The following is a 57,671-nucleotide window of genomic DNA, read 5'->3' on the forward strand; positions in this document are numbered from 1 at the left end:
GTAAAAGCGCGATTAAAGATAATTTTCAAGCATTACTTCGCAAAGAAAACTACGCAAAAGGTGTTGTCGTAAAATCAACTGAAGCAGGTATTTCTGTTGATGTTTATACTGTAATGAGTTATGGTGTAAAAATTAGCGAAGTATCAAAAAACATTCAAGAACGTGTGAAATTTAACCTTGAAAGTCAACTTGGCTTACAAGCTGATATTGTGAATGTTTATGTGCAAAATATTAAGGTTGTAGGAGAAGATTAGTGTCAAAAATTACAACAAGTGAATTCCAAGAGATGATCCAAGCAGGAGCTACAAGACTTGGAAACCAAGCTGAATATGTTAATTCTTTAAATGTCTTTCCAGTACCTGATGGTGATACTGGTACTAATATGGGAATGACTATGGATAATGGAGCAAAAGAAGTTTCTGATATACCAGCTTCTACAGTTGGTGAAGTTGGACAAATCTTATCTAAAGGTTTATTGATGGGGGCTAGAGGAAACTCTGGTGTTATCACTTCACAATTGTTCCGTGGTTTCAGTCAAAGTATTAAAGAAAAAGAAGAACTTGATGGTAAAGATTTAGCACAAGCATTTCAAAATGGTGTTGAGGTTGCCTATAAGGCTGTCATGAAGCCAGTTGAAGGGACTATCTTAACTGTTTCTAGAGGGGCTGCTACTGCAGCTATAAAAAAAGCTGAAGAAACTGATGATGCCATTTCAGTTATGGAAGCTGCTTTAAAGGGAGCAAAAAGAGCACTTGCTAAAACACCTGATCTACTTCCAGTGCTTAAAGAAGTTGGAGTAGTTGACTCTGGTGGACAAGGTTTAGTATTCATATATGAAGGTTTTTTAGCTGCTTTAACTGGTGAATATATATCATCACAAGAGTTTAAAGCTACCCCTGCAAACATGTCTCAAATGATTAATGCAGAACACCACAAAGCTGTAGTAGGACATGTTGCAACTGAAGACATTACATATGGTTATTGTACAGAGATTATGGTTGCTCTTAAACAAGGTCCTACCTATGTTAAAGAATTTAACTATGAAGAGTTTCAAGGATATTTGAGTAATCTGGGAGATTCACTTCTTGTTATAAATGATGATGAAATTGTTAAAGTTCATGTGCATACGGAAGATCCAGGATTGGTCATGCAAGAAGGATTAAAATATGGATCTCTGATTAAAATCAAAGTTGAAAATATGAGAAGTCAGCATGACGAACAAATTCATAGAACTGAAGGGACACCTGTTCCAAAGGAAACTAAAGATTATGGTATTATAGCTGTAGCTGCTGGAGAAGGATTGTCAGAGATTTTTAAATCTCAAGGTGTCGACTATGTTATTTCTGGTGGACAAACTATGAACCCTTCAACTGAAGATATTGTAAAAGCAATTAAATCAGTTAATGCTAAAAATGTTATCATCTTGCCAAATAATAAAAATATTTTCATGGCTGCTCAATCTGCAGCTGAGGTTGTTGATATTCCTGCAGCTGTTGTTGAAACAAGAACTGTACCTCAAGGATTTACAAGTTTATTAGCTTTTGATGCTAGTAAGTCATTGGAAGAAAATGTTGCTGACATGACAGCTTCACTTGATGATGTAGTGAGTGGTAGTGTTACTTTGGCAGTTCGTGATACGACTATTGAAGGTTTAGATATTCATGAAAATGATATTTTGGGTATGGTTGATGGTAAAATTCTTGTTTCAACTCCAGATATCGAGGAAGCTTTAAAAGAAACATTTGATAAAATGATCAATGAAGATAGTGAAATAGTAACTATTTATATTGGTGAAGAAGGTACTCAAGATATAGCTGACAAAGTTAGTGAGTATTTGGAAGAAAAATTTGAAGATATAGAGGTTGAGACTCATTCAGGACAGCAACCTGTTTATCCATATTTAATGAGTGTTGAATAATGTTATGTCTGAGTATTTACTCAGGCTTTTTTGTAAACAATAGATATGTTTTTAGTTGACAATTATTTTATAGACTCTATATAATATTTATTAGGGTATAGATTACATTTTTTAAAGGGAGATTTTATGTTTTCATTTCTTATTTTATTATTTTGGTTATTTGTTGCATTTTTGATTGTGATGAGTACTCTTTATGTTGTTAAACAACAAACCGTTGCGATTATTGAACGATTTGGAAAATATCAAAAAACGGCAACCAGTGGTATCCATATTCGTATGCCTTTTGGAATTGACAAAATTGCAGCACGTGTCCAGTTACGACTTCTTCAAAGTGAAATTGTTGTTGAGACAAAAACCAAAGATAATGTTTTTGTTACTTTAAATATTGCTACACAATATCGTGTGAATGAACAAAACGTGATAGATGCTTATTACAAGTTAATCAAACCTGAAGCACAAATCAAGTCATATATTGAAGATGCATTACGTTCATCAGTTCCAAAGTTGACTTTAGATGAGTTATTTGAGAAAAAAGATGAAATTGCTTTAGAAGTTCAGCACCAAGTAGCTGAAGAAATGTCAACATACGGTTATGTTATTGTTAAAACGTTAATAACCAAGGTTGAACCAGATGCAGAAGTCAAGCAGTCTATGAATGAGATTAATGCCGCGCAACGTAAACGTGTAGCTGCTCAAGAGCTCGCAAATGCAGATAAGATTAAAATCGTGACTGCAGCAGAAGCAGAAGCTGAAAAAGACAGATTACATGGTGTTGGTATTGCTCAACAACGTAAGGCAATTGTAGACGGATTAGCTGAGTCTATTAAAGAATTAAAAGAATCGAACGTTGGTATGAGTGAAGAACAAATTATGTCTATTTTACTTACAAACCAATATTTAGATACTTTAAATAATTTTGCAAGTAAAGATAGTAATAACACTTTATTCTTGCCTAATACACCAAATGCTGTTGATGATATTAGAACCCAAATTCTTTCAGCTCTAAAAGCGAAATAAAAAAATGATTAAGACGGAGGGATTTGTCTTAATCATTTTTTGTCTGACTTAAAATTTGGAAAAAATTAACTTTTTTTACCATAACGCTTATACTCATGAATAATTTTAAGAGCACGTTTACGCGTTTTTATATTAGGACTTTTCAACCGGCGATATGCAGATGATAAGTCGGTTTTTTCTGCCATCATGACCTCCTATTGGATAGAATTATTAACGTTAATGAATATAGTATAACACAATATAGTTAACCAGTAAAGTAATAAGATTAAAAAAAGACAAGTTTAACTTGTCTTTTTTTATTTAATGAAACGTTGAAGAAATTCTTTTGTTCTTTCTTGTTTTGGATTTTCAAATAATTGTTGAGGTGTTCCTTCTTCTGCAATAATGCCTTTGTCCATAAAGATGACTCGATCAGAAACATCTTTAGCAAAATCCATTTCATGAGTGACTATAATCATAGTCAAACCAGATTTAGCTAGATCTTGCATAGTCTTTAAAACTTCACCAACCATCTCAGGATCCAAGGCAGATGTAGGCTCATCAAATAGGATAGCTTCTGGATTGACTGAGAGGGCTCTTGCAATAGCAACACGTTGTTTTTGGCCTCCAGAAAGTTGTTTTGGTTTAGCTTTCCAATATTGTTCAGTCATTCCAACGCGATTTAAATTTTCTTTAGCCAATTTTTCAGCATCGTTACGACTGCGTTTTAAAACAGTTGTTTGTGCAACAATTGCATTTTCAAGGACATTTAAATTTTCAAATAAATTGAATGATTGAAACACCATCCCTAGTTTTTCACGATAATGTGTTAGGTTATAATCTTTTGCTAAAACGTTTTCTCCATGATAGATAATTTCACCTGCGGTTGGTTCTTCCAAAATGTTAATTGATCTTAATAAAGTTGATTTACCTGAACCAGAAGATCCTATTATAGAGATAACTTCACCTTTATTTATAGATAACGAAATATCTTTTAAAACTTCATTTTGACCGTAGGATTTTTTTAAGTGTTTAATTTCCAATATGGGATTAGTCATTAGAGACCTCCTTGATTTGCATTTGACCTGAACCACCAGTTGTATAACTATCAGCATCAAAACGTTTTTCAACGTAGCGAAGGATTCTTGTTACTGTAAATGTTAGCACAAAGTATATAGCAGCAATGATAGTGAATGTTTGGAAGTATTGATAAGTTTGTGTAGCAACTGTATTTCCTGAGAAATACAATTCAACTACTGAGATAACATTTAAGACTGACGTATCTTTAATATTAATGACAAATTCATTACCTGTTGCAGGAAGAATATTTCTAATAACTTGTGGCAATACAATTTTACGCATTGTTTGACCATGTGTAAATCCTAAGGCAGTAGCTGCCTCAAATTGCCCTTTGTCTACGGCAAAAATACCACCTCGGACAATTTCACTCATATAGGAGCCAGTATTAATAGAGACGATAAAAATAGCTGCAAGTGTGCGGTCAATAGATACTCCAAATGCTTGTGCGGTACCGTAATAAATTACCATTGCTTGAACTATCATTGGAGTACCACGGAATATTTCGATATAAATTGAAAGTAACCATCCAAAAATACGTTGTAGCCATGCTGTTAGTTTATGACTTGATTTTGGTGCCGTACGGAAAATTCCAATCAAAAGACCAATGATAAGTCCTGTTACAGTACCAATTATTGAAATGAGAAGAGTTAGTCCAGTTCCCCTTAAAAATTGTTTCCAATTTTTTGTTAAAATAGTCAAGACCTGTTTGAAAAAGTTTGGTTTTGCATCGGATGAGGATTTGTCAGATGGTTGTTTTTTTATCATTTCATCCATCAATGATATGCGATCTTTTTCAGAAAATGATGCTAAGACACTATTAACTTGCTCAAGTCTACTAGTATCGTTTTGTCTTAATCCTACAGAAATAGCTGCGTCAGCTTGTGAAACTTTAAAGCCTTTTTTTAAAGTAATCATTTTAAAGCTATCATTAGCTGCTTCAGCGGTCATTGCTTCAGGTCTTTCGGAAATATAAGCATCAATTACCCCAGAAGAAAGCGCCTGTCTCATTTGTGAGAAGTCTCCCATTGGCGTTTGTGCTTTTGCACCTGTTAATTGTTTCAGTAACTTAACATGCCAAACACCCTGTTGGGCAGTTACTTTAGCATTTTTAAAGTCATCGATACTAGTGGCTTTAGCATATTTGCTGTCCTTTTTCACAACTAAAACTGGCTCACTGGTGTAATAGCTATTTGAAAAAGCAACTTCTTTTTTTCGTTCTGCAGTAGGACTCATACCTGCTGCTATCATATCAATTTTTCCAGAAGTTAAAGCTGGAATAAGACCTGTCCAAGTAGTTTTGACAACTAATACTTTTTTTCCCATAGAAGTTGCAATTTTTTTTGCCACTTGAACATCATAGCCGTTTGCGTATTGATTAGTCCCTTGAATAGGAACAGCGCCATTTGAGTCGTCATCTTGTGTCCAATTGAAAGGAGCATAAGCGGCTTCCATTCCTACTTTTAAATAACCGTCATCAGCACCGACGGTAGAAAATCCCGCAAATAGCATAAACAATGCTAGTAAGCAAGATGTTATCATTTTTTTCATCTTAATTGAGTGCTCCTCTATATTAATGTTTCCCATTTATTTTACAAAAAAATGAAATGTAATTCAATCATAATTATAAAAAAGGAATAATTATACAAAATTTTAAATTTTTGAGTATAAGTTAAAGAAAATGAAATTAATGAAACTGTTTTAAGACGTAAGTTACTAAATTTTGATATAATAAAGTATCAAAAACTATAAACAAAGAGGTCCAAATGGTCATTATTGAATTAATAAAAGCAATTATTTTTGGTATCATTGAGGGAATAACAGAATGGTTACCAATTTCAAGTACTGGGCATTTAATTTTAATTCAAGAATTTATCCCTTTAAATCAAAGTAAAGCTTTCCTAGATATGTTTGATGTGGTCATTCAACTTGGAGCCATTATGGCTGTTGTTGTGATTTACTTTAAACGTTTAAATCCTTTTCAGCCGGGAAAAACTGCAAATGAAGTTCGTTTAACATGGCAGCTATGGGCAAAGGTAGTGATCGCTATTTTACCTGTAGTCGTGATAGGTTTAAAATTAGATGATTGGTTTAATGCCCATTTTTATAATTTTATTACAGTAGCTATTATGTTAATTGTATACGGTATTGCATTTATTTGGATTGAAAAAAGGCAAAAATCAGTTGATCCTAATGTAACAAGTCTAGCAAGAATGTCATATAAAACTGCTTTCTTCATTGGTTTATTTCAAATACTAAGTATTATCCCAGGAACTAGTCGTTCTGGGGCAACTATTTTAGGGGGTATTTTAATGGGGACAGGCCGTACAGTTGCTACTGAGTTTACTTTCTTCTTAGGGATACCAGTTATGTTTGGCGCTAGTTTATTGAAAGTGTTCAAATTTTTCTATGCAGGAAATGCTATTACATTAAGCCAGTCAATGATTTTATTAGTTGCAAGTCTAACAGCATTTTTAGTCAGTCTATATGCTATCAAATTCTTAACAGATTATGTTAAAAAGCATGATTTTACAGTCTTTGGTAAATATCGAATTATTTTAGGTTCTATATTAATTTGTTTTGCCATCTTAAAATTATTTATCTAAAGTAGCTTCATTGAGCTACTTTTTTTTGGCGTCTGTTAGAAAATTGCTAAAAAGCCTATTTTTTTATATAATATAATGACTACTCGTGCGAGGTAAATTAGTATGGAAATGAAACAGATAAGTGAAACAACCTTAAAAATTACAATTAGTATGGATGATTTAGAAGAAAGAGGAATGGAATTAAAAGATTTTTTGATTCCTCAAGAAAAAACTGAAGAATTTTTCTACACTGTAATGGATGAGCTAGATCTTCCTGAAAATTTCAAAGACAGTGGGATGCTAAGCTTTAGAGTGACTCCTAGAAAAGATAGATTAGATGTTTTTGTGACAAAATCAGATTTAAATAAAGACCTTAATTTAGATGATTTGGCCGATATGGGTGATGTTTCTTCAATGTCACCAGAGGAATTTTTCAAAACATTAGAGCAATCTATGCGTGAAAAAGGTGATACACAAGCCAATGAAAAGCTTGAAAAAGTTGAAGAAATGATGGAGGATGCAGTAGAAGCCACTGATAGTGAAGAATCTTCAACTATGAATCCATTAGAATATGTTCATTATGTTCTTGATTTTGAAACAATTGAAGATGTTATTCGTTTTTCAAAAACTGTTGACTATATGACGGAAGCTTCAGAACTTTATAAAGAAAATCAACGTTATTACATGACCATTTTACTTGATTTAAAAGATAAACCTGAGTATTTCGCAAATGTCATGTATGCAAGAATGTTAGAACATGCTAAGCCAGGAACAAAAACAAGAGCTTATTTACAAGAACATGGCATACTTTTGGTAGATGATCAAGCAATTGATCACTTAAAGACAGTAAAGTTGGTGTGATATGAGAGCACCATTTTCAGTGGCCTTTGTCTTTGTACTGATTGGAGCTTTTTTACTCTCATTAATATTAACGCCATTTGTCCGATTTTTAGCTTTTAGAGTAGGTGCAGTTGATCAACCAAATGCAAGACGTATCAATAAAGTTCCAATGCCGAGTTCAGGCGGTCTAGCCATCGTTATTTCATTTCTTTTCTCAGCATTATTTTTAATGCCTAAAGTAACAACTTATAATGTCTGGCATCAATCTTATTTTGAGTTTATCTTACCTGTAGCTGTATCAGGGTTGATTATTACCCTGACCGGATTTGTAGATGATATTAAAGAATTGTCACCTAAAGCTAAGTTACTAGGTATTGTCATAGCAGCAACAATTATTTGGTATTTTACAGATTTTAGGTTTGATAGCTTTAAAATTCCTTTTGGTGGCCCATTACTAGAATTTGGCCCATTCTTAACTTTCTTTCTGACGATTCTGTGGATAGTTGGCATTACTAATGCTGTAAATTTAATGGATGGACTGGATGGTTTAGTAAGTGGTGTTTCAATTATTAGTTTGATGACAATGGGATTGGTATCTTTCTTTTTTCTACCACAAATTAATTTATTTTTGACGTTAACCATCTTTTTATTAATTGCATCTATTGCTGGCTTCTTTCCTTATAATTATAATCCTGCCATAATTTATCTAGGAGATACAGGTGCCTTATTTATTGGTTTTATGATTGCAGTTTTATCTTTGCAAGGCTTAAAAAACGCAACGGCAATAGCAATCTTAACACCGGTAGTAATCCTGGGTGTTCCTATTGTTGATACTTTTGTTGCTATTATTAGAAGAACCTTATCTGGAAAAAAATTCTATGAACCTGATAAGATGCATTTACATCATCGTTTACTTGCAATGGGATTTACTCATCGTGGGGCAGTTTTAGTAGTTTATGGTATCGCAATGCTCTTTTCTCTTATTTCATTACTTTTAAATGTATCAAGTAGATTAGGTGGCATTTTACTCTTGATAGGTTTGTTATTTGGTTTAGAAGTTTTTATTGAAGGTATTGAGATATGGGGAGAAGGTCGCACGCCACTATTTAATCTTTTAAATTTTATTGGTAATAGTGATTACCGTCAAAAAAGTATTGATGAGATGAAACATCATCATACCAATAAGAAATAAATGAACAATAAAAAGGCTTATAAAAGCCTTTTTTGTTATAATTAAGTTGGTGTATAAAAAGAAATTATTTCTTTATTAATGATGAAAAGAGAAAAAGGAGTCGACAATGTCTGTACTTGAAATTAAAGATCTTCATGTCTCAATTGAAGAAAAAGAAATCTTAAAAGGTGTTAACTTAACACTTAGAACTGGGGAAATAGCGGCAATTATGGGACCAAATGGAACTGGGAAATCAACCTTGTCTGCCGCAATTATGGGACATCCGAACTATGAAGTAACCTCAGGGGAAATTTTATTTGATGGTATTGATATCTTGTCTTTGGAAGTGGATGAACGTGCAAGATTAGGTCTATTTTTAGCCATGCAATACCCATCAGAAATTCCAGGCATTACCAATGCAGAATTTATGAGAGCTGCTATGAATGCTGGAAAGGAAGATGAAGAAAAAATTTCAGTAAGAGATTTTATTAAAAAGCTTGATGAAAAGATGGAACTGCTAGGAATGAAAGAAGAAATGGCAGAACGCTACTTGAATGAAGGGTTCTCAGGTGGTGAAAAAAAACGTAATGAAATCCTACAATTGTTGATGTTAGAGCCCAAATTTGCCATATTAGATGAAATTGACTCTGGTCTTGATATTGATGCCTTAAAAGTGGTATCAAAAGGTGTAAATGAAATGCGTGGTGAAGCATTCGGAGCTATGATTATTACACATTATCAACGTTTGTTAAACTATATTACTCCTGATGTGGTTCATGTCATGATGGAAGGAAAAGTTGTTCTGTCTGGTGGTCCAGAATTAGCTCAACGACTTGAAAAAGAAGGCTATGTCAAAATTGCTGAAGAACTTGGTTTTGACTATCAAGAAGAAGTCACATTTTAATGATGATATTGAAGACAAAGTATTTAGTAGAGAAGGATACACAAATGACAATTGAAAGTATAAAAGATTTCTCTCGTGGGAAAAATGAACCAGATTGGTTATATCACTTAAGATTAAAAGCTTTTGAACAAATAGAGACATTAGAATTACCTCATATTGAACGCGTTAAATTTCACCGTTGGAACCTTGGTGATGGTAGTATTTTTGAAAATGAGAGTACTTCAAATGTTCCAAATTTCACTGAATTAGGTAATAATCCTAAACTAGTGCAAATTGGGACACAGACTGTTATCGAACAATTACCAATGTCACTTATTGAACAAGGTGTCATTTTTACGGACTTTTATTCAGCTCTTGAAGAAATACCAGAAGTTATTGAAAAATCACTCTCTTCAGCTTTAAACATTTCAGAAGATAAATTAGCAGCCTATCATTACGCTTATTTTAACAGTGCAGCTGTATTGTATGTTCCTGATAATATTACAATTGAGCAGCCTATTGAAGCAATTTATATGCAAGATAGTGATAGCGACGTTCCGTTTAATAAACATGTGCTAGTTATTGCAGGAAAAAATAGTCATTTTTCTTATTTAGAGCGTTTTGAAAGTATTGGTAAGAATAGACAAAAAGCAACAGCCAATATTGCAGTTGAGGTCATTGCACAAGAAGGAAGTTACATCAAGTTTTCAGCAATTGACCGCCTAGGTGAAGCAGTGACAACTTACATCAGTCGTAGAAGTTCATTAGCTCAAGATGCCACTATTGATTGGGCGATTGGCGTTATGAATGAAGGAAATGTTATTGCAGATTTTGATTCTGATTTATTTGGTAATGGTAGCACTGCAGATTTGAAAGTTGTTGCGGCCTCTTCAGGAAGACAAGTTCAAGGAATAGATACACGAGTAACTAATTATGGTCAAAATTCTGTTGGACATATTCTACAACATGGTGTCATATTAGACCGTGGGACATTAACCTTTAATGGAATTGGTCATATCATCAAAGGGGCAAAAGGAGCAGATGCTCAACAAGAAAGTCGTGTCTTAATGCTTTCAGATAAGGCTCGTTCTGATGCTAATCCTATATTATTAATTGATGAAAATGAAGTAACCGCTGGTCATGCAGCCTCTATTGGACAAGTTGACCCAGAAGATATGTATTATTTAATGAGTCGTGGTTTAGACGAAGAAACAGCTGAAAGATTAGTCATTAGAGGTTTTCTTGGAGCTGTTATTACTGAAATTCCTGTCAAAGAAGTTAGAGATAATATTATCTCAGTACTTGATCAGAAAATTGATCGTCAAGTCAATTAAAATAGAAAAGAGGTAACCTTGTGTTTGAGGCTAAATCCCTAAAAAACGATTTTCCTATTTTGAATCAATTGGTTAATGAAGAACCTCTTATTTATTTGGATAGTGCTGCAACAAGTCAAAAACCTAAATCAGTCATTGAAGCTATCAGTCAATTCTACCTAACGGATAATGCAAATGTTCACCGCGGTGTTCATACATTAGCTGAAAGATCAACAAATGCTTATGAAAGCAGTAGAGATAAGGTACAATCGTTTATTAATGCCGAAAGTAGACGAGAAATTATCTTTACTAGAGGAACGACAACGAGTTTAAACTGGCTAGCTCAGTTTGCTAAATCTGAACTCAAAAAAGGAGATGAGGTTATCATCTCAATTATGGAACATCATTCTAATATGATCCCATGGCAGGAAGTTTGTCATGAAACAGGAGCAGTATTAAAGTATGTCTATTTAAAAGATAAACAATTTGATATGGATACATTTAAAAACTTATTATCTGTAAAGACAAAATGGATCAGTATAGCACATATTTCAAATGTCCTTGGTATTATAAATCCTATTTCAGAGATAACAGCTCTAGCTCATGAGATAGGAGCTAAAGTAGTGGTTGATGCGGCTCAGTCAGCTCCACATATTTCAATAGATGTGCAAGAACTTGATTGTGATTTTATGGCCTTCTCAGGTCACAAAATGCTTGGGCCAACTGGAATAGGTATCCTTTATGGAAAAGAAAAATGGTTAAATCAAATGTCTCCTATCGAGTATGGTGGAGAAATGATTGACTTTGTTTACGAACAAGAAGCTAACTGGAAAGAATTACCTTGGAAATTAGAAGCAGGAACACCCAATATTGAAGGAGCCATTGCATTAGGTTATGCCATTGATTACTTGGATTCACTTTCTATGACTGCTATTCAACAACATGAGCAAGATTTAGTCGACTATCTTCTTCCCAAATTAGTAGCAATTGAAGGTTTAACAGTTTATGGTCCCCACGATCCTAAAAGCCACACTGGTGTTATATCCTTTAATCTTGAAGGTGTACATCCTCATGATTTTGCAACAGCTTTGGATTATCAAGGTATTGCAGTTAGGGCGGGACATCACTGTGCTCAACCTTTACTACGATATCTTGGTCTATCATCAACTGTAAGAGCTAGTTTTTATCTTTATAATACTAAAGAGGATTGTGATTCGTTAATTGAAGCTATTTTAGCTACTAAGGAGTATTTTAATGGCAGCACTATCTAAATTGAATAGTTTATATATGGCAGTAATTGCAGATCATTCTAAAAGTCCACATCATCATGGTCATTTGGATGGTGCAACAGCAGTCCAATTAAATAATCCTACATGTGGTGATGTGATTGAACTGACTGTTAAGTTTAAGCAGGATATTATTGAAGATATTGCATTTTCAGGAGATGGTTGTACCATTTCAACAGCATCTTCAAGTATGATGACAGATTTAGTTATTGGAAAAACAAAAACTGAGGCACTTGAATTAGCAACTTTATTTTCAGAAATGGTTCAAGGAAAAGAAGTTGGAAATAAGAAAGAACTTGGTGATGCAGCATTCTTAGCAGGAGTAACAAAATTTCCCCAACGAATTAAATGTTCAACCCTTGCATGGAATGCTTTAAAAAAAGCAATTGAAAATGATGAGCCAGATAGAAAATAAATAATGAGATAATATAATCAGAAATAAAAAGAGGAAAACTATGTCAGAAAATGAAAAAATAGAACCAAAACCCATTGATCTTGGGGAATATAAATTTGGTTTTCACGATGATGTTGACCCTATTTATACTACAGGTAAAGGATTGAATGAGACTGTAGTAAGGGAACTTTCTGCAGCAAAGAATGAACCAGAATGGATGCTTGATTTTCGCTTGAAATCATTGGAAACTTTTAATAAAATGCCAATGCAGACTTGGGGAGCTGACTTATCAGGTATTGATTTTAATGATATTATTTACTATCAAAAGCCTTCAGATAAACCTGCAAGAGATTGGGATGATGTACCAGAGAAAATCAAAGAAACCTTTGAAAAAATTGGAATACCAGAGGCAGAAAGAGCTTATCTAGCAGGGGCCTCTGCCCAATATGAGTCAGAAGTGGTCTACCATAATATGAAAGATGAGTTTGAAAAACTTGGTATTATTTTTACAGATACAGATTCTGCATTAAAAGAATATCCGGATTTGTTTAAGCAATATTTTGCAAAGTTAGTCCCACCAACTGATAATAAACTAGCAGCCTTAAATTCAGCAGTTTGGTCAGGTGGAACGTTTATCTATGTTCCTAAAGGTGTAAAGGTAGATATTCCACTTCAAACTTATTTTAGAATAAATAATGAAAATACAGGTCAATTTGAGAGAACCTTAATTATTGTTGATGAAGGTGCAAGTGTTCACTATGTTGAAGGATGTACAGCACCTACCTATTCTAGCAATAGCTTACACGCTGCCATCGTAGAAATTTTTGCTTTAGATGGTGCTTATATGCGCTATACGACTATCCAAAACTGGTCAGATAATGTTTATAACCTGGTTACCAAAAGAGCAAGAGCTTTGAAAAATGCTACAGTTGAATGGATTGATGGAAATCTTGGTGCAAAAACAACTATGAAGTATCCTTCTGTCATGCTAGATGGTGAAGGAGCGCGTGGGACAATGTTATCAATTGCCTTTGCTAATAAAGGACAGCATCAAGATACCGGTGCAAAAATGATTCACAATGCACCCCATACATCATCTTCAATTGTTTCAAAGTCAATTGCAAAAGGTGGAGGCAAAGTTGACTACCGTGGTCAAGTGACTTTTAATAAACATTCTAAAAAATCAGTCAGTCATATCGAATGCGATACTATTTTGATGGATGATCTTTCAAAATCGGATACCATTCCATTCAATGAAATTCATAATTCACAAGTCGCTTTAGAGCATGAAGCCAAAGTTTCTAAAATTTCAGAAGAACAGCTTTATTATTTAATGAGTCGTGGATTGTCAGAAAGTGAAGCTACAGAAATGATTGTTATGGGCTTTGTTGAGCCATTTACAAAAGAATTACCAATGGAGTATGCTGTTGAATTGAATCGTTTGATTTCATATGAGATGGAAGGTTCAGTTGGTTAGTCTTTTTCAACTAGATAAAAAACCTAGATTAAATCTAGGTTTTTTTATGATGTCAATAATGATTTTATTAAGGAAATAAAATCATTATTGACTTGTTGCGTTGGATAAAGGTAAACTGTAGGTTTTTTTGAAAGATATTCTTTCTTCTGAGAAAGGCTTTCCTTTAATGATATGGAACCAACTTTTTTGTTCTTTTTAATTGGTGCTTTTAATTGTTCTTGTTTTCCAAAAATCTGAGTAAGGTAGTGTATTTTTTGATTCTTTTTGATTACCAAATACAACTCATCTTTTGTTTTTAATTTAATAGTTTTTCTCATTCCATTTTTAACAGTTGCCTTTGTCACAATAGAATTAGCTGGTAAAATTTTGACTTGATATTGATTATAGCAGTAGTCTAATAGTTTGTTGGTTTCTGTAAATCTAGCATTTTCATCATTTTCAGTATTACCAGCTTTTAAGATCACGGTGATGACTCTAAAATTACCTATTTTACTAGTAGAAACAAAGGTTTGACCAGCTATATCTGTTGTTCCAGTTTTTAGTCCATCTACCCCTTGTCGTGCTAATGTCATGCCTGGAAGCATTTTATTTGAACTTTCTAGATTTTGATTATCAAAATTGAGATGAGATTGAGATGAGATTGTCAAAATTTGAGGATAATCATTAATAAGATGTCTTGCAATGATCGCGACACTCTTTGCACTAAGATAATTTTCATCCTCTTTTCCAGAACCTGGATAGATATGGTCGCCTAAAAATGAATTATTTAGGCCACTAGCATTCACGATTTTATAATCTTTAATTCCCCAATCTTCTAGTTTTTTCTTCATGAGGTTAACAAATTTAGGCTCAGAGCCTCCAATTTTTTCAGCTAGAGCAATAGCAGCACTATTAGCACTTGAAACCATGCTGATATTGACTAAGTCTCGCACACTATAAAGGCGTTTATCTAAATTAGGGTTACTGATAATACTATTTTGTGTTAATTCGTAAGGATAATCTGAAATAGTAACCATGTCATCCCAACTTAGCTTACCCTGATCAATTGCCTGATAGGTAAGATATATAGTCAATATTTTAGTTACTGATGCGATACCAGCTAATTGGTTACTGCTTTTTTCATATAAAATTTTACCTGTTGATGCTTCAACTGCAATAGCGTGCTCAGCATTTATATTGGGCTGCTCAGCAAATATTGGTATTGGTATCAACAATCCCAAGGTAATAATGAGTAGGGAAATAAATTTTTTCATACCATTATTTTACCAGTACTATATTAAATGGTCAAAAAAATTTAAGACTAGTTTAAAAAAGCAAACTAGTCTTAAAATATATTAGAGATTATTGTTGACGTAGCGGACAAATTTATTCCACCAGACTGAAAAAATAAAGTTTGATTTAACAGATTTAGTTGTTATCAAATTAACATTTGGTTTGGAGAATAGATAACTTTTCTCAATTTTAGAATTTGTTTCAAGTGTGGCTTTTCCAACGACTTTTCCTTTACGAAAAGGTGCAACTATTGTCTTGGTATTTAATTGTGTTTTAAAGGTTGGATTGGAGTTGCTATTAACTTGCTCAATAGCAATTAAATCAGATTGACTGGCTAAAGCTTGATTTTTAGATTTTCCATCTTGAATATTAATTTTGGTATTGGGAATAGCTTTCCCTTTTTTTAAAACGATGGTTCTTTTATAGTTTTCTAAAATATACTGTAATAAGCGATTTGTTTCTGTAAAGTGTGGAAACTGATCTTGATCAGATGATTTTACCCCTATAACAACAGTAATAACAAGTATTTTATTTTCTTGACTAGTTGCAATAAAGGAAGTTGTACCATCACTATTATAACTTGAAATAAGTCCACTGACATCTTCACGATAGTAAGACTGATTTTTCAGCATGAGATTATGTGTGTTAAGAACCATACCATTGAAATTAAGACTTGTTTTTTGTGTTGTTTCTAATACTTCTGGAAAGTCTTTGATAAGGTGATAACAGATGATGGCCAAGTCACGAGCGCTCATTTTATTTTCATCATTATTACTAGATCCAGGATAAATGTGGTCTCCTAGCTCACTGTTATTTAGACCAGTCGCGTTATAAAGATTGGCATCTCTAATCCCCCAATTTAATAGTTTCTCTTTTGCCAAATCAACAAAACGTCGTTCAGTTCCCCCAATTTTTTCTGCTAAGGCAATAGCTGGACTATTTGCATTCATTACTAAAATAGTATCCAGTAGTTCTTTAACAGTATACTTTCGAGCATCAAGTGGGACATTACTAATATTATAGTTGACAGTCAATTCATAAGGATAATCAGAGATTGTAACAGGAGTATTCCAATTTAGTTTTCCAGATTTGACAGCGTCATAGACCATATAAATAGTTAATACTTTGGATAAAGTAGAAACAGGTACAGAGTCTTGTGCATTTTTCTCATATAAAATTTTCCCATTTATGGTTTCAATAGCAATAGCTTGATTTGCCTCAACTTTGAAGTCTTCTGCATGGACTTTTGATGATATCAAAAAGAGTAAAATCATGCAAATTCCTAAAATTCTTTTCATAGCAACCCTTTTCATAATTGATTTAATAAGATTATATCACACCTTAGACCTATAAAGAATAGGATGACAGAAAAATGATTCTCAAGCTAGTTAAATTAATAAATCTAATAAAATTAATCAAAAGTAGTAAATAAAATGAAATTATACATGTTATTTTCACTAAAAATATCATTTAATATAAATTCTACAAATATTCTGATAACAATTCATTAATTATTTTAATTCATATTTTTTTATGCTATAATCTTGTTAATAAACAACTTTTGTATTCTAGAAGAAAGTTTTATGAGGTACATTTATGAAAAATAAAGGTAAATGGTTAGTAGTAGCTGGGATCAGCCTAGTTTCAGTCTTTGCACTAACAAGTTGTAGCGGTCACTCATCAAAAAATAATACGACAAAGACATTTAGTTATGTCTATACATCAGATCCCTCAACATTAGATTATATTTTAACAAGTAAGGCAACAACAAGTGATGTCACAACTCAAGGAATTGATGGATTATTAGAAAATGATAAATATGGGAACCTTATTCCATCATTAGCGAAGACTTGGACTGTTTCTAAAGATGGTCTAACTTATACCTATAAACTACGTGATGGCATAAAATGGTATACATCAGATGGTGAAGAATACGCAAATGTTACCGCACAAGATTTTGTTACAGGCTTAAAACATGCTGCTGATAAAAAGTCAGATTCCTTATATATTGTGCAAGATTCTGTTAAAGGATTGCAAGAATATATTGATGGAAAAACAAATGATTTCTCTACAGTTGGCGTTAAAGCTTTAGATAAAAAGACAGTTCAATATACCTTAAAACAACCAGAATCTTTTTGGAATTCTAAGTTGACATATGGAATATTGGCACCCCTCAATGCTGAATTTTTGAAATCAAAAGGAAATGATTTTGGTAAATCAACCGATCCTTCCTCAATTCTATATAACGGCGCATTTTTGATTTCAGCACTTACAGGAAAATCTTCAATAGAGTTTACAAAGAACAAAGCTTATTGGGATTCCAAAAATGTCCATATTGATAATGTTCAATTAACTTATTATGATGGTCAAGACCAAGAATCTTTATTTAGAAATTTTGATGATGGTGCCTATAGTGTTGCTAGACTATTTCCAACAACACCATCTTATAAAACGGCTAAAAAGAAATACGGCAAGAATATTACCTACGGTCAATTAACTGGAACTACATACTATGCGTCATTTAATTTGAATCGTAGCAGTTATAATCATACAAAAAAAACAAATGATCAACAAAAGAGAGACACTCGAGAAGCAGTCTTAAATAAGAATTTTAGACAATCTATCATGTTTGGTTTTGATCGTCAAAAATACCAAGCCCAAAATGTTGGTCAAGATGCTTCTAAGATTGCAATCCGAAATACCTTAGTTCCGTCTTCATTTGTTCAAATAGGAGATAAGACATTTGATCAAGAAGTTGAAAAGCAATTATCGTCTTATGGTGACCAATGGAAAAATGTAAAACTAGAAGATGGTCAAGATGGTCTTTATAATCCCCAAAAAGCTAAACAGCAATTGACAAAAGCTAAAGAAGAATTAACAGCTAAAGGTATCAGTTTCCCAATTCATTTGGATTTACCAGTTAATCAAACGGATACTTTAGGGATTCAACAAGCCCAATCAATGAAACAATCTATTGAAGCTTCATTAGGAGCTGAGAATGTTCAAATTGATATCTCTCAACTACAGGACGATACTTACCAAAGTATCACTTATTTAGCCGAAACAACCAATGTTCAAGATTGGGACATTTCAACAGCTTCTGGATGGGGTGCTGACTATGAAGATCCTTCATCTTATCTGGATATCTTTAATCCAGATATTCCAAATTCTCAAACTAAAAATATTGGAATCACTCCTGGACAAGATAAAGATATCGTAAAAGCGGCAGGATTTAGTGATTTTGCAAATCTAGTTTCAGATGCTAGTTTGATAAGAGATAATGTCACAAAACGTTATGAGGCATATGCAAAAGCGCAAGCCTATCTAACAGATTCAGCTGTTTATATTCCAACTATAGCATTAGGTGGTTCACCAAGGGTTTCTAAAGTTGTACCGTTCACAGTACCATTTTCATGGTCAGGTGATAAAGGTGAACGTGTTTATAAATATGTAAAACTTCAAGAAAAACCTGTTACAGCAAAACAATATGAAACAGCATTCAAAGAGTGGAAGAAAAATAAAATAAAATCTAACGCCAAATACATGAAATCACTTTCTGATCACGTGGAAAAATAATCAATCGCTGTTCATAAAGAACTTTCTCATTTGTCGAGGAAGTTCTTTTGAACTATTGAGGAATAGAATGAAAAAATATATATTTGAACGCAGCTTAAGATCACTAATATCAATCTTTTTAGTAACTACTTTGACCTATATAATTGTCTTTACTTTGGTTCCAACCAGTCTCATTTTTAGACAAGATCCAAACTACAATAAAATGGTAACGACTATTGATAAAAAAACCAGTTATCAAAACACCGTCTTTCAACGAATGGGTTATATTGAATTTTATGATTCAAAAGAATTACAACAAGAGGCATCTAAGCAATTTAAAAATGTCACAACTAACCCATCTGCAAGTAATAAAAAGTATTATCAAGCTTTTGTAGCTAAGTTAGGTAGTGGTTGGAGATTAAAACAGTACAAAGAAAGTAAAGCTTATTATGCATTTCGTAAAATTCCAATTCATGAAAGAGTTTGGCATTTCTTTAGAGGTTTGATTGTCCTTGATCACCCTTGGAAAATAAAAGATCCTGAGAATCCTAACTTAAAGAGATACATAACATTAGAAAATGATAAAGCTGTAGGGCCTGCATTAGTTGGTTCTGGGACAAAACATCGTTATCTCATTTATTTTACAAAGCATTTTCCATTTGTTCATCAGAATTTTATAACGATGAATCTTGGTATTTCTTATCCAACTTATGCCAATATTCCTGTCACACAAGTCATTTCCCAAGGACAAGGCCGTACGCAAACACGAGAAGTTACGTTCCCAACAGGAATTACAAAATTATCATCTATAGATATTTATTCAAGAACATACAAAAATCCGAAAAATATGGATAGTAGGGATAAACTTAATTTTGGAGCAAATGATGCCTATACAGCAACTTTAAATCATTATGCTGAACCTTCGATGATTTCAAACTCATTCAAGATTGGAATTATTGGTGTTATCTTATCCTATCTTCTGGGACTTCCTATTGGAATGCTAATGGCACATTTTAAAGATGGCATTTTTGATAGGGGAATGACAGCATTAACAACGTTTATGTTAGCATTACCAAGTATAGCATTGATTTATATTATTCGATTTATGGGCTCTCTTGTTGGTTTACCAGATACATTTCCACTGTTAGGTTCTGGAGATCCAAAATCTTATGTTTTACCTACAATCATATTAGGAATACTTGGGACACCTGGTACGGTTATTTGGTTCCGTAGGTTTCTTGTAGATTTACAAGGAAGTGACTTTGTTCGGTTTGCGCGTGCAAAAGGGTTATCAGAAGCAGAAATATCTAAAAAACATCTCTTTAAGCAAGCTATGGTACCAATTGTTAATGGTATTCCACAGGCAATTGTTGCCACAATTGCAGGTGCAACCTTAACAGAAACTGTTTTTGCCTTTCCAGGTATGGGGAAAATGTTGATTGATTCTATTAAAGCTGCAAATAATACGATGGTCGTTGGCTTAGTATTTATCTTTTCTGTTTTGTCAATTTTAGGCCTTTTATGTGGGGACATTCTGATGACTATTCTTGATCCAAGAATCAAATTATCAAATAAAGGAGGAAAATAATGGCTTCTATTGATAAATCAAAATTTTCATTTGTAGAACTAGATAGTTTTGCTTCTGAAACGATTGATGCACCTGCTTATTCTTATTGGAAATCTGTTTTTAAACAGTTCTTTTCAAAAAAATCAACACTTGTCATGCTGCTTATTTTGATAGCTATTATTTTGATGAGTTTTATTTACCCTATATTTGCTAACTATGATTTTGGTGATGTCAGCAATATCAATGATTTTTCCAAACGCTATATTTCTCCCAATGCTCAATATTGGTTTGGTACTGATAAAAATGGTCAATCTTTGTTTGATGGTGTTTGGTATGGTGCTAGAAATTCAATATTAATTTCAGTGATTGCAACTATTATTAATATGATTATTGGTGTTGTTATAGGTGGTTTATGGGGTGTCTCTAAAACAGTTGATAAAGTCATGCTGGAAGTGTACAATGTGATTTCGAATTTACCTCAAATGCTGATTATTATTGTTTTAACTTATTCAATTGGGGCTGGTTTTTGGAATCTTATTTTTGCATTTTGTGTGACAGGATGGATTGGTATCGCCTATACTATACGTGTTCAAATACTACGTTATCGTGACTTAGAATATAATTTAGCTAGTCAAACCTTAGGAACCTCAACTTTAAAAATGGTTACTAAAAATCTGTTACCACAATTGGTATCTGTTATTGTCTCTTTAGTATCCCTTATGTTACCAGCATACATTTCTTCAGAAGCCTTTTTATCTTATTTTGGTCTAGGTTTACCAACGACTGAACCTAGTTTAGGACGTCTGATTTCAAATTATTCTTCGAACTTAACAACAAATGCCTATTTATTTTGGATTCCACTAACCACACTTGTTTTAGTGTCATTACCATTATATATAGTAGGTCAAAATCTCGCGGATGCTAGTGATCCCAGAACTCATAGATAGGAGACAATATGTCCATAGATAATACTGTTATTTTAAGTGCTAAAAAGGTTGTTGTTGAATTTCAAGTAAGAGATCGTATTTTAACTGCTATTAGGGGTATTTCACTTGATCTTTATCAAGGTGAAGTATTGGCCATTGTTGGAGAGTCTGGTTCTGGAAAATCTGTCTTGACCAAAACTTTTACAGGTATGCTAGAATCAAACGGAAAAATTGCAAGTGGTCAAATAATCTATCGTGGTCAAGACTTAACGCAATTACAGTCAAATAAGGAATGGGAAACAATACGTGGTGCTAAAATAGCTACTATTTTTCAGGATCCAATGACAAGTTTAGATCCAATTCAAACTATTGGAAAGCAAATTACAGAAGTGATCATCAAACATCAAAAAGTGAATCATAGCAAAGCTAAAGAATTAGCTTTGGATTACATGCATAAAGTAGGTATCCCTGAAGCTAAAAAACGCTTTTATGATTATCCTTTTCAGTATTCTGGTGGTATGAGGCAACGTATAGTAATTGCAATTGCTTTAGCTTGTAGACCAGATATATTGATTTGTGATGAACCAACCACTGCCTTAGATGTTACCATTCAGGCACAAATTATTAATCTTTTAAAATCGTTACAGCAAGAGTACCATTTCACTATTATTTTTATTACTCATGATTTAGGTGTTGTAGCTAGTATCGCAAATAAAGTTGCAGTCATGTATGCAGGAGATATTGTGGAGTATGGGACAGTTGAAGAAATTTTTTATGATCCAAAACACCCTTATACTTGGAGTCTTTTATCTAGTCTTCCTCAATTAGCCGATAGCAATGGAATCCTCTTTTCCATTCCTGGGACACCTCCATCTCTTTACAAGCCAATAAAAGGAGATGCCTTTGCACCAAGATCACAATATGCAATGGCAATTGACTTTGAAGAAGATGCTCCAAGATTTGATATTTCTAAAACACATTGGGCTAAAACCTGGCTTTTACATCCAGATGCGCCAAAAGTTGACAAACCTGTGGAGATACAGAATTTACATGAAAAAATATCACATAAACATCATATCTAGGAGTGAGTAATGACTGAAAAATTGATAGAAGTCAAAGACCTTGAAATTTCCTTTGGAGAAGGAAAAAAGAAATTTGTTGCTGTAAAAAATGCTAATTTTTTCATCAATAAAGGAGAAACGTTTTCTCTAGTTGGTGAATCTGGAAGTGGGAAAACAACTATTGGGCGTGCCATCATTGGTTTAAATGAGACCAGTTCTGGTGAAATTAGATATGACGGAGAAGTCATTAATAAGCATAAATCAAAAGTAAAAGAAAAAGAACTAATACGGAAAATTCAAATGATTTTTCAGGACCCAGCAGCTAGTTTGAATGAAAGAGCAACAATTGATTATATTATTTCTGAAGGATTATATAATTTCAACCTTTATAAAGATGAAAATGATAGAAAATCTAAAATTATTCATATGTTAAATGAAGTGGGTTTGTTGTCAGAACATCTTAGCCGTTATCCTCATGAGTTTTCTGGTGGCCAACGGCAGCGCATCGGCATTGCGAGAGCACTTGTGATGGAGCCTGAATTTGTCATTGCTGATGAACCAATCTCAGCATTAGATGTATCTGTAAGGGCTCAAGTATTGAATCTGTTAAAAAAAATTCAAAAAGAAAGAGATTTAACCTATCTTTTTATTGCTCATGATTTATCTGTCGTTAGATTTATTTCAGATCGCATAGCTGTCATCCATAAAGGAGTTATTGTTGAAGTTGCTGAAACAGAAGACCTTTTTAATAATCCAATACATCCCTATACAAAATCTCTTTTATCAGCAGTACCAATACCAGACCCTATTTTAGAAAAAGAAAAACAACTAATTGTTTACCATCCAGAAAAACATGATTATTCCGTTGATAAGCCAAGTATGGTTGAAATTAGTCCAGGTCATTTTGTTTGGGCTAATCAAGCAGAAGTTGAAAAATACAAACAATAAAAAAAGCCAAGGTTTGGCTTTTTTTTATTGTGGTAAATGGATTGTTGAGTGTTCTAAATCAATTGTTAATTGGTAGTCCTCATTACTTCTAATAGTATGTTCAAAATCAGTTGTATAAATTAAGATTCTAAGTGTTTGTCCTGCACTTAATTGATAAAGACTTGGTTGTAACTCAAATTCATGTTTAAACCATTCATTTTTTGGAACTTCAGTGATAGTTAAAAGGTCTTCCCTATTTTGAAGGTTTAAAAAACCTTTTGAAATAAGACGATAAGGAGAATTGACGTATTTCAATTCTTTTAGAGATTCTCGACTAAAGTTTCGTCCATTATCTATAGACATAAGTTCTTTTATTTGTGGTTGATCATTGTAGCGTTTTTGCAAACCAAAATCTAATACTTGAGCAGATATAATACCGTGATTAGTTGTTGATTTCGTTTTTAGATTTAGCTTGATTTTACCATTGATCAAGTAATCTTTTTCAAGTTTTATGTCAATACAAATGGCATTAGTTTTACCATTAAAGAGATCTTCTTTAAACTGTTTAAAGTCTTTAGCATAATCCTTGAACTGAAACTCATCATAATGATTTTTAATGATTTCTTTTGAAGATCCAAGGCTAAGTTCTTCATAAGATTTTTCTTTAAATTGTTCTTTTGATGTCCAATGTTGTTCTTTGTCATTTTCTTGCCAAATAACTGGTGCTAAGTTGAGGGAAACTTTTTGACCAAGCATACGTTCGGCTAAGTAGGCATTCATCGTTTCTTTAAAATCAATTGATTGCCAGTTATGCATATAAACATGTTCACCATGGTGAAGAAAGAGATGTTTATCAAGGTGTTGAGGAAGAGCATTGAAGATATTATAGACCTGTGAAGGTTTAACATTCCAGTCTTGTAGGCCATGTGTATATATAAGGTCACACTTTATTTTTTCTACATGTGGAAGGTAGTTTCGATCATGCCAAAATTGATTGTAATCACCTGTTTGACGATCAAGTGAATTGCTTTGTTGATTTAGACGTTCTTGATAAGATTGATGATGTCTTAAATAATCACCAGGAATAAGATTTCTAGAATAAGTCAATTCTGTTAAAACATCAAGATCTTCACCAGGATATCCTCCAGGACTGCAAACTAGACCATTTTCTCTGTAGTAATCGTACCAAGAAGATATGGCTGATTCAGCTATAATCACTTTTAGGCCATCAACACCAGTAGTAGCAAGTGCTGTCGACATTGTACCTAGGTATGATTTTCCAGTTGTACAAACCAGACCATTTGACCAACTTGCTTTAACTTGAAAGTCTTTTTGGTGGCTAGTGTATGCATTAGCACGACCGTTTAACCAATCAATGACAGCCTTAAAGCTTTCTACTTGTAGATAATCACCAGAAGTCATAAATCCTGTTGAAGCAGCAGTACCAATACCTGAGACATAAATATTAGCATAGCCTCTAGCGAGAAAATAATCATTTAAACTATAAGAACTGATATAAGAAAAATGTTCTGTCGCATCTTTACTTGGTAAATCAGATGGTTTAGTAGTAAGTACTTTATGGTTATACGGATCGACCTTTATATGCTCAGGTTTTTTGACTGAAATGTCAGAAGTCATTTCATGTAATTTTTTATCATTTGCGACTTCATTTACCCCTTGATGATAAGGACTAGCTGTCATCATAGTTGGGATTTTATGCTTGGTTTTGGGTCTGCTGATATTGACTTTTATCAGATCAAGTTGACCAGTTGATTCTGTGTCGATTGGTGCTTCTACATAAACCACTTCACGAATTAAATCAGTTGTATCAAAAGTAGCTAATGATTTGCCATTGAAGAAATGATAATCGTTATCATTAGGTAGTAATCCCTCAGAAACGAGCTTATCAATAAGTGTATTACCATCTTTTGTTCGTGTGGCTAAAAGTTGATGAAGGTTTAATATCAGATTACTGAATGTAATTGGGAAACCAACCTTTTGGAGAAATGAGTTATAGTCAGTAAAGTCAACTTGTGGTATAAATCCTAAAAGCTGTAAAGCAATAACATAAAATGTTTCTGGTGTAAAAGCATCTTCAGATTGAAAAAATTCTAAGGCTGTTTGTTTTGAATTGGCGACCAATTGGTCAAGTGGGTAATCAGTATCTTCAAAACCTAAAAAAGTCTTACGAAGAAAATTTTCCAGATTACGTTTATCAGATTTAGTAGTGGATAGGTTAAAGCCTAATGCCTGTAATTCTGAAAGAGCAGTTTCTAGGGACGTTTTACGGTAACTAAATTGATTATAATACATAAGGTAAACTCCTTTAGAATACGATATTATCTTGTAATTTCTCAAGATTTGTCACAATAATATGTTGTTTTTCAATACGGATAATGTGCTCATCTTTAAGTTGCTTTAAAATTCGACTGACGCTACTAGCAGTTGAAATACCACAAAATTTCCCTAATTCTTCATTTGTAATGATAAAATCAATATAGATATCACCGTTATGCCTCTTGTTCCCAAACAAAGTAACAAGCTCATAGATTTGTGTTGAAACAGCACCAATACGGCCATTGGTAAGCATACACTGCATTTTTTTCATGGACTTTTGAAGTCGGTTATGATAAAAATCTTTAACATAACCTTGTAATTCAAGGTCCTCTTGAATATCTTTCAAAAATTGACTACGGCTAACTTTGTAAAAGTAAGCTTTCTCTGACTCAATCCTAACATTATAGGGTTCCCCCATGTTTTTGGAAAAGCCATCGTTTAGAACAGAGGTAATAGCTAATCCAGTGACATATCTCAAATTAAACTCCATGCCATATTTAGATAAGACACTTTGTTTGACTATGCCATCTTTTAATATATAAGTGTAATCCTCATCTAAACTTTCAAAAGTTAAATATTTGTGATAACTCTTTTCAATGATGGGAAGATTACGACTTTCAATATAATCTTCTAAAATGTGATTTTTCACAACTTCCTCCACTTGATGCTGTCCAAAGGGGCAAAATAATCAATAATACTTTTTATCATAACATCTTGTGTGATAAAAATGTATTAACATTTGCTAATGTTATCTGTCATTATTATTTATATTATACCATTGATATATCTTAGATTCTAACAATAATGTAAAATAACTATGAAAACAAAGGAGGTTTTAGTTTCAATGGAAAATAAACTTTTGAATAGACATTTTGTTAGTATCACCATCTTAAATTTCATCGTTTATATGGTTTATTATCTATTCACAGTTATTATTGCATTTATAGCTACAAAGCAACTTGGTGCTTCAACAAGTCAAGCTGGCTTAGCTACTGGTATTTACATTCTTGGAACATTAATTGCTAGATTGATTTTTGGGAAACAACTTGAGGTTTTTGGTCGTAAATTGGTATTACGTGGTGGGGCCATTTTTTACTTGTTGACAACATTGGCCTATTTTATCATGCCAAATATTGGGATGATGTATTTAGTTCGTTTCTTAAATGGATTTGGTTATGGTGTTGTATCGACAGCTACAAATACAATTGTAACTGCCTACATTCCAGCATCAAAACGTGGTGAAGGAATTAATTTTTATGGCCTTTCAACAAGTTTAGCAGCTGCCATAGGGCCATTTATCGGAACATTTATGTTAGATAATCTTCGTATTGATTTTCATATGATTATTGTTCTTTGTAGTCTTCTAATTGCTATTGTTGTGATAGGTGCTTTTGTTTTTCCAGTGAAAAATATGGAATTAAATGAAGAACAACTGGCAAAAACAAAATCATGGACGATAGATAGTTTTATTGAAAAGAAAGCTCTTTTCATTACTTTTATTGCCTTTTTAATGGGAATTTCTTATGCTTCAGTACTTGGTTTTCAAAAACTTTATACCAATGTTATTCATTTAACAGAAGTTGGTGCCTATTTCTTTGTTGTTTATGCCCTTATCATTACAGTCACAAGACCTGCTATGGGAAGATTGATGGATGCTAAAGGTGATAAATGGGTACTTTACCCTAGCTATCTCTTTTTGACATTAGGACTTGCCTTATTAGGTGGTGCAATGGGTGGCGTAAGTTATCTATTTTCAGGTGCCCTTATTGGTTTTGGCTATGGGACATTTATGTCTTGTGGTCAAGCAGCATCTATAAAAGGTGTTGAAGAACATCGTTTTAATACAGCAATGTCGACATACATGATTGGACTTGACTTGGGATTAGGTGCAGGTCCCTACATCTTAGGTTTGATAAAAGATAACTTTTTAGGTACAAATCTTCAATCCTATAGAGAACTTTTCTGGTTAGCAGCGCTAATTCCACTTCTTTGTGCTTTGATGTATTTTGTCAAAACAAGAAATAACATGAGTAAGAGGTAAGTAAAATGAGTGAAACATACCAAAGAATTATGGTAGCTGTAGATGGCTCGTATGAATCAGAATTAGCAGTCGAAAAAGCCATTAATGTGGCTTTGAGAAATAGGGCGACATTATTGTTGGTTCATGTTATTGATACTAATGCTTATCGAGGGGAATTTCTAATGAGTGATTATGATTTTAATGAGCAAATCAAACATTCTGATGAGGTTTTATCACATTACGCTAGTATCGCGCGTGAGAAAGGTTTATCAGATATAAAATGTATCACTGAAATTGGAAATCCAAATACTTTGTTAGCTAAAGATATTCCTCAGAAAGAAAAGGCAGATCTAATCATGGTTGGAGCAACAGGAATGAATACTTTTGAAAGACTCTTGGTAGGTTCAACTTCTGAGTATCTTCTTAGACATTCTCAATTAGATGTTCTTGTTGTACGCGATGGGAAAAAGACTTTCTAACTCTAAAATCGTTAATAAATATAACAAAGAGTGTATCTTAAGATATACTCTTATTTTTTTTGAAAACAAAAAATCATTTGTGATATACTTTACAATATGTTAGAAGCTTGATAGAATGGTAACTGTTATATTTATTAATTTATTGGAGGAAGAGAAAAACAATGGAATTCTCATGGATGGTGAAATATATCACTGAGTTTATTGCAACTGCCTTACTTATTATTTTAGGGAATGGTTCTGTTGCAAATGTTGATTTAAAAGGAACAAAAGGAAATAATTCAGGTTGGGTTATTATTGCTTTGGGTTATGGTTTTGGAGTTATGATGCCTGCGTTAATGTTTGGTAATGTATCTGGAAATCATATTAATCCTGCCTTTACATTAGGATTAGCAGTTGCAGGTTTGTTCCCTTGGGCACATGTGTTACAATATATCATCGCGCAAATGTTAGGTGCTATGTTTGGACAATTGATAGTCGTTATGGTTTACAAACCATATTATTTAAAAACTGAAAATCCAAATCATGTCCTTGGGTCATTTTCAACAATTTCAGCTGTTGATGATGGAACAGCAAGCTCACATAAAGCATCATATATTAATGGTTTCTTAAATGAGTTTGTAGGTTCATTTGTATTGTTCTTTGGTGCAATGGCTCTTACAAAGAACTATTTTGGTGTTGAATTAGTTGGTAAACTAGTTCATGCAGGTTATGACCAAACATCTGCTGCAACTCAAATCTCACCTTATGTCACAGGTTCATTGGCAGTCGCACACTTAGGACTTGGTTTCTTAGTAATGACATTAGTTGCATCACTTGGTGGTCCGACTGGTCCTGGTTTGAATCCTGCTCGTGACTTGGGCCCACGTATTGTCCATTTCTTCTTACCAAAATCAATTTTAGGTCAAGCAAAAGAAGATTCAAAATGGTGGTATGCATGGGTACCAGTTGTTGCCCCAATTTTAGCAGGTATGTTAGCAGTAAGTCTCTTTAAAGCACTTTATCTCTAATCAAAAAACACATTAAAAACGCATCTTAATGATGCGTTTTTAATGTGTTTTTTGAAAGTAATGATGATCTGATTAACATAATTCCAGTGAAAATAACAATAGCAACCACCAATAGTTTTAAACTATTAATATCTAAGTTTGTCAAAAATAAGACAGCTAATAAAACACCAATGATACCACCTATAACAATTCCGGCAAAACCATCCCAGTTAACACGATTACCTTTTATGAATTGAGTGCTTGAAGCAGTCAAAATCATTGCCGCATCTAACATCATAACTGGCATAGCAACCGCTGGACTCAATCCCATAAGTGAGAAGAAAATTAATTCGGGAGCGTAATTGCCCAGTCCCATAGTCATCAAAAGACCTACAATAAAGTTAAAAATAAGTCCAAATAATAACCAAAAGCCATGTAAACCATGAATTGAGTTGGTTACTTGAGCACCTGGATTGGCAAAATGTCTATAAATCATGATTAAGGATGCTATTATCAAAAGACTTCCTAAAATCATTTGAACCGTAGGAGTATGCCAATTTTTTGTTATTTTTGTCCCAAAGAAAGCTCCGATAAAAGAAGCAGTAGCCATGCCAATTAGTGTTGGAAGTTCAACTCTCACTACTAATATAAAGCATAGTGATTGAATTAAAACTGGAATGACATGGGCAGCACTCATTGTACCAGGGATTTTACTATCATCATCTACTAATTTTGTTAGTTTAAAACAAGTTGTAGTTGTTGCAAATGACCCAATTCCCATAGTATCGAGAGCATCTGTAATCAAACCAATAAAAAAGCCAGTCCAAAACCGCCTGAAAGGGTTAATATGATTTTTTTTCAAAAATAATACCAGTTCGGTAAAGATGAAAATTATAGAAAATACTAATAATAACTGTATAAAAATAAGGATAATGTTGTCATTCATAGACTCCAGTTTAGCGAAAAAGAAAGACTCTGTCAATCTTCTTTTTGAGCACATAATTGCTTGAAAAAAAGCCCTAATTTGTCTATAATAACAGAGGATTAGGAGGAATTTATGACATTGTTTGATAAGGTTGTTTTCAAAACACCAGTTGTTAGAGTGAACAATCGTGATTTGAATATTGCATTTTATGAATCAACACTAGGTTTTAAGCTGATAAGTGAAGAAAATGCAATTGCCATATTTAGTTCATGGGAAAATCCCGAAAATACATTTATTATTGAAGAATCTCCAGAATATCGTACAAGAGCCGTTGACGGTACAAAAAAATTGGCTAAAATTGTAGTAAAAACAAGTAAAAAAGATATAGAACAACTTTTAGCAAGAGATAATGATTTTGAAAAAATTTTTCAAGGTCAAAATGGCTATGCCTTTGAAGCTGTCTCACCAGAAGGAGACCATTTTATCCTCCATTGCGAAGATAACCTAAATGAGTTGAAAGAAATTAATAAACCAGAAATAAAAAAAGAGGAACATTATAAGGGTATTTCTCATTTTACTTTTGAATCCATTACTTTAAATGTTTTAAATAAAGAAGAGTCTCAATCATTTTATCAAGATTTATTTGATGGACAATTTCCAATTCATTTAGATTTTCAAGAGGCTGAAGGAGATGATTTACAAATTGAGCCAAATGAGACATGGGATATTGAAATTTTAGAAAATCAAGTTCCAAGTGATTTTGATCTTCTAGCATTGAAAAAAGCTATTGAATCAAAAGGGTATTCAGCTTATCTTGATGCTAAAGAAACGGTTCTTGTTTTATCAGATTTAAGTAACATTGAAATTTGGTTTCAAAAATGAAAATAGACTCATTTTTAAGTTTAATTAATCAACAAATAGAAGAAAAGTTATATCACGGGGCTTCCATAGCCCTTTTTGAAAATAATAAATGGCAAGAATATTACATTGGAACGATTGATGGAAAGTCTCTTGTCAAAGAAAATTTAATTTATGATATGGCAAGTGTCTCAAAAGTTCTAGGAGTTGGAACAATAATGGCCTATTTGTATGACGCTAAAAAGATTTCACTGGATGATTTTTTACATGATTATTATTCTGAATTTAAAGGTGAGACAGTTACATTAAGACAATTATTGACACACTCAAGTGGACTTGATCCTTTTATCCCAAATAGAGATTCACTCGACCAAAAGCAATTAATAGATGCTCTTAATTATTTAAAAATGCGAGATTCAAAGGATTTTCAATATACTGATGTCAATTTTCTTCTCTTAGGTTTTATGCTTGAAAGCTATTACCACAAAGATTTAGCACAAGTGTTTAAAGACTATATTTTTGACCCTCTTAAGATGACACACACACAATTTGGTCCAGTAAAAGAGGCTGTCCCAACTAAAAAAGGTGATCATTCTGGATTTGTACATGATCCAAAAGCAAGAGTATTAAAAGAACATTCAGGATCTGCTGGTATTTTTTCAACACTAAAAGACTTAGAGTATTTTTGTCAGCATTATTTAGAAGCTCCATTTGCTGAAAAACTTTGGCAAAATATGAGTTTTGCAAATAAAACAAGATCTATCGGTTGGAATCTTGAAGGAGATTGGATTGATCACACCGGCTACACGGGGCCATTTGTGATGATTAATCGTAAAAAGCAAAAAGCTGTGATATTCTTAACCAATAGAACATATGAATACGATGACAGACCTCTTTGGATTGCAAAACGAAAAATTCTCCAAGAAGCTATTAAGGAATTATGATAAAAGCTAGACTATCATTTCTGGCTTTTTTTTATTGACAAAATATCATTTTAGTATTAATACAATAAGTTTTCAATTAAAGGAGGAATACAGAAAATGTCTGTATCAAAATATGTTAAGATTAGTGTCGCTTTTTTATTATCTGCTTTATTCTTGTGGGGTGGTTTTTCATTTGGTGCTAAAGTTCGTGCTGAGGAGAAATCACATGCTATTTCAGTTGAAAGCATTAAATCTTATCCTAAAATAAATGCACAAACGATTTTTACCAATACAAAAGAAAATGGCGGTTTTGTCAAACTTCAGGTCTTTCCAACTGGAAGTCCAGTTATTCTTGAGTACTCTCCAGGTGTGACACAATCCGTGGAGTAAAAAGTTGTTGTTAGAAACATTTAACAAAAGATATACCCTTTTTAGATATTATTTAAGTATTTAAGACAAAACAAAAAACACTGAATTGATTATTCAGTGTTTTTGTAGCTTAATTAGGCATTTATTGCATCATCCATGGAAAGTACTTCGTGGAAGACACGTTGTGTTAATTCTGTTTTTTGTTCTGGAGTAAGGTATTTAGTGTTAACGCAGTAACCTGAAATACGTACGATAACGTCTTCACCTGCCATGATTTTTTCATAGACATCATTTAAGTCCATAACGTTCAAGTTTACGTGTTGTCCACCATTTTCAAAGTAACCATCTAAAATAGTAACTAAGTTATCAACTTGTTCTTCACGCGTTTTACCAAGAGCACGTGGGGAAACTTGTGTTGTTAATGAAATACCATCTGCTGCGTATCCGAAGTCTAGGCTTGCAAGTGAGTTAAGATTTTGTAACCAGCCACCTTTAGCTTTGTTTGAAGGGTTAGCACCTGGTGAGAAGAACTCAAGTTTAGAAAGGTTAACTGTACCATCTTCATTGAGATAAACCCCTTTATGGACTGGAGAATTACCAGTTTGTTTTGAGTAGGCAACGTTAGACGTAATCGTAAGAAGTGAGACAGTAGCTTCAGCATCTTTATATAGTTTATGACTACGTAGACGTGTTGTATAGGCTTCAATCAACCATTCTGCTAATTCATTAGAACGAGGATCATCTTCACCCCAACGTGGGTATTCACCAGTTGTTTCGTAATCATAGATGTAACCATCCTCATCACGAATTGGTTTAACCGTTGCATATTTAATTGCAGATAATGTGTCAACTGTATTCGCAAAACCACAGATACCAAATCCCATGTTGGCACGTTGACGAGTTGGTAAGAATGCCATTTGAACAGCTTCATAGTTATATTTATCTGTCATGTAATGAATGATATTTAAAGCATCCACATAAGTGTCAGTCAACCAATCAAGTGATTTTTCAAAGTTAGCTTTTACAGTGTCAAAGTCAAGAATATCATCACGGACAGGATCAATATCAAACACTTTATAGTCTTTATGAACATCATCATAACCACCGTTAAGACCAGTAAGAAGCGCTTTTAGCACATTTACACGGGCACCAAAGTATTGGATATTATGACGTTGTTCTTCATTTTCTGGGTCAAGTGGAGAAACACAACAAGAAATACATGACATTTCACCGTAGCCATCTTTAGCCATTGTTGTCACACCTTCATATTGAATTGAAGAATGTTTGTGACTCATATGCATGCAATAATGACGGAAAGAATATGGTAATTTATCAGTCCAAAGTACAGTTAAGTTTGGTTCTGGAGAATTACCAATATTATCTAATGTGTGTAAGAAACGGTAGTCCATTTTTGTAACACGGTGACGACCATCATTACCCATACCAGCCATAGAAGTAGTGATAAAGGTTGGGTCACCTGAGTATAATGCATCATAAGCTTTTGTACGAGCAAATTTTACTGTACGTAGTTTAAGCACAAAGTCATCAACAAATTCTTGAATTTCTGATTCTGTGAAAGTTCCACGGGCAAGGTCACGTTCTGCAAAAATATCTAAGACGATTGGCACACGTCCAAGAGAAGTAGCAGCACCATTGATAACACGACATACTGACATGAATGCAATATTTACCCATTGGATTGCTTCTTTAACATTTGTAGCAGGTTTACGCACATCTAATCCATATAAGTCACCAAGTTTAACAACTTCACCAAGTGCTTGATATTGAAGATTAACTTCTTCACGTAAACGGATAGATTCTTCATCGATTTCAGTAATAGAATTCCAGTCGTTTACTTTTTCTTGCATTAAATAATCAGCACCGTATAGAGCAAGACGAGCATAAACACCGATAATACGTCCACGTGAGTATGCGTCTGGAAGCCCCGTAACAGTGTGTGCATGACGGGCACGACGGATATTAGAGGTATATGCACGGAAAATACCGTCATTTACTGTTGTTGCATATTTTGTAAAGATTTCATGAATTGCTGGATCAGGTTCATATCCATTTTCTTTAAGTGTTGTTTCTGCCATACGGATACCACCCTTTGGCATGAAGTTTAATTTAAAGAGTTCATCATTTTGAATACCAAAAATCAATTCTTGGTCTTTGTCAATGAAACCTGCTGGGATACCGGCAATAGAAGTTGGTTGATTGTCCATTGGGAAACGAGTTTCTTCATAATGTGCTTTCGTTTCTTCAATGACTTTTTTGATGTGAAGTGAACGTTCTGTTGGGCCAGCTAAGAAACTTTCATCTCCGTCATAAGGTTTATAGTTATCTTGAACGAAGCGAGAAATACTTGCTTTTTCTCTCCAACTTGTTCCTTTGAAGCCTTCCCAAGCTTTTTCAAAAACATCTGTATTTGTTTTTACAGTAGCCATAATAGTCTCCTTTAAATCTAGTAACAACGCGGTTCTGTTACATTTACAAGTTTAGTGTAACACAAAGTAACCGTTTTCCCAAGCATATTTCTTGACAAAAGAAATTTTCTTTTATAATACAGTTGTAAATAATTTCACATAACTGTTACAGTTTGCGTTTGATTGGCTAAAAGGTATAATAAAAGAAGTAAAAGTAGGAGGTTTTCATGTTAATTTTTCCATTAATTAATGATACTAGTCGAAAAATTATTCACATAGACATGGATGCCTTTTTTGCTTCCGTTGAAGAAAGAGACAATCCCAAATTAATTGGAAAACCAGTTGTTATTGGAAGAGATCCAAGAGAAACAGGGGGAAGAGGGGTCGTTTCAACATGTAATTATGTGGCAAGACAATTTGGCATCCATTCAGCAATGAGCTCAAAAGAGGCATTTGATAAGTGCCCGCAAGCTATTTTTATTTCAGGAAATTATGCTAAATATAAAGCTGTCGGACTTGAGGTAAGAGCTATTTTTAAACGCTATACTGATTTAGTTGAACCGATGTCAATCGATGAAGCATATTTGGATGTCACAGAAAATAAACTTGATATTCAATCAGCTATAAAAATAGCTAAATTAATTCAGCATGACATCTGGAATGAACTTCATCTGACTTGTTCGGCTGGTGTTTCTTACAATAAATTTTTAGCAAAATTAGCCAGTGACTTTGAAAAACCTCATGGGTTAACATTAGTTTTACCTGATGATGCCCAAGAATTTTTGAAAGCTTTGCCAATTGAAAAATTTCACGGTGTCGGCAAAAAATCAGTTGAAAAATTACATGAGATGGGCGTATTTACAGGTGAAGATTTGCTTAATATTTCTGAAATGACTTTGATTGATCAATTTGGATGCTTTGGCTATGACCTTTTTCGTAAGGCAAGAGGCATTCATTATTCTCCTGTAAAGCCAAACCGTATTCGTAAATCCATAGGGAGTGAGAGGACCTATGCAAAATTACTTTATCAGGATGAGGATGTCAAAACTGAAATTAGCCACAATGTTGAAAGGGTCGTAAAGACACTTGAAAAAAATGGTAAAATTGGGAAAGTATTAGTATTAAAAGTAAGATATGCTGACTTTACAACTCTAACAAAACGGATTACTTTAGCTAATGCTAGTGATCAGTTTGAACCATTAGATTTAGCTGCAAAGCAACTCTTTGATAGTTTGCCTGAAAAAGCTTCAGGTATTAGACTATTAGGTGTGACCATGACATCACTTGAATCAAAGGAAGCAAATCTAAATTTGGAAATTTAAAAAAGACTAGTAAAACTAGTCTTTTTTTTTAATCCATTTGGTATTCTTCAGAATGATCTCTGTTGTTAAGCTTACTGGATTGTAAGTAACTATAAATGTAGAGTGCCAGCATGATAAGAGCTGGTATTGCGTCACTAATAATAGTAAAGGAAGTTATTTGGATTTCTTTTGAAACGTAATTTAAAAAAGTCAATAACACACTAGCAATGACAGAAACAATACCTAAAATATAAGGTAATGTTGAGATGCGTTGATTGTTTTTTAGATATCCCCTGTTTTTAAAACAATAGACAATAATAACAATACTTAATACAAGAAGTACTGCCGTTGTAAACCAATCAAGTGGTGTTATTTGAGATGCTTTTTTTATGGCATCCAATTGTTCTGAACTGTATTGTTTCTGAAGAGTTGGGTCATTTAATTGTTTAGATGCCATAAAGGTCATCATGGTCCCAATAATCGTAAAGATAATGGAACAGCATTTTAAAATTAAAATGGTTAAATTGGCTGATTGTAATCCTTTTTTCACTTTTTCATATGAAATCATAGTAATCTCCTTTTGCAATTTGGTGCTGTTAGCTTAGTTTATTGATATCCATTATAACATGTCTTTATCATAAAATCTAATTAAATTAGTTATTTTTTAAAAAAAGATAAGATAATATTATTTTCAAAATTCTATGTAGAATCAAAAATTTTTACACAATCTTTACAATATGTTGTTAAAAAATTTACATAGAGTTTGTATATTAGATTTGTAAACAATACTTTTTTAGATTGTATACACTTTAACGATAATGAAAACTTCCAAAGAAGAAAGAGGGATTTATAAATGAAAAAGAAAAAATTTTTCTTTATTGCGAGTTTGTTAGCAACAGGTGTTTTGCTAGGTGGATGTCAATCAAATAGTGACAAGCAAGAATCGTCTTCTAAAAGTGGAGAGAAGGTTACCATTGAATATTGGCATGTTAATGCTGAGACACAAGGAGGAAAAACCGTCACAGAACTTGTCAATGATTACAATAAATCACAAAATAAAGTAAAAGTTGTTGAAAAGTATAATCCAGATATGTACAAAGGCTTAATGCAGAACTTACAAGCTTCTGTCTCATCTGGACAGACACCAGATGTTGTTCAAGTCGGTTGGGCGTTTAAAGATTACTTTTCTGAAAACTTTAAGTATACAGATCCAGAAAAGTTAGTTAAAGAAGTCGATCCTAAAAATGCTGATTACTTTAAAGATCATTTTTTATCCAATATTATGAATCTAGCTAAGAATGACAAAGGTTATATTGGAATTCCTTATTCAATAAGTAACCCTGTTTTATATCTAAACAAAGATATGCTTAAGGAAGCAGGATTAGATGAAAATGGTCCTAAAACATGGGAAGAATTAGAAGAATACTCAAAAGTTATTAAAGAAAAAACAGGGAATTATGGTGTCTACATCCAAGAGCCAGCAGATTCATGGGCTCAACAAGGTATTTTAGAAAGTAATGGTACTAAAATTCTCTCAAAAGGGAAAGCAAGTTTTGCAAGTACAGAAGGTGAAGAAGCTTATCAAATGTATCAGGATATGGTAGTAAAAGATAAGACGGCTTTACATACAACGTGGGAGCAAGGCGTACAAAGCTTTATAGATGGCAATGTTGCTATGCTTTATACAACAATTGCGCAACGTAGTAATGTACAAGACAATGCTAAATTTAGCGTGACAGCTGTTAAATCACCTTCTTGGAAGGGCAAAAAAGTTAAACTTCCAGCTGGAGGAGCTATGCTTGCTGTAACATCAACTACCAAAGAAAAACAAAAAGCAACTTGGGATTTCCTTAAGTACTTATACAGTGTTGAATCTATGGCAAAATGGACTGAAGGAACAGGATATGTCCCACCTCGTAAAGATGTTGCTGATTCAGAAAAAGGGTTAAAAAGCTTTTTGAAAGAAAATAAGATGATGGCACCAGCGATTGATCAGATGGATTCAATGGTTAATTGGACATCTTTCCCAGGTGAGTCAGGTCTAGAAGCAGAACAAAAAATGCTTGAGATGCGTGATCAAATTCTTGGTGGTTCAGACGTTACAAAAACACTAAAGAAAACGCAAGATGATATTAATAGTTTAATAAAATAAAAATGTTTATGAGCTTAATTTGATTCAAGTATAGGGAGACTGGCTAATTGACCAGTCTCTCTTGATAAGGAGTTGCTATGTTTAAACAGAAACACTATTTAGGTTATCTATTTTTATCACCAGCATTACTATTTTTGGTAATTTTTATTTTTTATCCCTTAGGAAATACATTTTATTTAAGTTTTTTTAAATGGAATATGGTTTCACCAAATAAAGAATTTGTTGGTTTGGCAAATTATGTCGAAGTGTTAACGGATCCAGTATTTCATAAAATTGCAATAAATACATGTTTTTATTTGATTATTTTTGTCATTTTTTCTTGTCTCGTTCCTTATATCGTTTCATTTGTAATAGATGTTATTATAAGTCGCTACAAACGTTTTTATACTGGTATTTTTTTCATTCCAGCAGTTATTTCTCTTGTCGTTGTTTCAATGGTATTTACTTGGATTTTAAATCCAATTTCTGGTCCTATAGCCATTATTTTGAAAGCAGTCGGCATCAAAATGCCAATTTGGAGCAATCTAAACGGCTGGGTCATTGCGATTATAGCCATGATGACTTCGTGGAAAGTATTTGGTTATAACTTCATCGTTCTTTATTCAGCTATTATGGGAATTGATCGAGAAATTATTGATTCTGCGAAATTAGATAAGATTCCTTCCTGGAGGTTGTTTTCACAAGTTGTTTTGCCAATGTCTAGTGCTACAGGAATATATATTTTGATCATTACGATTGTTCAGGGTTTGCAATATGTTTTTACACCAATCAAAATCATAACAAAAGGTGGTCCTAATTACGCCAGCTCAAATTTGATTTACCATTCTTATCAAAAAGCCTTTGAACTTTATACCATTGGTGAGTCATCAGCGATTTCCATTATGACATTAGTCTTATTCGCTATTATTCTGTTATTAACTTTTAAATTTATTGAAAGTAAGGTGTACTATGAAAATTAAAAAAGAATTGATTTCCCATTTTTTGATGATCATCTTACTTGTGATTGTTTTATATCCAATATTATTCATCATTGCAAATGCTTTTAAACCATTAAAAGAAGCTTATCATTCTGTCTTATCCCTAATACCAGTTCCATTTACTTTAGAGAATTTTCAACAATTATTTGATAGTTTGCCTTTACTAACGATTACATGGAATACCTTTTTTATTGCTAGTGTTATTACTATTCTTAAGTTAGTCCTTGCCTTTTTTGCAGCTTATTCTTTTGTTTATTTTAAAGTGAAAGGCCAACGATTCCTTTATATTATTATCATTTCCACACTATTTATTCCTTTTACAGTGACCATGATCCCTAATTATTTAATGATTTCAAAAATAGGCTTAATGGATACAAACTGGGGCGTTATTTTACCTCAAATTGCTGATGCTATGGGAATTTTCTTATTAACTCAAACCATGAGAGGAATTCCAACAGCTCTTATTGAAGCAGCTTTGTTGGATAATATTCCTCAAAAACGCATTATGAGTCATATTGTTTTTCCACTGGTTAAACACTCTATAACATCAACCGGTATTTGGTTTTTTATCACTTCATGGAATGAATTTATTTGGCCAGTTCTTATATTAAAAACAGTTGATCATTATACTTTGCCATTAGCAATGCAGATGTATATTAGCTCAGAAGGGGGAACAAACTTTACAATGGCAATGGCTATTAGCCTCATTAGTATGTTTGTACCGTTGATGTTATATATTAGTTTTCAAAAATATATCATCTCAACCTTTATTTCGTCAGGTATTAAGTAGGAATTATTATGGGAAAAGAAATTACATTAAAAAATATTAGTAAAACGTATCGGACAAAACCAGTCTTAGAAAATATTAATTTAACTATTGGTGCTGGAGAGCGTGTTGTTCTTTTAGGGCCATCAGGATCTGGAAAATCAACATTGCTACGAATGATTGCAGGGCTAGAGACTATTACTTCTGGGGAACTTCATATGGGAGGTGAGCTAGCCAATGATCTAGACTGTGGCGAACGTGATGTATCGATGGTTTTTCAAAATTATGCCTTATACCCTCATATGACCGTTTCAGATAATATTACTTTTGGCCTTAAAGCAAATAAGATTGATAAAAATACTATAGAAAATCGATTAACTGAGGCATTGGAAACATTAGGGTTAACAGCATTTAAAAATCGCTACCCTAAAGAATTATCTGGTGGTCAAAGGCAACGTGTTGCATTAGCAAGAGCTTTAGTAAAAAAATCAGAGTATTTTTTACTTGATGAACCATTATCTAATTTGGATGTTCAATTAAGGTTAGATGCTAGAAAGGAGTTGGTTAAATTACATGAGAAATATGGCCAAACTTTTGTATATGTAACTCATGACCAAGTTGAAGCGATGACGCTTGCTGATAGAATTGTTATCTTAAACGATGGAATGATACAAATGGTTGATTATCCAGATGTCGTTTATAACAAGCCAGCAAATGTTTTTACGGCAACTTTTATTGGTTCACCAGGGATGTCGATATTAAATGCAGAGCAAGATGATGGCATCTTAAAAATTGGTGAGCAGTCGATGTCATTGTCAGATGACTGGAAAAATCATTTATCAGAAATAAATGATTTTTATATGGGCATTAGGCCAGAGCATATACAAATTAGTAAAAACCCCTCTTTACTAAAAGGAGTAGTGAAATATTGTGAACTTTTAGGTCAACATTTTGCTTACACAGTTGCAGTCGGTCAAGAGAATTTGATTGCTTTTCATGATTGCAATGAATTTACTATTGGTCAGGAAGTGGGATTAACTTTTTCGACTGATAAGATACATTTTTTTGATAAAACAACTGAAAAAAATTTAGGCTATCCTAAGGAGATATAATCATGAGAATTTTACATTTATCAGATACTCATATTAGATGTGATTACAGTACAGATTGGTTTACTAATGGATTATTTTCTGAATATTTCAATCCAACCGCCAATTTACGATATCTTTTAACATCACTCAATACAGATGATTATGATTTTGCGATAATTACTGGTGATTTAACGCATGAGGGTGATATTGAAGATTATGAACTGTTTAAAAGTATTTGGAAAGATCACATGGGTGATTTACCCTATTATTTTTGTAGAGGAAATCATGACCAACGTGACCATTTCTTCGATGGTATGACAATTACGAAAAAAGAGAATGATTATTATTTTAATGTAGCTGATTTTAATGGGTTACGGATTATATTGTTGGATAGTGCACAAGATGAAAGTCATGAAGGAAAGATTTCTGAAACGCAAATGCAAGAACTCAGATCAGTTCTTTTAGAAAAGAGTCCAAAGGGTAGCATTCTACTTTTACATCACCCTCTCATTTGGGAAGATCCACATATTTCAACAAGTGTTCCAGCTGGTTTTGAAGAGATCATTAAAAATAGTGATATTAAAGCAATTTTTGTGGGACATATTCATATGGGATCAATGGCAAGTTATGCTGGGATTCCTCAAATTATGGCAGAATCCATTGCTTTTGGGACTGATGAGTATCCTGATGAATCTGTTTTTCTGAATCGAACGGGTTATAATGAAGTTGTCATCGAAGATGACAAATTATTTGTCTATAGACAATGGCTAAAACCTGAACAAACTATTTTAGGACAGCTTGCAAAACCTTTTGATAACAGTATTTTTCAGAATAAAACAGAATAATAACTAAAAATACTTAGTCATTTCGATGACTAAGTATTTTTAACGTTGAAAAACTGTTCTAAGTCTTCTTTTGTAATCCCAATCATTGGGTCAATAGTATTGATATTATCAGATGTAAGCAGATAATTTTGAGGTAAACCATCTGCTTGAGACTGACTAGAAATAGAATTCTTTGAATGATCAGATTTTTGAGATAGTGTATTAACTTGATTTTCTTGGAATCTTTCAACTAAATAAGTATTGCGACGGATATTTTTGTTTTGAATCGCATAAGAGAAAGCTTGGAATTCTCCGAGCATAATTAATTTACTCTTTGATCTTGTGATGGCAGTATAGATAAGATTGCGTTGAAGGAGTCGACCACTTTGTTTCGTGACTGGTAAAATAACGACTTGGAATTCACTCCCTTGTGATTTATGAATACTCATTGCATAAGCGAGGGTTAATTTGAGCCATTCATTTCGAGGATAGATTACTTCAGTACCATCAAAGTCTATAAAAATTTCATCTTGCTTAGATTCTGTGTATTTTGACGGAATTAAATCAGTAATGGTTCCAATGTCACCATTAAAAACATTCTGTTCAATATCATTAACTAAATGAAGGACTTTATCTCCTTTTCTAAAATGAATGTCATTAAAAGCGAATTGTGTTTGATTTTGGAGTGGATTCAATAAATCCTGCATTAAAGTATTGAGATTATTAATTCCAGCTTGTCCTCGATACATTGGTGCAAGAATTTGAATTTCATGTGCAGGAATACCACTCTTTATGGCTGAAGTTACAATTTTACTTACCATTGTTGGGATATGTTGAGCTTGGGCTTCAAAGTAGGAACGATCAGCTTTTTTTGCTGAAAAATCCTGAGGAATGATTCCTTTCCGAACGTCATTGGCAAGATCCACTATGGTAGAGTCTTTTGATTGTCTAAAAATTTTTTGTAATGATGTACTTGGAATAGTATTAACTTTTAATAAATCAGCAAGAACTTGACCAGGACCAACTGAAGGTAATTGATCACTATCACCTACAATAATAATTTGAGTGTTCGAAGAAATAGCAGAAAAAAGTTGATTGGCTAACCAAGTGTCAACCATTGAAAATTCATCAACGATGATCAAGTCACAGTCTAAAAAATCATCAATAGTCTGGAAGTCATTGTCGCTATTTAAGCCTAAATGACGGTGAATTGTAGCACTTGCTATTCCTGTCAATTCATTCATTCGTCTGGCTGCACGTCCTGTTGGAGCGGCTAAAATGATAGGGATATCTTTTTTTCTTAAATCAATGTCATTCAAGTTAGCATAACTTTGGATAATACCATTGATGATAGTGGTCTTTCCAGTACCAGGACCGCCCGTTAAAATAAAGACTTTGCTTTTTAGGGCCTTTAAAATGGCTTCTTTTTGAATAGTGTCGTATTGAATATTAAGATTTTTTTCTAATTCAGCTAATTCTTCATGGATCTCGTCATCAGTATAGGAAATCTCAAAAGGAGTATCTAGTAATCGGTTAATGTTTTTCTTTATGCCTTCTTCAGCAAAATATAGGGTATTATCAAATACTTTTGTATCAAAGTGATGGACTTTTTCTTCAGTGATTAACTGGGTTAATTCATTGGCAATTAATTGAGGATTGAGTTCAATGTTACGAGATTCTTCAAGTAGGTTTAATGAATATTCTAATAAGTCACGCGCTTCGACATAAGTATCACCACGGTCTATGGATAACTCAAAAAGGCTATGAACAATCGCTGCAAGAAATCGTTGAGGTTCATCAGCTTCAATACCTAATTCTTGAGCTAATAAATCAGCCATTTTAAAACCAACTCCTTGGATATCTTCAACTAACTGGTATGGATTTCCTTCAATGCGAGAAATAGTATCGTCTTTATAAATGTCAAAAATTTGAAGAGCAATACGATTACTCAATCCCCATTCTGCTAGTTTGGCTAAGATTTGCTCAGTACCATAATTCGCTTTTAATTTAGCAATAAAACTTTCGCGATTGGCTTTAGATAGTCCAGAAATGGTTTTTAGTTTCTCAGGTGCCTCCAAAATGCTATCAATGGTATTTTCACCATACAAATTTACAATTTTCTCAGCTGTTTTTTTACCAATTCCTTTAAATTGATCACTGGAGAAGTAGTGTATCAATCCTGATGAACTAGGTTTTTCTTTTTCATAGCGATAGGCTTTCAGCTGTTCACCATATTTAGGATGCTGACTCAACTCCCCCCAAAATGTATAGTGTTCGCCTTCTATGATATCAGCAAAGGTGCCGGTAATCATAATTTCAATATCCTCAAACTCACTATCAGTATCGTCAATTTCTAGGAGTAAAATCTTAAAGAAATTACTAGCATTTTCAAAAATAATGCGGTCAATAGTTCCTGAAAAAAATGTCTCCATATCATGATCCTTTCTTCTTTTGAAAATGGTAAGTATTAAAGAGTATCTTTCTATCGTGTAAAAAAAATTGGAACAGTCGTTCCAATCTTTTTAGTTTAAAATTCCAATCTTTGATAATGGCCAAAAGCGGAATTTTACTTCACCGACAAGGTTCTTGCTCTTAAAAGTTCCAACTTCACGACTATCTTTTGATACGATCCGGTCATCGCCTAGTAAGAGATACTGGCCTTTAGGAACTTTAATGGTAAATTCAGTACTACCTTTACTATCAGTTGTAAAGGCATCAGAAGCTTCTGCTAACTGTTGGAAAAGTTGATTATAAGAGTAAGTACTTTGTAACTTATCTTCTTTGAATTTCTTGATGTAGTCATTGAGATAAGGTTCTGATGTTTTCTTGCCATTAACATACAAGATATCATTTTTATAGGTGATCGTATCACCAGGCATTCCAATAACCCGTTTGACGATTTCTTTTTTGACACCATTTTCACTTTCTTTTGCAACAACAATATCAAAGCGACTAATTTTAGATTTTGAAACGATAATAAGTCGTTCGTTATGTGCTAAAGTAGGGTCCATTGAATGGCCATCAACTTTTACGGGTTGCCATATAAAAAGACGTGATAATACGAGTAATATGATAAATAGAGTGAAAATACCCCATTCTTTAATAAAATGTTTCATAGTTTTCCTTAATGTTTTTGTGATAAAGCAATAGCTTTTTTGGTATTTGCAAAATGTAATTTAGCTGTCTGCTCAAGAGAAGATAAGCCATATGCCTTGATTAGTTGACTGGCAACTTTATCAGATTGATGACCAGCACCACTAGGAAGTTTGTAGCCAGTTTGTTGACTTAAATGCTCCAGATTTTCTAAAAAAAGATTTCTAGCAATGATGGAACTCACGGCAACGGCTAAATATTTTCCTTCAGCTTTTTCTTCAAAAGTGATTTTTTCATTAACTTGATTGAGTTCTTTTTGAACATATTTCTTATAATTTTTGTCACTAGTAAAGGCGTCAATAACAATGGCATCAGGTTTAATGTCTTCTTCTAATAATAGAAAAATGGCTTGATTGTGAAGTGCTACTTTGACAGATACAGCGTTATGTCGGTTATTTGGACCAACAACTTGATTATACTTTTGTGGGGATAATAATAAGGCTTTATGTTTAATCTCTTTTTCTAAAATTGGAGCGATCTGTCTGATTTTATGATCCGTTAATTGTTTTGAATCTGTAACTCCTAATTGCTTTAAAAGAGGAATGTCTTTTTTTTCAACAAAACTAGCAACGACAGCTAATCCACCAAAATAAGAGCCATTACCAACTTCATCAGAACCTATCAGTGCCATTTGATTGCTTAGTTTGCTCTTTTCAGAAACAGTTTCTTCAAGGTAACCAAATTCTTTAGCTAACTGACTTGCTCCATGACCTTGAAAGACAATTTTACCAGATTGATAGAGAAGTACAGTTGTTTGTCCTCTTTTTGCAGCAAAGGAGACATACTGATTATTAGAATGTATTTGATAAGGGGCCAGTTGCTTTATGAGGTCATTTGTTGATCCTTGTCCAAGTGTCATCACAATTGTTTCCATAGAAAATATTTTATCATAAAATTGAAATCATGGGGTAGGATTTTAGAAGATTAGGAAATTTACCATATTTTACGAAATATCTAAATTACGGTATAATGCTAGAGAGGTGACAGGATGAAAAGTAAAAATAGATATAAATTCACCTTTGGTGAGAAACAATTAACATTAACAACTGATAAAGATAACCTTTTTATGGAAGAAGTTGAACGTGTTGCTAAAGAAAAATACACAAAACTAAAAGAAATCTTACCAGAGGCAGATAATGAAACAATAGCTATTTTAATGGCTATAAATACTTTATCTATACAACTTAGTAGAGAAATTGAAGTAGAAAAAATGGAGTCAGAATTACTAGAACTTAGACAAAAAACAATTGTCGATTTAAAAGAAAAAGCTAGTCAAACTGAAACTGAGGAATAAGGATGTTGAGTTTACTCATTTTAATCATTCTCTGTTGGCAATTTTATATTGGTTATAGCCGGGGAATTATTTTACAGAGTTTCTATTTTTTAGGCTCTATAGTGGCTTTGTTTATTGCTAAAGCCCATTATCAAACGTTGGCACAAAAGATAACCTTATGGTTACCCTATTCAAATCCTGCTGAAGATGCCAAATTGTCTTTTTTTAAATCCGTTAGCATCTTTGATTTAAGTGAGGTTTATTATGCAGGAGCAGCATTTGTCATGATATTTATTGCTGTCTATTGTTTAGTGAGATTAATTGGTATTTTAGTGCACTTTGCACCTGTTGATTATTTTGATGCCTACTATTACAAAATCATTAGTGGTCTTCTTGCTGTCATTGTAGCAGTTTTTGTTTTCAGTATGGTAGGAACAGTTCTTGCAACGATCCCTTTTCCAATATTACAGAGTCACCTAGCATCAAGTCATTTGATGGTCTTTCTGATTAACCATCTTCCAATATTTAGTCATTTATGGCAAACACTTTGGGTAGATGCGGTATTATAAAAGGACTTCGAGTCCTTTTTGTTTTGTTTCATTTTTATTTAAATAAGGTATAATAGGCATATGAATAATAAGATTTTAGAACAGTTAGAATTTGATAAAGTCAAAAAACAATTTGAGCCTTACTTTCAAACTGAACAAGGGCTGTTTGAGTTGAGACAACTTCAACCCTATACAAAGTCTGAAAAAATAAATCAACTATTTGATGAAGTAAAGGAAATGTCTGCAATTTTTGTAGAAAATCATCAATTTGCAATTGGACATATTGAGGATATTAAAGAGTGTCTTCGTCGTCTAGAATTAGAAGCTGATTTAAACATTTCTGAGTTGATTACCATTAAGAAAGTATTGGAAGTTTCTTCTGATTTAGCACGCTTTTACAGAGATTTGGAAAATATTGATTTAATAGTCTTAAAGCGTTTATTTGAATCTATCGAACTCTTTCCAGAGTTGCAAGGAAGTTTTCAAGCGATTAATGACGGTGGGTTTTTGGAAAATTTTGCAAGTCCTGAGTTGGAAGGTATCAGACGCCAAATACACCAACAAGAACAAACTATCCGTCAACATTTACAAGATATATTAAAGAAAAATAGTGATTATTTAGCAGATAATATCATTGCAAGCCGTAATGGACGTAGTGTATTACCTGTGAAAAATACCTTTAGAAATAAAGTATCCGGTGTTGTTCATGATATCTCAGCTTCTGGTAATACTGTTTATATTGAACCAAGATCAATTGTTCAACTGAATGAGAGTATCACTCAGTTACAGGCGGATGAACGTCATGAAATTCAACGCATTTTACATCAATTATCTGATTTCATCAGACCACATACTCCTGTTTTAAGACAGAATGCTTGGGTGATCGGACATCTAGATTTTACAAGAGCTAAATACCTCTATATGAGTGATCATAATGCTAGTATTCCAACATTAGTTGAAAACCAAAATATTCAATTATTAAGTGTTCGTCATCCTTTGATTGACAAGCCAGTCGCTAATGACCTTTATTTTAGAGATGAATTAACTGAAATTGTGATTACTGGTCCTAATACAGGTGGGAAAACAATTATGTTAAAAACACTAGGTTTAGCACAATTAATGGGACAATCTGGATTACCTATTCTTGCTGATAAAGGCTCAAAAATTGCTTTATTTGATGCTATTTTTGCAGACATTGGCGATGAACAATCTATTGAACAGAGTCTGTCAACATTTTCAAGTCATATGACTCAAATTGTTTCAATAATTGAAGCAGCAGATGCCAATAGCTTAGTATTATTTGATGAGTTGGGAGCAGGTACTGACCCCCAAGAAGGAGCTAGTCTTGCAATGGCAATTTTAGAACATTTAAGACTGAGTCAAGTTAAAACAATGGCTACGACTCATTACCCAGAGTTAAAAGCTTATGGCATTGAAACGGATTATGTTGAAAATGCCAGTATGGCTTTTGACACGGAAACCTTAAGACCAACTTATCGCTTCATGCAAGGAGTGCCAGGTCGTTCGAATGCCTTTGAAATTGCTAGACGCTTAGGTTTGTCCACAGTCATTGTAAATGATGCTGAAAACATGACAGACACTGATGGAGATGTCAATCACATTATCGAACAACTAGAATCACAAACCTTAGACGTTAAAAAGCGTCTTGATCATATCAAAGAAGTTGAGCAAGAAAATTTAAAATTCAATAGAGCACTTAAGAAATTATACAATGAATTTTCTCATGAACGTGATAAAGAATTAGCAAAAGCAGTTAGGGAATCTCAAGAAATTGTCGAGAAAGCTTTAGAAGAAAGTGATAATATACTTAAAAATCTACATGAAAAGTCTAGCTTAAAGCCTCATCAGGTCATTGAAGCAAAAAGTCAATTAAAGACTTTGATTCCTGAACAACATTTAAGTCAAAATAAAGTTTTGAAAAAAGCTAAAAAGGTAAGAGCGCCTCATATCGGTGATGACATTATTGTAACAAGTTATGGTCAAAGAGGGACTCTAGTTAATCAAACAAAATCTGGAAAATGGGAAGCTCAAGTTGGGTTGATTAAAATGACACTTTCAGAAGATGAATTTTCACTGGTTAAAACCCAAACGAATGAGTCAAATCAAAAAGCAAAACCACTAGCAAAAGTTAAGAAAGTCAAATCTAAAGCGACTGCTCATGCACGTCTTGATTTAAGAGGAAAACGCTATGAAGAAGCGATGGAAGAATTGGATGCTTTTATTGATCAGGCTTTATTAAACAACTTTAGTCAAGTAGATATCATTCACGGTATAGGAACAGGTGTTATTCGAAAAGCTGTAACCAAGTATTTGAGAAGACATAGACATGTTAAAAGCTTTGAGTATGCACCACAATCTTCAGGTGGTAGTGGATGTACAATTGCTAAATTAGGGTAAAAAAGAAACGCAATTGCGTTTCTTTTTAGTTATTGGTTTTTAAAGTTTTAAATTTATCATTTTTGACTTTTTTAAATCCTTGTTGTAAAAGCATCTTTTCTGATTATTTGTAACTGATGTAATCAATCTTTTCATTACTTGATTGATCAATTTGTAAAATAGCAGCATCCACAAGTTTATCAATATTAGCTTTTTTATAATCTACTATAATATTTTCAATAAGATAGGTTGATTTGTAGTCTACTTTATGCTTTATTCCTTTAATACCTTTATAAGGATCTTCAATACTAGATGCAAAATTTTTCTGTGCATCTTGGGCTGATTTGATACCTACAGCTTTGTATTTGACAGTAGAGCGTGTTGTTTGCTTCAAAACCTTATCATTTTTATAAACATAAGTAATGCGAACATCAGTATTATTATTTATCAATTGAAAGTAAGCTTTTTGAGTATTATCTATTAGCTTAGTTGCACCACAGGCAGTAACTAAAATAAGGCAAAAATTAAAAAGTACCCAAAGTAAAGATTTCTTTTTCATATTGACTCCAATCTTAAACTGGCTTTAAAAATAGTTGTCACCTCATTGTTAGTTTATCATTAAAAAGATTAAGTTACCAGAAGTAGCACTTGAATTTAGAAAAGAAATGATGTTATAATGACTTCAATATTTACTAGAAAGTTATCTATGTACTCATACCCAGCATTTTATAAATATATTAGTCGTTATTTAAATAATCACAGACAATTGGTAAATGGTTTATTCATTTTTAATCGTCTTATAACGAAAGTGATGTTTTTTTCCTATCCTATTGTAGTTATCTATAGTTTAGTTAAGAAAATGGCAGACTGGCCAATGTTTGTTATCGTTCCAGCAATCTCTTTTCTTTTAGTCACAGGATTAAGAAAGGTCTTCAATGCTAGACGTCCTTATGAAGTATATCCTATAAATCCCCTAGAAAAAAAAGTTAAGGCTGGAGAGTCTTTTCCAAGTAGACATGTCTTTAGCGCAACTATGATTGCCATGGTTATTTTTACGGTCAATCCTATCTTGGGTAAATGCTACTTTGGATTAGCGTTCTTACTTGCCATTATTAGGGTGCTACTCGGAGTTCATTTTCTAAGAGATGTATTTGCAGGCTTAATTATTGGATTTCTTGCAGGGCTTTTTTTGAAATAAGGAAGCCAAAAATTTGCGTAGCAAAAAGTTGCCTTATTATCTAATTTCGCCTAAAATATGCTTATAAACTAGTAGAACGGAGAAGAAAAATGGCACATATCGTAACAGATAAAACATTTGAATCAGAAACAAAAGAAGGTTTAGTCTTAGTTGATTTTTGGGCTACTTGGTGTGGTCCATGTTTGATGCAAGCACCTATTCTTGATCAATTATCAGAAGAATTTGATGAGGATGAATTAAAAATTGTTAAGCTAGATGTTGATGAAAATCCACAGACAGCACAACAATTTGGAATCATGTCAATTCCTACTTTACTCTTTAAAAAAGACGGTGAAGTTGTTAAACAAATTGCTGGTGTTCACACCAAAGATCAGATCAAAGCAATTGTTGCTGAATTAGCATAATAAAAAAAGCCCCTTATGGGGCTTTTTATTTTATTGGAGACTAGTGTTGGTAAATATAATCACGTGTCATCGGCATGGTATCTTTTGTAACACCCTTTGATAGTAAATATTGAACAACATCAATATTTCCCGATTGAAATGAAGCTGCACAAGATTGAAGGTATAGGTCCCACATGCGTATGAAGCGTTCATCATGCATTTTTTGAACTTGTGGTAACGCCTGATGAAAGTTTTCTGTCCAAATTTCTAACGTTTTTTGGTAATGGCGACGAAGTGGTTCTAGATCAGCCACTTGTAAACCAGCATCAGCAATGTGTTCAAGATTTTCGGTCAACCTTGGGATGTAACCACCTGGAAAAATATATTTATTGATCCAAGCATTATAACCATTTCCATGGTTACCACCGGCTTGACCAGTGATTCCATGTATTAAAGCTAGACCATCTTCTTTTAAATAATTAGAGACCGTTTCAAAATATTCTGCTAAATTTTCTTTACCGACATGCTCAAACATGCCAATACTGGTAATATAATCATAAGTATTTTTAATATCACGATAATCTTTTAGAACTACCGTCATCTGACTTTCAAGTCCTTCGGATTGAATTCTTTGGTTAATAAAAGCAGCCTGCTCTTCACTTAGTGTGATGCCTGTCACATTTAAACCATATTCTTTTGCCGCTGTAAACATCAGTGTGCCCCAACCACAGCCAATATCAAGAAGATGTCCACCAGGTTTTGAATTTAACTTATTGAGAACATGATGGACCTTATTTAATTGCGCTTGTTCGAGAGTGTCAGTGTCGTGCTTAAAATAAGCACAAGAATAGGTCATAGTGGGATCGAGCCATAATTGGTAAAAGTCATTCCCAATATCATAATGACTCTGAATATCAGATTTACTTTGCTTTTTATCATGGGTGTGTTTAGTCAAGAAACCAGACAAAGAACCTGCTCCAGTACGTAAAAAGCTATCTTGAGCTTTGAAAGCTGCTAGAAGTAGATCTTGTAATGAACCTTCAACTTCAATATCTTTATCCATATAAGCTTCACCAAGATAAATGGATGGGCTTTTTTTAAGTTTACTTATTTGAAGAGGTTTGTTCAGTTTTATTTTAAATTGAGGATTACTTCCATTAAAATAGTCTGTTTCACCATTTGCATAAGTTACTTGGATAGGGATATTAAACGTTTTTTTAATTAATTCTTGTAATAGTAGACTATCCTTATTCACAGGCAGCCACCTTCTCTCTAAATTTTACAAGTACATTATACGACTTTCGCATTTATTTTCAAGAAAGAAAATTGAAAAAATCATAAATGTTAACAAAATTATGAAAATTGTTGAAAAATGATTTAGAAAATAGAAGTAAATCAATTGGATTTTTACCAATTGTGTTATAATATTTTGATAATGAAAGGTAGGACTTGAACATGTATATCAATATGAAAGATGGTTGTGAGATTTATGTTCAAATTTTAGGTCAGGGTTATCCTATTCTTTTTTTGCATGGAAATTCCTTAAGTAGTCGTTATTTTTTTCGACAAAAAGTATTAGCTGAACGTTACCAATTAATTTTTATGGATAGTCGTGGCCAAGGCAAATCCAGTAAAGTAACTAAAGACATCACCTTTGAGCAAATGTCTAATGATATTCATCAGGTCTTAGAAACTTTAAAAATTAAGTCATGTTTAATTGTTGGTCACAGTGATGGTGCCAATCTAGCATTGATGCATTGTCAGCAATTCCCAGAAGAAGTAGAAGGTATGCTTCTAAATGGAGGGAATTATGAATTTATGGGCTTACGACCCTTTTCGAGATTAACTGCCAAATTAGAGATTTTTGGTTTTGATCTGTTGGGGCTTCTGAGTAAACGCTTTAAGAAAATGTCAGCTGTTGTGCAGTTGCAAAAAGTCGACATTCCCATTGATAAAGCACTACTCAAATGTTTAGAGATTCCTGTTTTTGTAGCAGTTGGTCAGCATGATATGATTTTGTATAAGCATAGTCAAGAAATGGCTCGCTTTTTTAAACATGGTAGACTGATCGTTGTTCCTCACCATGGTCATTTTATTGCTTGGACAAAACCCAATCTGTTTCATCAGTTAGTTGACCAACTTGTTATCTTAATTTTAGAACAAAAAAATCCAATTGAGTCTTAACGCAATTGGATTTTTTTCTCTTTAGAAAGGAAGTTTGTTGGCAAAAGCTCCCATCGTTTTTTTAGTTGCTTGGTCAATTTGAGATAAAGCATCATTGATAGCTTGAGCTGTCATATCTGCCAAAGTTTCAGTGTCTTCAGGGTCCACAACAGCTTCTTTAAAGTCAATAGAAATTAACTTTTTATCACCTGAAAAAGTAGCAACCACCAAATCTTGAGCAGATTTTCCCACAAACTCTTGAGCAGCCAGATCAGCTTGCTTTTGTTCCATTTGTTTTTGAAGCTTTTGAGCTTGCTTCATCATATTTTGCATATTCATCATAAGATTTTAGTCTCCTTAAAAAATAATCGTCTCGTTATTATAACATGTTTTGTAAAATAGCAGAAATGACAGAATGATTATTTAAAAGTATCTCTGTGTTTTTTATCGATGAGCGCATCTCTTTTACTTCTAATAGAACTTCTAGAATAAAGTGATGAGTAACAAGCAAAAGCAAAAATAAGAAGTGTAATAATGACAGCTAGAGGTTCATCTTTGAACCAGTTAATGAGATAATTTAGTGTATCCATAGTATTTCCTCAAAAAGATAACGTTAATTCTAATCATTTTGTTTCTACTGCTATTATGGTTCAATCAATTTACTTTGTCAATGTTTAGGAAATGACTTGAAACATAATCACTTTTTAGCATCTTTTTATTTGATAATGAATATGTTAAGATGAATAAAAAGATGAGGAGAAAAATTAATGAAAGCTGATGAGAGACGTCAACGTATTTTAGATTATTTGCAACAACAAACGAAAGCTATCTCTGCTAGTAACTTAGCTAAACAATTTGGCGTGAGTCGTCAGGTAATTGTTGGTGATATTGCGTTACTTAGGGCAAAGGACAAAGCTATTTTATCAACGCCAAGAGGTTATTTAATGGCAACTATACCTCAAGCAGTCTCTCATTATGTTGGCAAAATTGTCGCTAAACATACTCATGAAGAAACTACTTTAGAATTAAATCTTATCGTAGCACATGGTGGAACAGTCCTAGATGTATCTGTTGAGCATCCGATTTATGGTTTGTTGACAGTTCCACTATCCATTTCAAATCAAAATGACATTGATCAATTTATGGATCGACTATCCTATAGTCAAAGTAACCTTCTGTCTAGTTTAACAGATGGTATTCATATTCATACGATCTCGTGTGCAAGTCAAGAGGAGTTTTTAAAAATTAAGAGGTCTTTAAAAGAAGCAAATCTTCTACTTGACGAAAATATATAATAGGTGTCTTGACAGCTGTCATGTTTTTGAGATATACTATCTCAAAGGAGAATTAAAATGAAAAGAAAGTAAACTAGACACCTTGTCTACACAGCTGTATTAACTGCTTTTGGTATTTTAATTCCTGTTATTATGCCTTTGAAATTAGTCATCGGACCAGCGTCTTTTACATTAGCTAGTCATGTGCCTATTTTTATTGCCATGCTAATTTCCCCTCAAGTCGCATTTTTAGTAGCAATTGGTACGACTTTTGGATTTCTTATTGCAGGTTTCCCAATTGTTATCGTTTTCAGAGCCCTTTCTCATTTATTATTTGTTCTGGTAGGAGCGATATGGGTAAAGTATCAACCTAAACTGATTGCGACACAAAAAGGACGTTTTTTGTTAGCTATTTCAATAAATATGTTGCATGGATTAGCTGAATTTGCAGTGGTTTATTTATTAACAGTTAGTTCAATGGTTAATTTATCTTATATTGCTTATTTATTCTTATTAATTGGTATTGGTTCCATTTTACATGGATTATTGGATTTTTATTTAGCTTACTTCCTAGTCACTCTCCTTCAAAATCGTATGGGTATAACATTGTTATCCTCAAAGAATAATTAGTAGAATGATTTAATTTTTCGATGTTCAAAAAGAACTCACATTTTTGTGAGTTCTTTTATTCTAAATGAAATGGTGGCTAATTTTCGAAAGGATCGACCATATCAAAATAAAATCATTTTCATACATAAATCACTAAGAAACTATTAAGTTTTAATGAATAAAAAGTTTCTATTTGGAATAATCAAATAATTTAATTGAAAATTCTGAATAATATTGCTTTCTTTTTTTTGAGTTGATATAATGAAAAGAAAAGGAGAATTTTATGGAGTTAATAAAATTAATTGGTATACTTATTATTGTCATTGGCTTCTTATTAAAGTTAGACACAATAGCCACTGTAGTTGTTGCAGGACTTGTCACAGCACTTGTCTCTGGTATCTCATTTTTTGATTTTTTGGAGTTACTTGGTAAAGAATTTACAAATCAAAGAATTATGACTATTTTTATTATCACATTACCTTTAATTGGTTTATCAGAGACATTCGGATTAAAACAAAGAGCTGTTTATTTAATTAAACAGATGAAAACGTTAACGGTTGGTCGTTTTTATACGGTTTATTTGATTATTCGTGAGATAGCTGGATTATTTTCAATTAGATTAGGTGGTCATCCTCAATTTGTTCGTCCTTTAGTGGAGCCGATGGGGGAAGCTGCTGCTGAAGCTAAAGTGAATGAAGAGTTAACAGAAGATGAAGTTGAAGAAATAAAAGCTCGTGCTGCTGCAAATGAAAACTTTGGGAACTTTTTTGCACAAAATACTTTTGCAGCTGCAGGAGGAGTTCTCTTGATTAGTGGGACTATTGATCAATTAGGCTATGAGAGTAATAGTTCAAAAATTGCTTTTGCTTCCATGATTATTGCGGTTATTTCGATTATTGTCGTTGGTATTTATAATTATCAATTTGATAAGAAAATTGAAAAGAATCATAAGAAAGTCAAAGGAGAATAATTATGGTAGCATTAGGAAATACGCTTTTAGAGATTTCATATATTATTATTGGATTGCAATTTTTACATACTGCCTATAGAGTTTTTCGAGACGATACTAATCCAGTTCGTGTCGGGACAGGTTTCTTTTGGGGGTTAATTGGGATCACATTTATTGGTGGTAGTTTTTTACCAAATAAACTTGTCGGTATTATAGTTGTTGTTCTAGCTTTACTAACACTTTTTAAACAAGTTGATATTAGCAAATTTCCACCTCTAAAAGAAGAAGTGGCAGAAGCTCGTGCTAGCAAGATAGGAAATGCCATTTTTTTACCGGTTATCTTAATGGCTGTCTTAGCTTTAGTCATAGCACAAATCATTCCAGACTTTAGTAGAGTTGCTATTGCCATAGCAGCTATTATTGCAACGATAACAGCACTTTACGTGACAAAACAAAAACCACAGACTTTACTCGATGAAAACAACAGAATGATTCAACAAGTCTCAACAAGTGGGATTTTACCACAGCTTTTGGGTGCTTTAGGAGCTATTTTTACAGCTGCTGGAGTTGGGACGGTTATTTCTAGTCTAATTGGTGGTTTGGTTCCTGAGAGTAGTCGTTTCTTTGGTGTTGTTGCTTATGTATTAGGTATGGTTGTATTTACAATGATCATGGGGAATGCTTTTGCAGCCTTTACAGTAATCACTGCGGGTGTTGGTGTTCCATTTGTTTTCCAACTTGGAGCAAATCCGATTTTAGCAGGAGCATTAGCAATGACTGCTGGTTATTGTGGAACATTATTGACTCCAATGGCTGCAAATTTCAATGCCTTGCCGGTTGCTTTGATGGATATGAAAAATCCAAATGGTGTTATTAAAGCTCAAGCCCCAGTTGCATTAGTAATGATAGTAGTTCATATTATTGTGATGTATTTCTTTGCATTTTAATGAATAAGGAGGAAAACATGAAAATTTTAGTTACAGGTTTTGATCCATTTGGAGGAGAACCTATCAATCCAGCTCTAGAAGCTGTCAAACGTTTACCTGATACTATTGAAGGTGCTGAAATAAAATGGGTTGAAATTCCAACAGTTTTTTATAAATCAGCAGATGTTTTGGAAAAAAATATTACTGATTTTGAACCAGATGCCGTCCTTTGTATAGGGCAAGCTGGTGGACGTTTTGGATTGACACCTGAGAGAGTAGCCATTAATCAAGATGATGCAAGAATTCCAGATAATGAAGGAAAACAACCAATTGATTTGCCTATTAGGGAAGATGGAGAACCAGCCTATTTTACTAAATTACCAATTAAAGCAATGGTTGAAGCTATAAAAGCAGAAGGACTACCAGCATCTGTCTCAAATACTGCAGGAACTTTTGTATGTAATCATTTGATGTATCAGCTTCTTTATCTAGTAGATAAAAAATTCCCAAATATCAAAAGAGCTGGCTTTATGCATATTCCATTTATGACTGAACAAGTTGTTGATAAACCCGGAACTGCTTCGATGAATTTAGATGATATCAGTCGAGGAATAAAAGCAGCCGTTTCTGCTATTGTAAAACACTATGATCAAGATGACTTAAATATTGTTGGTGGAGCAACACATTAAATAAAAAAGACTAAGTAGAACTTAGTCTTTTTTATTTAACTCAACCTCTATCATATAGGGATATAGTTTACCAGAAAGAATAAAGGTATTATCTTTTTGGTGAGCAATTCCATTAAGAAAATTGAGATTAGGAAAATGGGATTGATCTAGGTGTAATTCTTCTAAAATAGCTGATAAGTCGAAGAAAGTGACAATTTTCCCAGAATTTGGATCTAATTTGACAATTTTATTAGTTTGCCAAATGTTTCCATACAAATAACCATCAACATATTCTAATTCATTTATTCTTGAGATGGGAATACCTTGAACTTCAATGTCAATTGTTTCGATAAGTTCAAAAGTGATAGGGTCTCTTTTTTGTAATTGGTTAGAACCATTTGTCATCCATAAACAACCATTGTGTTGATCATAGGCCAATCCCCATCCC

The 57,671-nt window shown here is 33.1% G+C and carries 57 protein-coding genes (2 of these 57 cut by a window edge); 39 read left to right on the plus strand and 18 right to left on the minus strand.

Annotation, left to right across the window (positions count from 1 at the left end):
* The 3 genes from STRUR_RS01775 to STRUR_RS01785 form a co-directional block, all read left to right on the plus strand.
* A protein-coding gene (locus tag STRUR_RS01775; RefSeq protein WP_006739411.1) for an Asp23/Gls24 family envelope stress response protein crosses the window boundary here: on the plus strand, positions 1 to 254 show its 3' portion. 112 nt of this gene lie to the left of the window's left edge; only the last 254 of its 366 coding nucleotides appear in the window; its start codon lies off the left edge, out of view; the stop codon is at positions 252 to 254.
* Positions 254 to 1,918 carry a DAK2 domain-containing protein gene (locus STRUR_RS01780; protein WP_006738808.1) on the plus strand — a complete coding sequence of 555 codons (1,665 nt, stop codon included), beginning with the start codon at positions 254 to 256 and terminating at the stop codon, positions 1,916 to 1,918. The genes STRUR_RS01775 and STRUR_RS01780 overlap by 1 nt, the downstream gene beginning before the upstream one ends.
* A 126-nt stretch (positions 1,919 to 2,044) precedes the next feature.
* Positions 2,045 to 2,935: an SPFH domain-containing protein gene (locus tag STRUR_RS01785; RefSeq protein ID WP_006739441.1), complete on the plus strand. Its 891-nt coding sequence runs from the start codon at positions 2,045 to 2,047 to the stop codon at positions 2,933 to 2,935.
* A gap of 65 nt (positions 2,936 to 3,000) precedes the next feature.
* On the opposite strand, the gene STRUR_RS11435 is transcribed toward STRUR_RS01785, so the two are convergent.
* The 3 genes from STRUR_RS11435 to STRUR_RS01795 form a co-directional block, all read right to left on the minus strand.
* On the minus strand, positions 3,001 to 3,120 hold the full coding sequence (locus STRUR_RS11435; protein WP_006738837.1) for a putative metal homeostasis protein: 120 nt from the start codon (positions 3,118 to 3,120) through the stop codon (positions 3,001 to 3,003).
* A gap of 111 nt (positions 3,121 to 3,231) precedes the next feature.
* Entirely contained in the window at positions 3,232 to 3,972 is a 741-nt protein-coding gene (locus tag STRUR_RS01790) for an amino acid ABC transporter ATP-binding protein (protein ID WP_006740122.1), read from the minus strand.
* Positions 3,965 to 5,542: an ABC transporter substrate-binding protein/permease gene (locus STRUR_RS01795; protein ID WP_006739675.1), complete on the minus strand. Its 1,578-nt coding sequence runs from the start codon at positions 5,540 to 5,542 to the stop codon at positions 3,965 to 3,967. Before STRUR_RS01795 ends, STRUR_RS01790 begins: the two co-directional genes overlap by 8 nt.
* Before the next feature lie 215 nt (positions 5,543 to 5,757).
* Between STRUR_RS01795 and STRUR_RS01800 the strand changes: the two genes are divergently transcribed.
* The 8 genes from STRUR_RS01800 to sufB all read left to right on the plus strand — a co-directional run bounded on the left by STRUR_RS01800 (position 5,758) and on the right by sufB (position 13,940).
* Positions 5,758 to 6,597, plus strand: a complete 840-nt coding sequence (locus STRUR_RS01800; RefSeq protein ID WP_006739175.1) for an undecaprenyl-diphosphate phosphatase — start codon at positions 5,758 to 5,760, stop codon at positions 6,595 to 6,597.
* A 102-nt stretch (positions 6,598 to 6,699) separates the two neighbouring features.
* Positions 6,700 to 7,437, plus strand: a complete 738-nt coding sequence (mecA, locus tag STRUR_RS01805; RefSeq protein ID WP_006738702.1) for an adaptor protein MecA — start codon at positions 6,700 to 6,702, stop codon at positions 7,435 to 7,437.
* A gap of 1 nt (position 7,438) precedes the next feature.
* Positions 7,439 to 8,608: a glycosyltransferase family 4 protein gene (locus tag STRUR_RS01810; RefSeq protein ID WP_006740478.1), complete on the plus strand. Its 1,170-nt coding sequence runs from the start codon at positions 7,439 to 7,441 to the stop codon at positions 8,606 to 8,608.
* 106 nt (positions 8,609 to 8,714) lie between these two features.
* Positions 8,715 to 9,491 (plus strand): Fe-S cluster assembly ATPase SufC, encoded by a 777-nt coding sequence (sufC, locus tag STRUR_RS01815; RefSeq protein WP_006738978.1) that lies wholly within the window; start codon positions 8,715 to 8,717, stop codon positions 9,489 to 9,491.
* Between the two features lie 44 nt (positions 9,492 to 9,535).
* Positions 9,536 to 10,804 (plus strand): Fe-S cluster assembly protein SufD, encoded by a 1,269-nt coding sequence (sufD, locus tag STRUR_RS01820; protein ID WP_006740653.1) that lies wholly within the window; start codon positions 9,536 to 9,538, stop codon positions 10,802 to 10,804.
* Between the two features lie 20 nt (positions 10,805 to 10,824).
* Positions 10,825 to 12,054 carry a cysteine desulfurase gene (locus STRUR_RS01825; RefSeq protein ID WP_006739900.1) on the plus strand — a complete coding sequence of 410 codons (1,230 nt, stop codon included), beginning with the start codon at positions 10,825 to 10,827 and terminating at the stop codon, positions 12,052 to 12,054.
* Positions 12,038 to 12,484 carry a Fe-S cluster assembly sulfur transfer protein SufU gene (gene sufU, locus STRUR_RS01830; RefSeq protein ID WP_006738634.1) on the plus strand — a complete coding sequence of 149 codons (447 nt, stop codon included), beginning with the start codon at positions 12,038 to 12,040 and terminating at the stop codon, positions 12,482 to 12,484. The genes STRUR_RS01825 and sufU overlap by 17 nt, the downstream gene beginning before the upstream one ends.
* Before the next feature lie 40 nt (positions 12,485 to 12,524).
* Positions 12,525 to 13,940, plus strand: a complete 1,416-nt coding sequence (sufB, locus tag STRUR_RS01835; protein WP_006739231.1) for a Fe-S cluster assembly protein SufB — start codon at positions 12,525 to 12,527, stop codon at positions 13,938 to 13,940.
* A 44-nt stretch (positions 13,941 to 13,984) separates the two neighbouring features.
* Here the strand turns inward: sufB and pbp3 (STRUR_RS01840) are convergent, their stop codons facing one another.
* Positions 13,985 to 15,193 (minus strand): D-alanyl-D-alanine carboxypeptidase PBP3, encoded by a 1,209-nt coding sequence (gene pbp3 / locus STRUR_RS01840; RefSeq protein WP_006739584.1) that lies wholly within the window; start codon positions 15,191 to 15,193, stop codon positions 13,985 to 13,987.
* Positions 15,194 to 15,274: 81 nt separating this feature from the next.
* Positions 15,275 to 16,525 (minus strand): D-alanyl-D-alanine carboxypeptidase PBP3, encoded by a 1,251-nt coding sequence (gene pbp3 / locus STRUR_RS01845; protein WP_320153871.1) that lies wholly within the window; start codon positions 16,523 to 16,525, stop codon positions 15,275 to 15,277.
* A 283-nt stretch (positions 16,526 to 16,808) separates the two neighbouring features.
* On the opposite strand from pbp3 (STRUR_RS01845), the gene STRUR_RS01850 reads away from it, so the two are divergent.
* From STRUR_RS01850 to STRUR_RS01870, 5 genes are all read left to right on the plus strand, one after another.
* Positions 16,809 to 18,788: a peptide ABC transporter substrate-binding protein gene (locus STRUR_RS01850; protein WP_006738892.1), complete on the plus strand. Its 1,980-nt coding sequence runs from the start codon at positions 16,809 to 16,811 to the stop codon at positions 18,786 to 18,788.
* Positions 18,789 to 18,855: 67 nt separating this feature from the next.
* On the plus strand, positions 18,856 to 20,355 hold the full coding sequence (locus STRUR_RS01855; RefSeq protein WP_006740654.1) for an ABC transporter permease: 1,500 nt from the start codon (positions 18,856 to 18,858) through the stop codon (positions 20,353 to 20,355).
* Positions 20,355 to 21,281: an oligopeptide ABC transporter permease OppC gene (oppC, locus tag STRUR_RS01860; protein WP_006739742.1), complete on the plus strand. Its 927-nt coding sequence runs from the start codon at positions 20,355 to 20,357 to the stop codon at positions 21,279 to 21,281. The genes STRUR_RS01855 and oppC overlap by 1 nt, the downstream gene beginning before the upstream one ends.
* A gap of 8 nt (positions 21,282 to 21,289) precedes the next feature.
* A complete protein-coding gene (locus STRUR_RS01865; RefSeq protein ID WP_006739667.1) occupies positions 21,290 to 22,342 on the plus strand; it encodes an ABC transporter ATP-binding protein in 1,053 nt (350 codons plus the stop codon).
* A gap of 9 nt (positions 22,343 to 22,351) precedes the next feature.
* On the plus strand, positions 22,352 to 23,269 hold the full coding sequence (locus tag STRUR_RS01870; protein WP_006738829.1) for an ATP-binding cassette domain-containing protein: 918 nt from the start codon (positions 22,352 to 22,354) through the stop codon (positions 23,267 to 23,269).
* A 24-nt stretch (positions 23,270 to 23,293) separates the two neighbouring features.
* Here STRUR_RS01870 and STRUR_RS01875 read toward each other — a convergent pair whose 3' ends face one another.
* Entirely contained in the window at positions 23,294 to 25,561 is a 2,268-nt protein-coding gene (locus STRUR_RS01875; RefSeq protein ID WP_006739283.1) for a Xaa-Pro dipeptidyl-peptidase, read from the minus strand.
* 13 nt (positions 25,562 to 25,574) lie between these two features.
* Positions 25,575 to 26,234 carry a Crp/Fnr family transcriptional regulator gene (locus STRUR_RS01880; RefSeq protein ID WP_006739509.1) on the minus strand — a complete coding sequence of 220 codons (660 nt, stop codon included), beginning with the start codon at positions 26,232 to 26,234 and terminating at the stop codon, positions 25,575 to 25,577.
* A 195-nt stretch (positions 26,235 to 26,429) separates the two neighbouring features.
* Between STRUR_RS01880 and STRUR_RS01885 the strand changes: the two genes are divergently transcribed.
* The 3 genes from STRUR_RS01885 to gla all read left to right on the plus strand — a co-directional run bounded on the left by STRUR_RS01885 (position 26,430) and on the right by gla (position 29,091).
* Positions 26,430 to 27,626, plus strand: coding sequence for an MFS transporter (locus STRUR_RS01885; protein ID WP_006740498.1), 1,197 nt, complete (start codon positions 26,430 to 26,432; stop codon positions 27,624 to 27,626).
* 5 nt (positions 27,627 to 27,631) lie between these two features.
* Positions 27,632 to 28,084: a universal stress protein gene (locus STRUR_RS01890; RefSeq protein ID WP_006738403.1), complete on the plus strand. Its 453-nt coding sequence runs from the start codon at positions 27,632 to 27,634 to the stop codon at positions 28,082 to 28,084.
* Positions 28,085 to 28,245: 161 nt separating this feature from the next.
* Complete coding sequence (gene gla / locus STRUR_RS01895) at positions 28,246 to 29,091, plus strand: aquaglyceroporin Gla (protein WP_006739048.1); 846 nt, start codon at positions 28,246 to 28,248, stop codon at positions 29,089 to 29,091.
* A 25-nt stretch (positions 29,092 to 29,116) separates the two neighbouring features.
* On the opposite strand, the gene STRUR_RS01900 is transcribed toward gla, so the two are convergent.
* Positions 29,117 to 30,016, minus strand: coding sequence for a sulfite exporter TauE/SafE family protein (locus STRUR_RS01900; protein ID WP_006739115.1), 900 nt, complete (start codon positions 30,014 to 30,016; stop codon positions 29,117 to 29,119).
* A 111-nt stretch (positions 30,017 to 30,127) separates the two neighbouring features.
* On the opposite strand from STRUR_RS01900, the gene STRUR_RS01905 reads away from it, so the two are divergent.
* The 3 genes from STRUR_RS01905 (at position 30,128) to STRUR_RS01915 (ending at position 32,166) form a co-directional block, all read left to right on the plus strand.
* Positions 30,128 to 30,877, plus strand: coding sequence for a CppA family protein (locus tag STRUR_RS01905; RefSeq protein ID WP_006740021.1), 750 nt, complete (start codon positions 30,128 to 30,130; stop codon positions 30,875 to 30,877).
* A complete protein-coding gene (locus tag STRUR_RS01910) occupies positions 30,874 to 31,797 on the plus strand; it encodes a serine hydrolase domain-containing protein (protein WP_006740063.1) in 924 nt (307 codons plus the stop codon). Before STRUR_RS01905 ends, STRUR_RS01910 begins: the two co-directional genes overlap by 4 nt.
* A 96-nt stretch (positions 31,798 to 31,893) precedes the next feature.
* Positions 31,894 to 32,166, plus strand: coding sequence for a hypothetical protein (locus STRUR_RS01915; RefSeq protein ID WP_006738663.1), 273 nt, complete (start codon positions 31,894 to 31,896; stop codon positions 32,164 to 32,166).
* A gap of 113 nt (positions 32,167 to 32,279) precedes the next feature.
* On the opposite strand, the gene pflB is transcribed toward STRUR_RS01915, so the two are convergent.
* Positions 32,280 to 34,592 carry a formate C-acetyltransferase gene (pflB, locus tag STRUR_RS01920; RefSeq protein ID WP_006739117.1) on the minus strand — a complete coding sequence of 771 codons (2,313 nt, stop codon included), beginning with the start codon at positions 34,590 to 34,592 and terminating at the stop codon, positions 32,280 to 32,282.
* A 206-nt stretch (positions 34,593 to 34,798) separates the two neighbouring features.
* Between pflB and dinB the strand changes: the two genes are divergently transcribed.
* Positions 34,799 to 35,893, plus strand: a complete 1,095-nt coding sequence (gene dinB / locus STRUR_RS01925) for a DNA polymerase IV (protein WP_006739867.1) — start codon at positions 34,799 to 34,801, stop codon at positions 35,891 to 35,893.
* A gap of 28 nt (positions 35,894 to 35,921) precedes the next feature.
* Here dinB and STRUR_RS01930 read toward each other — a convergent pair whose 3' ends face one another.
* Positions 35,922 to 36,440, minus strand: coding sequence for a hypothetical protein (locus STRUR_RS01930; RefSeq protein ID WP_006739853.1), 519 nt, complete (start codon positions 36,438 to 36,440; stop codon positions 35,922 to 35,924).
* Positions 36,441 to 36,725: 285 nt separating this feature from the next.
* Between STRUR_RS01930 and STRUR_RS01935 the strand changes: the two genes are divergently transcribed.
* The 5 genes from STRUR_RS01935 (at position 36,726) to STRUR_RS01955 (ending at position 41,703) form a co-directional block, all read left to right on the plus strand.
* Positions 36,726 to 38,024 carry an ABC transporter substrate-binding protein gene (locus STRUR_RS01935; RefSeq protein ID WP_006740307.1) on the plus strand — a complete coding sequence of 433 codons (1,299 nt, stop codon included), beginning with the start codon at positions 36,726 to 36,728 and terminating at the stop codon, positions 38,022 to 38,024.
* Positions 38,025 to 38,101: 77 nt separating this feature from the next.
* A complete protein-coding gene (locus tag STRUR_RS01940; RefSeq protein WP_006739050.1) occupies positions 38,102 to 38,983 on the plus strand; it encodes a carbohydrate ABC transporter permease in 882 nt (293 codons plus the stop codon).
* Entirely contained in the window at positions 38,973 to 39,791 is an 819-nt protein-coding gene (locus tag STRUR_RS01945; RefSeq protein WP_006739361.1) for a carbohydrate ABC transporter permease, read from the plus strand. Before STRUR_RS01940 ends, STRUR_RS01945 begins: the two co-directional genes overlap by 11 nt.
* An 8-nt stretch (positions 39,792 to 39,799) precedes the next feature.
* On the plus strand, positions 39,800 to 40,879 hold the full coding sequence (locus STRUR_RS01950; RefSeq protein ID WP_006739504.1) for an ABC transporter ATP-binding protein: 1,080 nt from the start codon (positions 39,800 to 39,802) through the stop codon (positions 40,877 to 40,879).
* Positions 40,880 to 40,881: 2 nt separating this feature from the next.
* Positions 40,882 to 41,703, plus strand: coding sequence for a metallophosphoesterase family protein (locus STRUR_RS01955; RefSeq protein WP_006738795.1), 822 nt, complete (start codon positions 40,882 to 40,884; stop codon positions 41,701 to 41,703).
* Between the two features lie 29 nt (positions 41,704 to 41,732).
* On the opposite strand, the gene recD2 is transcribed toward STRUR_RS01955, so the two are convergent.
* From recD2 to rnhC, 3 genes are all read right to left on the minus strand, one after another.
* Entirely contained in the window at positions 41,733 to 44,114 is a 2,382-nt protein-coding gene (gene recD2, locus STRUR_RS01960) for an SF1B family DNA helicase RecD2 (RefSeq protein WP_006739910.1), read from the minus strand.
* A 90-nt stretch (positions 44,115 to 44,204) separates the two neighbouring features.
* Positions 44,205 to 44,798, minus strand: coding sequence for a signal peptidase I (lepB, locus tag STRUR_RS01965; RefSeq protein ID WP_006740280.1), 594 nt, complete (start codon positions 44,796 to 44,798; stop codon positions 44,205 to 44,207).
* 8 nt (positions 44,799 to 44,806) lie between these two features.
* Positions 44,807 to 45,709, minus strand: a complete 903-nt coding sequence (rnhC, locus tag STRUR_RS01970; RefSeq protein ID WP_006738729.1) for a ribonuclease HIII — start codon at positions 45,707 to 45,709, stop codon at positions 44,807 to 44,809.
* Between the two features lie 114 nt (positions 45,710 to 45,823).
* Here rnhC and STRUR_RS01975 point away from each other — a divergent pair, with 114 nt between their 5' ends.
* From STRUR_RS01975 to STRUR_RS01985, 3 genes are read left to right on the plus strand one after another with little or no spacing between them, the layout of a single operon-like run.
* Positions 45,824 to 46,129, plus strand: coding sequence for a hypothetical protein (locus STRUR_RS01975; RefSeq protein ID WP_006738532.1), 306 nt, complete (start codon positions 45,824 to 45,826; stop codon positions 46,127 to 46,129).
* Between the two features lie 2 nt (positions 46,130 to 46,131).
* The gene (locus STRUR_RS01980) at positions 46,132 to 46,677 is read left to right on the plus strand and encodes a CvpA family protein (protein ID WP_006738576.1); all 546 of its coding nucleotides are present in this window, start codon (positions 46,132 to 46,134) and stop codon (positions 46,675 to 46,677) included.
* A gap of 60 nt (positions 46,678 to 46,737) precedes the next feature.
* On the plus strand, positions 46,738 to 49,074 hold the full coding sequence (locus STRUR_RS01985) for an endonuclease MutS2 (RefSeq protein WP_006739844.1): 2,337 nt from the start codon (positions 46,738 to 46,740) through the stop codon (positions 49,072 to 49,074).
* 103 nt (positions 49,075 to 49,177) lie between these two features.
* On the opposite strand, the gene STRUR_RS01990 is transcribed toward STRUR_RS01985, so the two are convergent.
* Positions 49,178 to 49,612 carry a DUF1307 domain-containing protein gene (locus STRUR_RS01990; protein ID WP_006740292.1) on the minus strand — a complete coding sequence of 145 codons (435 nt, stop codon included), beginning with the start codon at positions 49,610 to 49,612 and terminating at the stop codon, positions 49,178 to 49,180.
* 147 nt (positions 49,613 to 49,759) lie between these two features.
* Here STRUR_RS01990 and STRUR_RS01995 point away from each other — a divergent pair, with 147 nt between their 5' ends.
* Positions 49,760 to 50,251, plus strand: coding sequence for a phosphatase PAP2 family protein (locus STRUR_RS01995; RefSeq protein ID WP_231288885.1), 492 nt, complete (start codon positions 49,760 to 49,762; stop codon positions 50,249 to 50,251).
* Positions 50,252 to 50,340: 89 nt separating this feature from the next.
* Positions 50,341 to 50,655 carry a thioredoxin gene (gene trxA, locus STRUR_RS02000; RefSeq protein ID WP_006738893.1) on the plus strand — a complete coding sequence of 105 codons (315 nt, stop codon included), beginning with the start codon at positions 50,341 to 50,343 and terminating at the stop codon, positions 50,653 to 50,655.
* 40 nt (positions 50,656 to 50,695) lie between these two features.
* Here the strand turns inward: trxA and STRUR_RS02005 are convergent, their stop codons facing one another.
* Positions 50,696 to 51,889 (minus strand): SAM-dependent methyltransferase, encoded by a 1,194-nt coding sequence (locus STRUR_RS02005; protein WP_006739943.1) that lies wholly within the window; start codon positions 51,887 to 51,889, stop codon positions 50,696 to 50,698.
* Between the two features lie 200 nt (positions 51,890 to 52,089).
* On the opposite strand from STRUR_RS02005, the gene STRUR_RS02010 reads away from it, so the two are divergent.
* Complete coding sequence (locus STRUR_RS02010; protein ID WP_006738565.1) at positions 52,090 to 52,818, plus strand: alpha/beta fold hydrolase; 729 nt, start codon at positions 52,090 to 52,092, stop codon at positions 52,816 to 52,818.
* Between the two features lie 21 nt (positions 52,819 to 52,839).
* On the opposite strand, the gene STRUR_RS02015 is transcribed toward STRUR_RS02010, so the two are convergent.
* Together STRUR_RS02015 and STRUR_RS11670 are read right to left on the minus strand one after the other, a co-directional pair.
* Positions 52,840 to 53,139 (minus strand): YbaB/EbfC family nucleoid-associated protein, encoded by a 300-nt coding sequence (locus STRUR_RS02015; protein ID WP_006740093.1) that lies wholly within the window; start codon positions 53,137 to 53,139, stop codon positions 52,840 to 52,842.
* A gap of 77 nt (positions 53,140 to 53,216) precedes the next feature.
* Entirely contained in the window at positions 53,217 to 53,387 is a 171-nt protein-coding gene (locus STRUR_RS11670; protein ID WP_006739757.1) for a hypothetical protein, read from the minus strand.
* A gap of 177 nt (positions 53,388 to 53,564) precedes the next feature.
* Here STRUR_RS11670 and STRUR_RS02020 point away from each other — a divergent pair, with 177 nt between their 5' ends.
* The 5 genes from STRUR_RS02020 (at position 53,565) to pcp (ending at position 57,244) form a co-directional block, all read left to right on the plus strand.
* Positions 53,565 to 54,092, plus strand: a complete 528-nt coding sequence (locus STRUR_RS02020; RefSeq protein WP_006740361.1) for a transcription repressor NadR — start codon at positions 53,565 to 53,567, stop codon at positions 54,090 to 54,092.
* A 132-nt stretch (positions 54,093 to 54,224) separates the two neighbouring features.
* On the plus strand, positions 54,225 to 54,701 hold the full coding sequence (locus STRUR_RS02025; RefSeq protein WP_006738544.1) for a hypothetical protein: 477 nt from the start codon (positions 54,225 to 54,227) through the stop codon (positions 54,699 to 54,701).
* Between the two features lie 262 nt (positions 54,702 to 54,963).
* On the plus strand, positions 54,964 to 55,650 hold the full coding sequence (locus STRUR_RS02030; RefSeq protein WP_006738692.1) for a DUF969 domain-containing protein: 687 nt from the start codon (positions 54,964 to 54,966) through the stop codon (positions 55,648 to 55,650).
* Positions 55,651 to 55,652: 2 nt separating this feature from the next.
* Positions 55,653 to 56,576 carry a DUF979 domain-containing protein gene (locus STRUR_RS02035; RefSeq protein ID WP_006738816.1) on the plus strand — a complete coding sequence of 308 codons (924 nt, stop codon included), beginning with the start codon at positions 55,653 to 55,655 and terminating at the stop codon, positions 56,574 to 56,576.
* A gap of 17 nt (positions 56,577 to 56,593) precedes the next feature.
* A complete protein-coding gene (gene pcp / locus STRUR_RS02040; RefSeq protein WP_006740383.1) occupies positions 56,594 to 57,244 on the plus strand; it encodes a pyroglutamyl-peptidase I in 651 nt (216 codons plus the stop codon).
* 21 nt (positions 57,245 to 57,265) lie between these two features.
* Here the strand turns inward: pcp and STRUR_RS02045 are convergent, their stop codons facing one another.
* Positions 57,266 to 57,671, minus strand: partial view of a glutaminyl-peptide cyclotransferase gene (locus STRUR_RS02045; protein ID WP_006738958.1) — the 3' portion only. 314 nt of this gene lie beyond the right edge of the window; 406 of the gene's 720 nt are visible here — the last part of the coding sequence; its start codon lies off the right edge, out of view; the stop codon is at positions 57,266 to 57,268.

The organism is Streptococcus urinalis 2285-97, from assembly GCF_000188055.2.
GTDB classification, from domain to species: domain Bacteria; phylum Bacillota; class Bacilli; order Lactobacillales; family Streptococcaceae; genus Streptococcus; species Streptococcus urinalis.

Bases quoted from the DNA above. Each gene is read 5' to 3' on its own strand.
- STRUR_RS01785 (WP_006739441.1), top strand. From the start codon at position 2,045: ATGTTTTCATTTCTTATTTTATTATTTTGGTTATTTGTTGCATTTTTG.
- STRUR_RS11435 (WP_006738837.1), bottom strand. From the start codon at position 3,120: ATGGCAGAAAAAACCGACTTATCATCTGCATATCGCCGGTTGAAAAGT.
- STRUR_RS01790 (WP_006740122.1), bottom strand. From the start codon at position 3,972: ATGACTAATCCCATATTGGAAATTAAACACTTAAAAAAATCCTACGGT.
- STRUR_RS01795 (WP_006739675.1), bottom strand. From the start codon at position 5,542: ATGAAAAAAATGATAACATCTTGCTTACTAGCATTGTTTATGCTATTT.
- STRUR_RS01800 (WP_006739175.1), top strand. From the start codon at position 5,758: ATGGTCATTATTGAATTAATAAAAGCAATTATTTTTGGTATCATTGAG.
- mecA (WP_006738702.1), top strand. From the start codon at position 6,700: ATGGAAATGAAACAGATAAGTGAAACAACCTTAAAAATTACAATTAGT.
- STRUR_RS01810 (WP_006740478.1), top strand. From the start codon at position 7,439: ATGAGAGCACCATTTTCAGTGGCCTTTGTCTTTGTACTGATTGGAGCT.
- sufC (WP_006738978.1), top strand. From the start codon at position 8,715: ATGTCTGTACTTGAAATTAAAGATCTTCATGTCTCAATTGAAGAAAAA.
- sufD (WP_006740653.1), top strand. From the start codon at position 9,536: ATGACAATTGAAAGTATAAAAGATTTCTCTCGTGGGAAAAATGAACCA.
- sufU (WP_006738634.1), top strand. From the start codon at position 12,038: ATGGCAGCACTATCTAAATTGAATAGTTTATATATGGCAGTAATTGCA.
- sufB (WP_006739231.1), top strand. From the start codon at position 12,525: ATGTCAGAAAATGAAAAAATAGAACCAAAACCCATTGATCTTGGGGAA.
- pbp3 (WP_006739584.1), bottom strand. From the start codon at position 15,193: ATGAAAAAATTTATTTCCCTACTCATTATTACCTTGGGATTGTTGATA.
- pbp3 (WP_320153871.1), bottom strand. From the start codon at position 16,525: ATGAAAAGGGTTGCTATGAAAAGAATTTTAGGAATTTGCATGATTTTA.
- STRUR_RS01850 (WP_006738892.1), top strand. From the start codon at position 16,809: ATGAAAAATAAAGGTAAATGGTTAGTAGTAGCTGGGATCAGCCTAGTT.
- STRUR_RS01855 (WP_006740654.1), top strand. From the start codon at position 18,856: ATGAAAAAATATATATTTGAACGCAGCTTAAGATCACTAATATCAATC.
- oppC (WP_006739742.1), top strand. From the start codon at position 20,355: ATGGCTTCTATTGATAAATCAAAATTTTCATTTGTAGAACTAGATAGT.
- STRUR_RS01865 (WP_006739667.1), top strand. From the start codon at position 21,290: ATGTCCATAGATAATACTGTTATTTTAAGTGCTAAAAAGGTTGTTGTT.
- STRUR_RS01870 (WP_006738829.1), top strand. From the start codon at position 22,352: ATGACTGAAAAATTGATAGAAGTCAAAGACCTTGAAATTTCCTTTGGA.
- STRUR_RS01875 (WP_006739283.1), bottom strand. From the start codon at position 25,561: ATGTATTATAATCAATTTAGTTACCGTAAAACGTCCCTAGAAACTGCT.
- STRUR_RS01885 (WP_006740498.1), top strand. From the start codon at position 26,430: ATGGAAAATAAACTTTTGAATAGACATTTTGTTAGTATCACCATCTTA.
- STRUR_RS01890 (WP_006738403.1), top strand. From the start codon at position 27,632: ATGAGTGAAACATACCAAAGAATTATGGTAGCTGTAGATGGCTCGTAT.
- gla (WP_006739048.1), top strand. From the start codon at position 28,246: ATGGAATTCTCATGGATGGTGAAATATATCACTGAGTTTATTGCAACT.
- STRUR_RS01900 (WP_006739115.1), bottom strand. From the start codon at position 30,016: ATGAATGACAACATTATCCTTATTTTTATACAGTTATTATTAGTATTT.
- STRUR_RS01905 (WP_006740021.1), top strand. From the start codon at position 30,128: ATGACATTGTTTGATAAGGTTGTTTTCAAAACACCAGTTGTTAGAGTG.
- STRUR_RS01910 (WP_006740063.1), top strand. From the start codon at position 30,874: ATGAAAATAGACTCATTTTTAAGTTTAATTAATCAACAAATAGAAGAA.
- STRUR_RS01915 (WP_006738663.1), top strand. From the start codon at position 31,894: ATGTCTGTATCAAAATATGTTAAGATTAGTGTCGCTTTTTTATTATCT.
- pflB (WP_006739117.1), bottom strand. From the start codon at position 34,592: ATGGCTACTGTAAAAACAAATACAGATGTTTTTGAAAAAGCTTGGGAA.
- dinB (WP_006739867.1), top strand. From the start codon at position 34,799: ATGTTAATTTTTCCATTAATTAATGATACTAGTCGAAAAATTATTCAC.
- STRUR_RS01930 (WP_006739853.1), bottom strand. From the start codon at position 36,440: ATGATTTCATATGAAAAAGTGAAAAAAGGATTACAATCAGCCAATTTA.
- STRUR_RS01935 (WP_006740307.1), top strand. From the start codon at position 36,726: ATGAAAAAGAAAAAATTTTTCTTTATTGCGAGTTTGTTAGCAACAGGT.
- STRUR_RS01940 (WP_006739050.1), top strand. From the start codon at position 38,102: ATGTTTAAACAGAAACACTATTTAGGTTATCTATTTTTATCACCAGCA.
- STRUR_RS01945 (WP_006739361.1), top strand. From the start codon at position 38,973: ATGAAAATTAAAAAAGAATTGATTTCCCATTTTTTGATGATCATCTTA.
- STRUR_RS01950 (WP_006739504.1), top strand. From the start codon at position 39,800: ATGGGAAAAGAAATTACATTAAAAAATATTAGTAAAACGTATCGGACA.
- STRUR_RS01955 (WP_006738795.1), top strand. From the start codon at position 40,882: ATGAGAATTTTACATTTATCAGATACTCATATTAGATGTGATTACAGT.
- recD2 (WP_006739910.1), bottom strand. From the start codon at position 44,114: ATGGAGACATTTTTTTCAGGAACTATTGACCGCATTATTTTTGAAAAT.
- lepB (WP_006740280.1), bottom strand. From the start codon at position 44,798: ATGAAACATTTTATTAAAGAATGGGGTATTTTCACTCTATTTATCATA.
- rnhC (WP_006738729.1), bottom strand. From the start codon at position 45,709: ATGGAAACAATTGTGATGACACTTGGACAAGGATCAACAAATGACCTC.
- STRUR_RS01975 (WP_006738532.1), top strand. From the start codon at position 45,824: ATGAAAAGTAAAAATAGATATAAATTCACCTTTGGTGAGAAACAATTA.
- STRUR_RS01980 (WP_006738576.1), top strand. From the start codon at position 46,132: ATGTTGAGTTTACTCATTTTAATCATTCTCTGTTGGCAATTTTATATT.
- STRUR_RS01985 (WP_006739844.1), top strand. From the start codon at position 46,738: ATGAATAATAAGATTTTAGAACAGTTAGAATTTGATAAAGTCAAAAAA.
- STRUR_RS01990 (WP_006740292.1), bottom strand. From the start codon at position 49,612: ATGAAAAAGAAATCTTTACTTTGGGTACTTTTTAATTTTTGCCTTATT.
- STRUR_RS01995 (WP_231288885.1), top strand. From the start codon at position 49,760: ATGTACTCATACCCAGCATTTTATAAATATATTAGTCGTTATTTAAAT.
- trxA (WP_006738893.1), top strand. From the start codon at position 50,341: ATGGCACATATCGTAACAGATAAAACATTTGAATCAGAAACAAAAGAA.
- STRUR_RS02010 (WP_006738565.1), top strand. From the start codon at position 52,090: ATGTATATCAATATGAAAGATGGTTGTGAGATTTATGTTCAAATTTTA.
- STRUR_RS02015 (WP_006740093.1), bottom strand. From the start codon at position 53,139: ATGATGAATATGCAAAATATGATGAAGCAAGCTCAAAAGCTTCAAAAA.
- STRUR_RS11670 (WP_006739757.1), bottom strand. From the start codon at position 53,387: ATGGATACACTAAATTATCTCATTAACTGGTTCAAAGATGAACCTCTA.
- STRUR_RS02020 (WP_006740361.1), top strand. From the start codon at position 53,565: ATGAAAGCTGATGAGAGACGTCAACGTATTTTAGATTATTTGCAACAA.
- STRUR_RS02025 (WP_006738544.1), top strand. From the start codon at position 54,225: ATGCCTTTGAAATTAGTCATCGGACCAGCGTCTTTTACATTAGCTAGT.
- STRUR_RS02030 (WP_006738692.1), top strand. From the start codon at position 54,964: ATGGAGTTAATAAAATTAATTGGTATACTTATTATTGTCATTGGCTTC.
- STRUR_RS02035 (WP_006738816.1), top strand. From the start codon at position 55,653: ATGGTAGCATTAGGAAATACGCTTTTAGAGATTTCATATATTATTATT.
- pcp (WP_006740383.1), top strand. From the start codon at position 56,594: ATGAAAATTTTAGTTACAGGTTTTGATCCATTTGGAGGAGAACCTATC.